This is a genomic window from Nostoc sp. C057 (genome assembly GCF_013393925.1).
Classification (GTDB): domain Bacteria; phylum Cyanobacteriota; class Cyanobacteriia; order Cyanobacteriales; family Nostocaceae; genus Nostoc; species Nostoc muscorum_A.
This window is the reverse complement of record NZ_CP040288.1, coordinates 1-57,671: the sequence shown is the minus strand read 5'-3', so window position 1 is coordinate 57,671 and position 57,671 is coordinate 1. Positions and strand designations below refer to the sequence as shown.

Below are 57,671 nucleotides of genomic sequence, written 5' to 3'. Positions count from 1 at the left end.
GGGTGCGATTAGTTGCCAGGGTAATCGCACTCATTTTCTTGTTCACCCATCTGTACAACTGACATTAATTTTCTTGAGAAAGAAGAGCTTGTAACTGCTGAACTTGTTCAAGACTTAAACCCGTGACTTGTGAGATTTCTTGCACAATCATTCCTCTTTTGAGTAAATTTAATGCAATCTCTTCTCTTGTTTTTTGAGCGCCTTCCTGTTGCCAACTTGTAACAATCTCCATAATTTCCTCCTGTTCATCTAATCCCATTGTACTGATTGCCGCTTGGAAGACCTGTTTCTCAGTATCGTCGAGCCGCAAATAAGTATCAACGAACCCAGAAATTAGTTGCATCCTTGCTGGGTCTAATTTTAAGGTCGCCAGCAAGCGCAAACATTCCGCCTTTACCTGCGGACGTTCTAGCTTGGAAATATTCATTTTCGACATTAATGCTGCCGCCACCGGATTGGGCTGGGTGAGAAAATCCCGCCAACTTAAACGATTCAATTGGATAGCAGCAAACTGAAACTCCAGCACTTTTAAGTCGCCAAAGGTGACACTATAATTTTGAGGTTCGGCGCGTTTGGGTTCATCAAAAGAAAAAATCACCACTGGGTAGATAGGGAGATCATATTTTTCATGCAAACGGGCAAAATACTTAAACATGCGCTTTGCAAACGCTGTTTCAGTGTAAGACTGGTTTTCTACGTGAATTAGAAAACAAGTGTCTTGTTGTTTATAACGCACCTGCGCCAGTAAATCAATTTCCTTCTTTTCGCCAGAAGTGACATCATTAAATACCTCCTGCGGTAAAAACTGGATAGAATTACGATCTATTTGGCTGGCTACTTGAGGCAGAAACAAATCAAGTAAATCAATAAAAAACGTAGATAGTAATTCTTTGAAAAGGCGGTCGTGGTCAATCATAATATTTATCTTTAACTTTCATAACACTCATTCTATTTTCAGGCTAAGATTTTTACTAAAGCTCAGTATTGCATATACCAAATATCTCTACAATCCACTAGAATAAAGAGATGATAATCTGATTTATGTATATTAAGTATTAAAACAGACTTCATGAGATATAAGGTATGAAATTATCAGACTTATCAGCAGAAAGCCTAGAAAAAATTAAGGCAGTTAGATGGGATAGGATTATTGAAAAACATGAAGGGCCAGAGGATTGGGAATCAGTTCTCAGATATGAACAGCCAGAATTTTTGTCAGTTCAAGGATGTCCGATATTATTACCTGTAGATAAATCACATCATCCTAATATCACCATAATCCGGTGTATCTGGAGTATGGATAACAACTCTGTAACTGTTTTTCTGTCTGATACTACCTATGAAGATGATCCTTTTTTCTCTGGATTTATGGCGGTATGCGATCGCTTGAAGGGAGAGGAATTTTTTTTAGCAGTTTTATACCATGAATGGTTTATTATTGAAAGAGCAGGAGTTTTTGAATAATCCTGTTACGTTAGGATTTTCAAATATTATTCAATAATAATTATTTTACTATCTAATTAACTCTGACAACATTTGCTCAAGAATATCTTCCATAATTGACTCGTCCGTGGAGCGTAAAGAAACTGGGCCATCAAGAAATTCTTGAATAGTGATTTTCTTTTCTTTAAAGCCTTTAACAAAATCTCGAATATCAGAAATAACGCTAATTTGATTGTCAATTGTTTCTACCATATCAGTCATAGCGTCAATACCTTTCTGTGCGCTTTTTCTTGATCTGTTTGAGTAGTGATTGATGTTGTTTTTCTAGAAACTCTAAGCGGATATGTAATTGAGACAGAGCTAGCGGAGTTACTTTAATTGATTGCGATGGAACTGTAGTTTTTCGAGGCATGAAACACGTCTGTAAGTTTAAAGTTTAAAATAGAACTGTCGCATTACTTAGGGAATGCGAAAAAAGACACCTCAAGGACTGCCATAATTGCTAGGCGTATTCTGGTTTAATCGCGGATTTTAAAAGTCATTATCCGTAAAGGGAACTATGGATGGTAAAAACTTTTGAAAAGAAGGGTAAAATTGTAATCTTGCTTCATAGTCATCTGTTTGTGATATTTCTAGCTCGATTGTTTGCTGATTTTTTTCATCAAAAAGCAATTGGATTTGATAATTTGTCCAGAATTGCTCACCTAGTTCATCTTCTAAATCGAAAAGCCGTTCTTCATCACCCCATATATTTGACCAAAGTCCGATCCTATTAGCGCGAAAATGATTTTGACCATTAGCATCTCCAATTACAAAATATGCTTCGACATTTAAATCAAATCCCAAGTCATCGACCTCTACCTCTGCTATTTGACAGTTAACCACTATCAAGGTATCGGGGTTAACGTTTACTACCTGCTCTTGGCGCTTTAATAATTCTTGTAATACAAAATCAGGTAATAGCTGAGAACTTCCTTCAAGGGCTTGTTTTTGAGTTTCTGGAGAGTAACGAGTTTTTAGTTCTTGGGTGATTAAAGTTAAAATATCTTCACTAGCTAAATTGACAACTATCTTTTTATCTGTGGGATTAAGGAAACTTCCAACATTCAGATTAATGTGTTTTTTAATTGGCATAATTCTCTAAAATCCTTTTGAACAGTTTATACTCATCTACAAATAAAGCGAAGGCAAGGAAAAATATTACCTCAGCTTCAGTTCTTCGTTTTGATCAAGACGTACTTCCGAGTAATTGCAGGAGTGAAAATCATAATTATAAATGACTGTGATTTGATAGCCTATTATGTTCATGCGCTAATATTTAAAAATGCCACAGTGCTTGACCAATTAACGGATTGGTTGAGTAAGTAACGAACAAATAAATTTTTAATAATATTTATTTCCTCACTTGTCAAATTAGCAGCTAGACGATCTGCATAACTTGGTCGATTAGGATTAGCAGTAAATAAACGCTTGATAAAATTATCAGAGATGTGCATAGGTGTCAAATACTGCTGAAGAACTACTTGTACGCAGTGCCCATTTGAGGCAAAAGCGTGACGCAAATCATCAGCGTCCCAGTTAAGCATGGGGTCAGAGACATCTGTATAAATAGCTTCTTCCGCTAAAACTAATCGCTTATACAATTGGGCATCTAAATTTTGGCTGGGCAGTAAGCGGTAAAACCTTTGGGTATGACGAGGTACTGTCTCAGCTAAAATAAGCTTGACTGAGTGCGGGAGCAATTGAGTTAAAATTTGAGCAGCAAGTCCCTTATCCGATTCTGAGGCTAGTACATTGCGCCCGATAATAGAGTCAAACTGTACATTTGGTGCAAGAGATGCCAGCATAGCAGGTATCTGTGCAACAGATGCAGTAAAAACTATTGGTCGCATTGTTTCAGGAAGTGCCGCAGCAAGTTCATTTAAAGCATTGGCATCAGAGCGATTGCGAACACAGGCATAAACCCCACCTTCAGGAACTTGCCGGATTGCTTCCCAAGTAAGTAAACCAGTGGCGGCATTTAGATCCAATACTAAGTGATGACGTTGTAATTGAGCGAAAGCGAAAATGCGTTCGCGCACAGATGCTAATTGTGTACTTACCTGAGAAAGTGTACGTTGCAACCAGCGCTCATCTGCTCGGTCAACAGTTCCATAAGTCATGACTTCCATTGGTGCAACACCAATACCTTCTACTATTGCGGCAAGTTGAGCTTCTCGACGACGCGCCACTTGTGTTGCGATTTGGTGTTCATAACCTTGGATTGATGGTTGATAAAACAATTGACCTTGCAAGCTCTTGGGTAAATACTGCTGTTCTACCCAATGATCTCGGTAAGCGTGAGGATAGAGATAACCCGCCCCATGTCCAAAACCTTTTTTATCCCGATTGGCATCTTTAAGATGAGTGGGGACTTCTGCAACATTTTCAATTTCTACTGCGGCTAAAGCATCGAAAAAGCCCATAATGCTATTGGATTTTGGTGCAGTCGCTAAATAAAGTACTGCCTGCGCCAAATGATAACGTCCTTCCGGCATTCCCACGCGATCAAAGGCTTCGGCACAGGCATTTATAACGACAACTGCTTGTGGGTCAGCCAATCCGACATCTTCGCTTGCAAGAATTAACATCCGACGGAAGATGAAGCGTGGGTCTTCACCAGCATAAACCATTTTGGCTAGCCAGTAGAGTGCTGCATCTGGGTCAGAACCTCGTAAGCTCTTAATAAAAGCACTGATGGTATCAAAATGGGCATCCCCTTCTTTGTCATATAAAACAGCACGTTGTTGAATTGATTCTTCTGCCACTGCTAGGGGAATATGAATAACACCTGTAGTATCGGGGGGTGTAGTCTCTACAGCTAGTTGCAAAGCATTCAATAATGAACGAGCATCACCATTAGCAACATTAACTAGATGAGCTAAAGCATCTGTGTCAATTTGCACTGTTAACTTGCCATAACCGCGTTCCGAATCGAAGAGTGTTTGCTCAATAATTTTGTATAAATCTTTGTCAGTTAATTGCTGAAGTTGAAAAATCCGCGAACGGCTTACGAGTGCCTTATTGACTTCAAAAAAAGGATTTTCGGTGGTAGCACCAATAAGAATGATTGTACCATTCTCTACCCAAGGCAATAGAGCATCTTGCTGAGACTTGTTAAAACGATGGACTTCATCGACAAAAAGAATAGTTCGTTGATTATGAAACTTGCGCTCTTCTTGGGCTTTTTCAATTGCCGCTCGAATTTCTTTAACTCCTGAGAGTACAGCATTGATAGCGATGAATTGAGCGCGGGTGGTGTTGGCAATAACCCGCGCTAAAGTAGTCTTGCCAGTCCCTGGTGGCCCAGAAAAGATTAAGGAAGACAGTTGATCCAAACTAATAGCACGCCGCAGTAGCCTTCCTTGCCCGATAATATGCTCTTGACCAATAAATTCATCAAGTGTCCGTGGACGCATCCGAGCCGCTAGGGGTGCTGATTCTTCAGTTATTTTTGCAAGATGCTGGTCAAATAAATCCATTATAAAATACGTCGAGAGGAAGTGGAGTTTTTCAAGGCATAAAATATGTGCGTATGCTTTTTCAAGGTAAAAAATTATAACGGCAATTAACATCTAAAAAGAAATTACTTTACGATGTCGTTATCAGCGCTTAAATCAGAACTGATGATTTTTGGTTTTGACTCGCTGATACAGTTCTTCCATTGTTTCAATAAAGGAAGCATCATTGTGCCAGAAATCAGGAAAATCCCCTTGTTTCTTAATCAAAATGGCACAGATACTACTGGGAGTCGCCACTTCAATAGTTTGTGGTAATCGCTTTGTACCTAACCAAAATTCTCTGGCATTTGGCATTTGGTTAAGAGATTGCTTTTCTAGCTTAGTGTACAGCGAATTAGAAAGCTCTAAAGGAATTTCCTTAGTATTCAATTCCTCAGATAGAGCTTTTCCCAAAGGAGAATCAGCTAGTTTGGCTTGAAGTTCTGCTTTCGATAATCCGCGTAATTCAAATAACAACCAGGGATTATTATCTAATTGAGAAGCCACTAAATAGTAAACTCCAGCAATGTGCTTACAGGGATTAGCATAATCTGGGCAAGAGCATTTAGTTTTGAAATCCTTACTACTATGGGGCAATAAATGTAGTCCCAAATGAGAGAAAGTATCTTCAATATTTTCTGGGACTTCATTTAGCAGCAATCGAGAAATGATACTGGCTTTAGAAGAAAGCTTTTGGATAGCTTCATTCCAATGGGTTTTAGCAATAGGTGTAATCTGAATCTCTATATTATAAGTTGGTTCTTTGTAGACTCCAAAATAGGGATTAACTGAGCCTCTGACTTTGGCAGTAATTTTATTTAAGTCAATCTCAAAGCTTTTGACTTTACCACCGCTAGCATAAGACCGTCCTCTTTTGAGTCGGTTATCATCTGTAAAAGCTTCTAGTGCTTGAATAAAGCGATCGCCCCACCAAGTTCGACTAAATTTAGCCATAATATCTACTCCAAAATTGCACTCTTATTCAATGAAATCAACCGCTTAAAGGCTTCATTATCTAATTCGGTGAGCCAAGATTCATCGTTACCAACAACAGCATTAGAGAGTTTTTTCTTATCCTCAATCATTTGGTCAATTCTTTCTTCTAAAGTCCCAATAGCAACAAATTTATGCACAAAGACATTCTTTTTTTGACCAATACGGAAAGCACGGTCAGTTGCTTGGTCTTCAACTGCTGGGTTCCACCAACGGTCAAAGTGAAAGACATGGTTGGCTTTCGTGAGGGTGATACCTACGCCCCCTGCTTTCAAGGAAAGGATAAAAACCGATGGTTCTGTATTTGGGTCTTGAAATTCGGTAATCATTTGTTCTCGACGTGGGCGACTAGTGCCACCATGCAAATAGTAAGTATTGCAATGCAGACTATGTTTGAGATGTTTTTCAATCTTTTCACCCACTTCCGTAAATTGACTAAAAATAAGTAAACTTTCTCCTTCATCAACTGCCTCCTCAACCATCTCTGCTAACCGACTGAGTTTGTGCGAACGCAGTGGTGAAAAATCGCTACCATCTTGCAGAAATTGGGCTGGATGATTACAAATCTGCTTCAATTTCATCAATGTCGAAAGAATCAATCCTTTGCGTTGAATTCCCTCTGCTGATTGCAATTGTTTTTCTACATCTAGTACCACCACTTCATAAAGCGATGCTTGCTCTTTGGTCAGGTTGGTGTAGAGTTTTTGTTCAACTTTATCTGGCAAGTCATTAATAATAGATTGGTCAGTTTTTAACCTTCGCAGAATTAGAGGTTCTACCAGTTTTTTCAAGGTGGCAGATTTCACACGGTCATTGTCTTTTTGAATCGGAATCTCGAAGATTTTCCGAAACTGGGCTTCTTTACCCAAGTAACCAGGATTGAGAAAGTTAAAAATTGACCACAAATCCAGTAAGCGGTTTTCTACAGGAGTTCCTGTCAATGCCAGCCGATGTTTAGCTCTTAATTTTAAAATAGCTTTAGTTTGGGCAGCTTTCGGATTTTTAATATTTTGTGCCTCATCCAGTACTAAACGTTGCCACTCGATGCTGCTCAATAACTTTTCATCTTTGCGGACTAGAGTAAAGGAGCTAATTATCACATCGTTTTGTTGACAAGCAGCTTTGAAATCAGCTAGATTTTGCAGCCTAGTGCTACCATGATGCACCATAGTTTTTAAATGAGGTGCAAATTTGGCAATTTCCTTCTGCCAGTTGCCGACAACAGAAGTTGGAGCAATTAATAGTGTAGGCAGGGCAGATAAAGAAGTAATCTTTTCACCTACTTTCAGAGCTTCATGTAACTCCTTCTCTTGCACTAATCGGGCAATCACCTGCACGGATTTACCTAAACCCATATCGTCTGCCAAACAGCCATTTAATCCCAAGTTTTCTAGATATTGTAGCCAGGAAACACCACGCTTTTGATATTCTCGGAGCGTGCCTTGCAGATTATCAAGAGCAGAAATTGGCTCTAGGCGACTTTTATCTTGTAGCTTTGCTATCATCTCTGACAAAGCTTCGTCATGTTCAATTTCCCATTCTGACCCCAATTCCGCACTGCGTTGTAGAAACTCCAGTAAGGTCATCTGGGGTTGTTCGTTACCGTGGGACTGCCAAAATTCGAGTAACTGCTGCATTTTATCCCGGTCTAATTCCATCCATTGACCGCGAAAATGCACTAGGGGAGTTTTAGCATTAATCAGTTGTTCCCATTCAATAGGTGTGACAGTTTGCTCCCCAATTGCCAACTCATACTGATACTCCACCAGTGAGTCTAAGCCAAAATAGCTTTTTGTTTCCCCTTTCGTTGCAGCAAGTTTGCTACCCGATGCTTTGAGGCGAATTTTGGCGCGACGACGACCTGCTGGAGTATACCAAGCAGGTACAATTACTTTGAATCCTGAGTCTTCCAGTACCCAAGCACTTTCAGTAAGGAAGTCAAATGCTTCATCTAAGGTAAGTTGCATTGCTGTTGGCTTATCTGTCTCTAACCCAAGCCAGAGTTTGGGATACATCCTGGCTGCATACCCCAGATTCAGCAGTAAATTTGTTTCAAAATCTTTACCAAAATCTTTATGTACGCCAGTTTTGCTAAATTGATTCATTGTCCAGTAGTCTGCTAACGCTAACTTCAAGGATGGATCTTGTTTACTGGCTACTAGAAATTGAATTTGCCAATTGTCTATTTGTTCATTATCAGGAGAATGTAACTGGAAGCACAGATGAAAAGGTGAATCAGCTTGAGTACGAGTAATTTTGGTTTTCCATACCAACCATTGCTGATATTCCTCAAGGGCAGTATTTGTTGTGAGTGGGTTATGCTGACGAGGATAAAAGCAAGATTCAATTAGAGAATCAGCAATTTGTTTGTCAAAAGCGGCTGTAGATGGGGTGTGAGTTACTAAATCATGAAGTACATATTCGGAAAAGTGACGCAATAGTGTTTCTTGATCAAAAAACTCAATAGGATAGCTAACTGTTGCTTTCCCTGCCACACATATTAGTGGCATATAGTCAATATATTTAAGAATATTTGCTTCATATTGTTCGGAAATAATTTCCCAGGTGGCATAAATTTCAAATGCTGCTTTAGCAGTCTTTTTTTTGCCTTTTTTGTGGGGATTTTCCGTTGATAAATGTCGATACTTCAGTGCGGGAATAAATTGGTCTTTGAGGATTACTTGTTTAAAACTTTGAGTGTAATGATACCAAAATAATAAATCTGAACCAATTTGAAACTTCTCGGCATTATATATTGCTAAAAAATGGATATCTTTAAGTAGTTTAATAATATTAAGTGCGGTTCCGTTTTTGGTAGACACTACTGTTTCATAACAATCTACCTGCCAATATTGGAATTCTTCATAGCTATCAGTCAACTCAATTTCTAAATACTTGGTTAATTCTGGTGAAGGTAGGGGCTGATTATTGGTCGTTGGTAAGGCAAAGTATTTAGGAGATATGCGTTGGGAAAATTTATTATTGTCTTCTTTAATTCCCAATTCTTGTACTAAAAAGGCGATTAATTCGGATTTAACCAAATGTCCAGGATGAATTTGTTGACTATTGGTGTGACTTTTTTGGGATAATTGAGTTTCTACCCACAAGTAAAAAGACCCTGACTGAATAAAGTCAGTTTCCTCGTTTGGTATCCAGGTGCCATGAAGTATTCTCATAGTTATAATGCCTCTGGATGGTTTAGAAATTCACGCGCCTTAGAATTACTTTAGCAAACAGAGGTGCTAGAATTATCTTCTTTATGCAAAAGAAAGCGATGTGTTCTTGTGCGATCGCTTGATTTACGCACTATAGAGGCAGCAGTCCCATACTTCCCTTACAACTCAAAATCAAGAATGAAGGTTTGGTCATCCAAATTTTCTTGCTTTTCAATAATAGATGGCTCTTCAGTCGGCGGCTGAAGTCTGTTATTGTCAGTAGTAATCGGCGTAAAAGCTACTTGTTGTGTGGCTAATCCAGCCTTGATGAAAACAAAATAGCAATCAATAATAAAGTAAAGCGTCTCCAGGTAACTTTTACCTAGTTGTTGGGACTCTGCAAATATGCGTTTTTGATAGTTTTCTTTAAGGCGAATTTTTATCGGAGCTAAGTCTTGTTTATCTGTCATTGTGATCACTTAAGAGATGTAGTCGGCGAATTCTTGCTGCTGATGGCTTTTGCCATTTCTAAAAGTCCAAAGACATTAGCTTCCACCGGGTTGTCCAGTATTTTGAACCCGTTTTTCTCTAAAAGCTTTTTAAATCCAAGTAAGAGGCAACCTCCACCAATCGCCCAGATTTCATCCCCTTGGTGTTTAGCATCCAATGTGAGATTCACCACTTTCTTCAAGTATTTTTCATACCAATCTTTCAAACAAGTACTGTAAACATCTTTGATATCAATGTCCCGGCTGTACCGAGTATGCCCCATTTCCAGACAAAATCGGATCTTGGAGGCATCCCCAATTTTCCCGCCATTTAGATGTTTCATCTTTTGGGAAATATCATTGATGAGAACTTCTACGCCTGTGGGGTAGGCGGTGTGAACTTCTCGTTTCCCTTGGTTGTAACGAGAATATAGAGTCGTGCCATTGCCAAAATCTAAAATAGTTAATTTTTTCGGTAGTTGATGCCCAAACAATGCACCCATCCCTTCTAGTACGACTTTCAGGACTTCTACTTTTACTTCTGATTGTTTGCCAGCAAGTATTGGCTGATATTCCCCGTTTAGTACTTTTTGCAATTCGTCAGCCAGAGCAACATCATGTAAGCTGACGACTAATTTTAAATGCCAAGCCTTACGGTGTGGAAGATGTGCCAATGCACCGAATAAAGTCAATAATGCGTTGTTGACTTTGTTTTCATTGTTATCAGTGTTTCGGTCAAAATAATTTCCTGTACGGAAAGCTGATTCTCCAACTGTGTAAGCACTACCGTTAAAAACTACCCTCCCTGGTACGTCTTCCATCTCGGCATTGGTTATATAGCTGGGCACACGAACAACTTCAAAGCCATCGACTAAAAGTTTTAGGCTTCCATAACCGTTGTCAAAGCCAGCAGGAAAAATTTTTTGCAAGGTGTGAATGTTAGACATAAAGAGAAAGGTAATAGACTTTGATTTGTGAAAGTTATCTGTGATTTGTGAAGTGGGAACAGAGCAGAGAAGAGATGAATAAAATAACTACTCTTTTTTTCTTCAGCGTCAAAAAATTATCATAACCTCTTGGGGGCTAAGTGGGGGAAAATCTCACAAAGTCAAATGTACCCCATATAGCCCCCATATAGCCCCCTTATGGGAGTCAAATTTTGCTCAAGCCTGTAAACTGCTTTGGGGTACACATAGCCCCCATATAGCCCCCATGATTTTTTTTGAAATCTTTTCTATCAACGCAGCAAAAATTAATTTAGATCATTGTTGACAGCTTGATTTATACTTTAGTGTCAATCTTTTGTTAGCAATTCATTTCCTTGCAAGATGTTTAGCTAAAGCTCTGATCCACTTGGAATTTACCTACGAGAAATCGGTTGCTTCGAGAGGCTATTGCTTCTTGAGATTTTCTACGCAAAAGAAGTAAGGTCTATGCTGGCTCTTGAGCAGCAAAACAATCTTTTTGTGCAACGGCTAAAGCCTTCTCCGAATGGGTCTGAACTCTCTAGCGAAGTAAATAAAACAGAAGCAGAATTAACCCAAATCTTTGAACAAGACCAATCGGCAAAACATTTAATGATTACTGCTAACCTCCGAATAATGGTTGCAGTCGCTAAAAAGTATCGTTGGAGTAATCTAGAATTTTTGGATCTGATTCAAGAGGGAGCAATAGGTTTACTTTCATGTGGTAGAGAAGTTTGATCCGAATCGCGGTTATGAATTTTCTACCTATGCAAAAGGCGTGGATTCGGCAAGCAATTACCAGAGCAGTTACAGAACAATTCCACACTGTTCGCCTCCCCCATGACTAAGTAATTCGTAATTCGTAATTAATGGACGGAGTAACTCAATTCATTGATGGAGATAAAAAACATAATTCCTTTTTTCAGAGCAGGCGACTTTCCTACGGAATGCTGCGTGAACAGTCTTGGGATGAAAGGGAGTCGGGAGTGGGGAAACTAAGCGGCCCACAAGGAGCGGGGTTTAAACCAATACTGCGATACAAGGATTTTATCGCTTAAGGTCGGGCGAGGCTTTAAACCTTTTTCCGGACTAATATATTTCCTAGTCCCAATTCCCTACTCCCCGCCCCGAAGGGGTTGTAAAAATTACGAATTATTTTGACGTATTACCTAAAAAAGTTCTCGAATGCCTAAACGCATTTCGTCTGTTAGTTTCTTTGGAGTTAGGAATTGGAGAGGGACAAGAAAACCAATTGCAAGAGATATTACCCGACGAAAGAATCTCCGCACAAGAGTATGTTGTTCTAGAATGCCTCCGGTAAGATTCACAGGATTTATTAGCTACCTTGAAACCAAATCAACGCCAAGTCTTAATGTTACAGTTTGGGTTGTCGGGCGAAAACAAGTTGACTGCAAAACAGGTTGCACAAAGACTTAATCTCAGTCATTCCAAGGTACGCTCTGCTTATGGGCAGGGTATCAAAGCTTTACGACGTGAGCAAGACAAAATCAAAGATTATTTGGCTAGTTAAAAACTTTTTATGTCCAAGGAGAAGGAATTGCTGTTTTTGAAAGCACTTCTCCCGCACTTAGTCAAATTATAAGTATCAGATATAGCCCTTTCAAAGTGGTGAAATTTAGAATGAGAATTAGTTATTTCAACCTTCAAAAAGCCCAAAATCTGAGCGGAAGATTGAAGAGGGAACACTGAAATAACGTATCTTCGTTGGCCACCCTGAAGGGATAGTATCAGATATTGTCTACTGTGGTATAGCAGTTATTGAACTAAAGCTCTTAACTGACAAGCTTTTCAGTTTTCATGCATATACCTTTTCCGATAAACAAAAAGAAATCAAACTTATTTAATTTTCAGTACTCTCCTCTTGTTCTTCTAAAATAATTTTTATTTGATTGAGCAATTTCTCCAAAGCTTTCTTTTTCTTCGGATTATCCCAAACTTTAGATGAAGCCAGTTGTTTACTTAATTCTTTATATTGATATTTAAGTAATGGGGGATTCTCATTACCTTCCTCTTTAATCTGAATATTCCGTACTAATTGTTGAATTTCAACTAGTGATAAATTATTATCTATTGCTTGACTAAGTAATTGTTTCCGATCTTCGTCAATTTTGAGTTTTGCAATCGCTCTGGCTTTTGTATATTCAATTTGACCTTGAGATAAAGCTTGCTGAATTTCATCAGGCAGGTTTAATAGAGGCAAGCGATTTGTTCGGAATGATTCAGGGGACAGTTTGCCAAACGCCAGAAATACACCCTCAACTATTGCAACCTCATCTGAGCGGATAACGTTATCCGCCTTTTTTCGATTAGCTTTCTCCATACGATTGAGCAGGCTTACGACCTCATCCTGCGACATCTTCAACCGTAAAACAAGTAATTCTAAAATCCCGATAGTTTCTTCGTATGCATTTAAATCTTCACGCTGTAAGTTTTCAATTAATCTAACTTGTTTTACGGTAGCATCATCCATTTCCTTGATGACAACAGGTACTTCTTCTAAATCAGCCATTCCTGCTGCGATAAGGCGGCGTTCCCCTGCAATAAGTTCATAGTCCCCATTTCCTAAAGGACGCACTAGCAAGGGTTCAAGTATTCCTACCACTTTTATGGACTGCGTGAGTTCCTGTAACTTCTTACGCTCAAAATAGCGTCGCGGTTGGGTTGGGTCTAACCTAATTCGCTCTGGTTTGATGCTAGTAGCTTGATTTTTAGGTGTAGTTAGTTCAGAATCACCATCGCTAAATATTAAATCAAGAGGATTAGCGTGTTTAAGCTTTGCACTATATGCTACGTCTTTTTTAGTCACTTTTACACTTTTAGTTTTTCTAAATCTTTAACAATCTTATTCATAACTTTAAGTGCTGCATGATTTTTATCATACACAGCCAATGGAATCCGACGTTCCGAAGCATCGGCAAATGCAATTGATTTTGGGATAGCAGGATATATTGTTGCTATTTGCGAAAGCTGATCTTGTATAGCGTTAACAGTACGAGTTTCCTGTGCTGTACGGCTATCAAGCATTGTAGGGATAAATCCAGCAATTTCTAAGTTTTTATTGAGTTTTTTACGAACTCGCCCAACAGTATCAAGTAAAAGGTCAGTGCCAAGAAAAGATTTAAATTGGCATTGAATAGGCACAACTAGATGTGTCGCCGCAGTTAAGCTGAGGATACTGAGAATGCCCAAAGAAGGCGGGCAGTCAATTAAGATAAAGTCGTATTCATCTTTAATAGGTGCTAGAGCTTCTTTGAGACGATATTCTCTTGCATCAGCAGTAGGTAAGAGAAGTTCAGCTGCACTAAGGGTAATATTTGTGGGAGCCAACTTCATCCCATGAATACTTTCTGGATAGATAAATAGCGGTTCTTCATCAATAATGGCATTATAGAGTGTTTTTTTTAGACTTTCTGGGTCTACTCCCATAAAATTCGTTAGGCTTGCCTGTGGGTCCATATCTACAAGTAGGACATGGTTTTGATTAGAAGCTAAATGATAACCCAGGTTTTGGGTAAGAGTAGTCTTAGCAACGCCTCCTGATTGGTTAAATAACGCAATGACAATAGTTTTGCTCACGAGTGTAAATTGTAATTTTAAATATTTACCCTTAATACGGCAAATTGTAGCTCTGGTTCAGGGAGAACACAACTATTGAGTTATGCCAAGATTGTGTCTTACCAATCAAATCAGCGACCAAAGGTATGATCTGGTTGTAGAAAAAATTTTTGACAGCAGAAACAGAATTCAGGAGTTATTTTTCTTCGTTAGGATACCAACCTGCCGGAATGACTTCAAAATTGCAAACATCTTTGAAGACGTATATGCGTCCGATCATTTCTGATGGGGAAAGCAAATTTTTGTCGCCTTCCTTCCAATCTTTTTTATCAACTGTTCCCATGACTACATAGTTATTACCTACAATTTGAGGATTTGTTTGGACAAAAGTAGCAGCCATCAATGGTTCAATTTCCTGTTTTTTAGCAATAATTAAGTCGCAGCTTGGGCAATATTTACACTGTTTATTTAGTAAAAATAGCTGTTTAGGTTCAATGTGGATTACCAAAGGGAACTTACGTAACTTAGTTTTAGTATCGCATTTGGGGCATTTAGTGAACGCACAATCACTATAAGGATTGAGAAAAAATCGATGCCGCTTTTTAATTGTTTTATCTGGCTTTTTATTAACACTATTTTTAACCATGCTACGATGAAAGCTTGATTAACTACATTTGGTTTTGTAATATAAGGTTAACTATAACAAGCGTGAAGAATTAACACTTACTCCTAACTAAAAATAGTGAGGTAGGTTGAGCTATTGCTAGACATTAGATGGTTGGTAGCTAAAGTTACCAACAGAGCAGAAGGAGCGATAGATGTCTTCTGAACATAGCCGGATACAGATGCTTGAATCACATCATCGTGCAATTTGGTTGCGGTAAGGTATTCTCAGCTTACCGCAAATTCACACTAACTATTCCACATTCCAACCATCAAACAGATTAGGCTGATCTATTCCGTACTGCCTCTGCACCAGCCGCCTCAGTTCTGCCACCGAGTTAGCCGACTTCATCAGAACCAGGACTGATATCACGTGGGGAGATAACCTTTCCTTTGTTTCTTTCGACAGCATTTGATGTATTTTGTGCTTTCTCCTCCCGTTAGGCAAAATTGGATTAACGATATCGAGCTTGGCTTTTTCTTCTGGAGTCATCCAGTTATAGATAAACTCCCAATAGTATTTGCCATTTTGTATATGCTTTTTATGCAGCTTGCTTATCCGTGCTAGATTCTCCTCAAACTCAGTTTCAAAAAGTTTTGTCCAAGGACGCGGGGTATCAAGGATGCGGCAATCATCGATGCGTCGCTGTTCGACTGTACGTCGTTCACCCCAGACTTGATCGAATCTGCTAGTAAGTGAGTCTTCAGATAAGGCATCAATTAACCTTCGAGCTTGTGCATTTCCTTTTGTGTCAAAGTAACGCCAAATTATTCTGGCATCTCTTAGTGACCAGGTTATAGCACGTGTTACTGTCGTTTTAACCGTATATTCCGCAGAAAGTGTAACCTGATTTAACCCATGCTCTATAAGGGTTTTGTAGACACGGGGTAGGCTAAACTGTAACCTGGTCAACCAGTTTTTATTTATACCTATTGTCTCAAGTATGTGATTTTGAGACATCCGGTATTCTTTCGTCTCAACAATCCTAATGGCATCAAACCGATAGTTGCCGATGTACAACTCAACGGCTTGGGCGGCTGCAAAGTCTTTCTTAGCCATGATTGCTTTCTCCACAAAAATTTCATCAATTTCTCGCGGAGCGCTTGCCAAGGTGATTATTAATTTTTTGAAAGTAAAAAAGACCCAGATTAAATGTCTAGGTCTTTGAGGTTGGAAATTATCCCAAGATTTCAATCACAGCCGCTAGAATAGCTGGGGCTTTGTCTGAAACCGGAATGAATACGCGCTTTTGCCAGTTGATGATCTCGGTGAAGCAACCCACAGCTAACAGTCGCTCTGCCAGCGAGATAGCATTAACCAGTTCTATGCGAGCTTCATTAGCAATGAAAGACCGCCGCAAGGTTACGCCACCCGGCAACTGCTGTGTATATCTCTCGTTGAGTACCAGCTTCACAAGTTCTTCTGGAGAAAGCAGCTGGTTCCTGAGTCCGAGTTGTTCGCGCACGGTTTGAATGTCGTGAGCATTCACCACCCGACCGAGAATCTTTTGTCCATCGCTGGTTTGCAACCGGAATACTCGACTATTGTGCTGTGGCAGTATTTTCCAGATGGGTAGGAGAATACCAGTTACTAAATGCAGGTAATCGGTTGTGAACTTAGGCAGTGCATCTACCTCTTTCGACCAAGCAGCAATGAACGCATCGACACAAACCGCTTTCCAAGTGGAAGATTCTAAATCTTTAACTGGTATACGTGTTTCTTTTTGGGGACGGACGAGTAACACTCTTGGTACAACACCACCATCAGCGTCGAATAGACTGTGAGTTGGAATTGACACACCCGCATGACCAGATTTAGTATTAACAATCAGTCTCCCCTGATACTGAGTAGCAAACTCAAGCATCTCAATAGCTGTTCTGATGTTGTTCTTCTGAACGCGCTCAATCTTCAAGTAGTTGGTCACGCTACCAGTTTGAGTATGAGTATAAACTGATTCACAGCTTTCGATATTAAATCGTTCTGCTCGAAGTGTTTCCACACCCATCTCGTAAACACCAGCCGCGATCGCTGCTTCAATCTGCTGGCTCAAGAGTAATTCAAACCTCTCGAAAATCAAGTTTTGCATATCAATTCGTAGAGCCAGTAGTCGGTTGAGGAATTGACGCAATGGGGGCAAGTCGATTTTCATCCCGCCTTCATGAGAGGTTAAGCTAAGTCCAGTCATTTGCTCGAACTTTCCTAAAGGCACTTCATAAAATCGACCTTGGAAGATTTGCTTAAATAACTCATACAAAGCGTGTTCTGCATACTGAGATTCAAGATTATCCTTAGCCTCAAATATCCCATTGCTACCCGTCTGCCGTTGACCGCGAGTAAGAGCGCCCAAGCTATCCAGCCTTCGGGCAATGGTTGAGATAAAGCGGCGTTCACCGATGACGTTAGTGGTAACAGGTCTGAACACGGGTGCTGATGCTTGGTTTGTGCGATGCGATCGCCCCAACCCCTGGATTGCGTTGTCTGCTCTCCAGCCGGCTTCTAAAAGATAGTGCGATCGCCGTCTCCTATTCACAGCGTTGAGGTCAGCGTGATAGCTGCGACCCGTGCCGCCTGCATCAGAGAAGATGAGAATTTGTTTTTCGTCCGCCATGAATGCAGCAGTTTCAGCAATATTCGCCCCACTACCCCGTGAATCAACGAACAAACGCCCTGAATCATCTTTCAAAACTCGCTTGCTGCGACCTGTAACTTCAGCCACTTGCTTATTACCGAAGTGCCACAGCAATTGTTCTAATGCACCAGGGATTGGATCAAGGCTTGCTAACTTATCGACTAACGCATCCCTCAAGGCTACAGCTTCTTGGGAGATAACTGGAGAGCCATCAGCTTCAAAGACTGGCTCGGATCTTTCTTCTCCATCAACGCCAGAATGAATGGAATGTAGATGAACAGGGAAAGCACTCATCAAGTAGTCCATCACATATTCTCGTGGGGTCAAGTCAAGATTGAGATCCTTCCATTCGGAAGCCGGAACTTCATCAAGTCGTCGTTTCAAAAGTTCTTCATTAGTCGAAACTATTTGAATGACAACTGCAAGACCTTGGACTAAATCCTGCTCAATCGCTTTGATCAGGGTAGGGCATTTCATCCCGGTCAGCAGATGATTGAAGAACCTCTGTTTATGGCTCTCAAACTGTGACTTGGCAGACATCTTAGCAGCACGATTGTACGTTTTTGCGCCAGTTATATTGCAAGCTTCTAACGCTTTCTCTAAATTATTATGAATAACCTGAAAAGCATCGGAATAGCTGTTATGGCTCCGTTCCTGCCTCGGCGTTAACTCAATTTCGAGAGTCTGGTACTCAACTCCCTCGAATGAAAGACTCCGCGCCAAATACAGACCGAGTGCTTTCAAATCTCTAGCCACAATCTCCATCGCGGCGATACCACCGCCCTCAATGGATTCCACAAAATCCTCACGGGAGGTGAAAGGGAAATCTCCAGTCTGCCAAAGCCCCAGGCGATTGGCGTATGAGAGATTTGAGACTTTAGTTGCACCAGTTGCAGAAACATAGATAACCCGTGCTGATGGCAGTGCGTTTTGCAACCGCAGCCCAACAATACCTTGCTGGGATGCTGCAACCATGCCCAGTTTACCCTCTTGAGCCATTGCATTGCCCATACTGTGGCACTCGTCATAGGCGATCGCTCCCTCAAAGTCCTTGCCTGCCCATTCAACAATTTGCTTGAGCCGACTTTTACCGTTCTTTTGAGAACGTAGAGTTGAGTACGTGCAGAACAGAATGCCTTGGGTGAAGGGTATTGGATCGCCAAGCTTAATGTTGCTCAGGTCGATGATGTCGCGCTCAGTACCACCCAGCGCACACCAATCTCTACGTGCGTCCTCAATAAGAGCAGAACTTTTGGATACCCAAATTGCTTTTCTTCGTTCCTGACACCAGTTGTCGAGGATGATTCCTGCACATTGTCTACCCTTACCAGCACCCGTCCCATCGCCTAAGAACCAGCCACGACGAAATTTTACGGCATTTTCTTCGCCAGTTGCCGCTACAGTCACATTATCCCACGAATCATCTACCAAATATGAACCAGACAGAAATTCACAGTGCGTTTGACCTGCGTAAATGACGCTCTCAAGCTGTGCCTCTGACAACAAGACTTGTGTGATAATGTTGCTAGGAAGATGCGGTTTATAAGTTGGTGCTGGTGGTAACACAAGTGCTAGGGCTGCACTTTCGCAAAGCAGTGAGGGATGAGGTAAAGCGTCCTTTATTCGGATTCGCTGTGGGCGATAGGTTTCGTATAGGGTATCTTTCAATCCCTCACTAGCCGTCCACTCGATAACCTCATATTCCAGCACTACTACGTCGTCTGGAAGAGAGAAAACTGTTTCTGGTTGTGCAACTATAATACGTTTTGGCAATTGAACAACTTTTGCCTTCGCCGCAGCAGCTTTGATATCTGAGCGTTCCCACGAAGACCTCTGTGGCAACTGCTCAATTAATGCCAGTATTTCAGGCAGATCCAAAGTTTCAGTAATACAAGGGATTTCGCTGGAGTCAGCCGGAACTTTGTCGATCACTGTAATCCGAGTGTCGATAGTTGTCCCATGTTTTGAGTAAACCTTGCCGTTAACCCCGACTGACATTAAAACTCGTGCTTCTGAGTGCCACCTAACAAAAGTCTCTCGCCAAGTAGGATTATTGGGAGAGAACCAATTGGCTGTGATTGTTACCAGTCGTCCACCTTCAGCCAGTCTTTGCAATGCCGAGTTGATATGCCTTTTTGTTGCGTCGGGATTGCGACTGCTGATTTTCGGGGATGACGAAAACGGTGGATTCATCAGCACAACTGAGGGCTGAGTCTTGCCAAGCAGATAGTCGTTAATCTGTTCCGCGTTTACTGAGAATAATGGTGTGCCAGGGAATAATCGCCGCAGAATCTTCTCCCTATCAGGTGCAAGCTCGTTGAGCATCAGACTTGCACTGTGCAGTTTAGCCATTTGTGCTAACAAACCAGTCCCGGCTGATGGCTCCAGCACCAAATCAGTAGCTTGTATAAATCCTGCTTTGGCTACCAGATAAGCAAGCGGCAGAGGGGTGGAGAATTGCTGAAGCTGTACCGACTCTTCACTACGGCGAGTATGCGTCGGGCAGAGGGCTGTTAATTCTTCTAATTGTTGCACAACCACTTGAGGTTGTTGTGATAAAATCTTAATTCCCAGATGACGCAGATATAATATTTGTGCTACTTCCACAGCTTCGTAAGCGTCTTTCCACTGCCACGCACCGGACGCAGCAGTGCCTAGAAAATAGCGATTCATCTGGGCTTGGATTGTCCTGTTGGAGATAGTCCGTTGCTCAATCAGTGATTTGGTGAGTTCTTGAGCAACATTGAGGATTGATTGCCCATAATCCAGAACTGTTTCTAGGTCAAATAGAGTTCCTTGTGTGGCTATAAGGCTGACCATATTTATTATCAGAAAACTGGGTTTAAAACCCCGTCTTTGAAAGACGGCTTTATGTATTTTTTGGTAACATAAGATTGTGGTTAATTGGTCGAGCCATGATTGTTTACGAGTTTAAAGTTAAGGGAAAACAAAAGCAGTATTGCGCTATCGATGAAGCAATTCGTACCAGCCAATTCATCCAAAACAAGTGCTTACGCTACTGGATGGATAATAAAAATATTGGTAGGTATGACCTGAATAAATATTGTGCGGTACTAGCTGTTGAGTTTCCCTTTGCCTCAGAACTCAATTCAATGGCGAGACAATCTGCTGCGGAACGTTCTTGGAGTGCAATAGCTCGGTTTTACGACAACTGTAAGCGCAAGGTTAAAGGTAAGAAGGGGTTTCCCACGTTTAAGAAAAACTGCCGTTCGGTTGAGTATAAATCAACAGGATGGAAGCTTTCAGAAACGAGAAAAGCCATAACTTTCTCTGACAAGAAAGGTATTGGAACTCTGAAATTAAAAGGAACTTACGACCTTAACTATTACGACATCAAGCAAATTAAACGCGTTCGTCTAGTACGTCGTGCCGATGGGTATTACGCCCAATTTGCAATTGACATTGAGATCAAAGTAGAAAGCCAACCTACCTTACAAATAGTAGGGATTGACTTGGGATTAAAATACTTTATTGCTGATAATAAAGGCAATGTAGAATCATCTCCCCAGTTCTACCGTAAATCAGAAAAGCAGTTAAACCGTGCAAATCGTCAAAAATCTCAAAAGTTCAGCCCAGAAAGAAGAAAAGCCAAGCTTCCACAATCTAACAATTACCACAAAGCTAGAAATCGATATGCCCGTAAGCATTTAAAAGTAAGTAGGCAACGAAAAGAGTATTGCAAAAAACTAGCATACTCCGTCATCCAATCTCACGATTTGGTAGCCTATGAAGATTTGAATGTCAAAGGGCTGGTACGGAATCGACATCTAGCTAAATCTATCAGTGACGCTGGTTGGTACACTTTCCGACAGTGGTTAGAATATTTTGCTCATAAATATGGGAAAGTGACTGTTGCAGTACCTCCCCATAATACAAGTCAAAACTGTTCTAACTGTGGTGAGAAAGTGAAAAAATCCCTATCTAACAGAACTCATGTTTGTCCTCATTGCGGATATACCGAAGATAGAGACATCAATGCAGCTATCAACATTTTGAGATTAGGACTCAGTACGGTAGGGCATACCGGAACTTACGCTACAGGAGATTTGCCCTCTTGGGCAATTGGCGCAAGCCTGTTGTCTAACGGTGAGTCTATGAATGTAGAATCTCCGTACCTTTAGGTCGGAGAGTGTCAAATGAATACATCACTTTCGCTTTGGCGTAGCCGTTTGACCCGGATTTCTCACGCCTTGCTCAAAGCCTGTGCAAGTGCCGGTTCACTAGTGGGAGCAGAGGAGAGTTCAATGTGCCTTGTTCTTTACACTTTGCCCCTCTGTCCCTTCCCTCAAGCTTGGAGAAATGCGGGTTTGAGCTAAGGACGGGTTAACTATAATTTTTTTGGTACTTTCCAGTTATCTTGCGTGGCTTGGTGGACTGGCGCTTAGTACTAGTTGAGGCGGATTTCTTAGACGTGGACGATTTTGCTTTAGTCCGCTTGGGTTTGATCGGTTGTACTTTGGCAGGTGGGAGTAGTCGGAGTCTGGGGAAAGGGATTATAACTGCTGGCGTGAGAACAGAATGGTGAGGGGATTGTGGTTCTAGAGTCCAGGGGTCGGAAATCTTCTCAAATGCGATCGCCCTTGGAGTAGGTTGTGATGCTGTTGCGGAAACTGTGGGCTGTTCAATAACTGGTGGTTGCCATCCGAATGGAGGTAAGGGTACAACCCACAAACTATCCATGAAATCGAAAACCATCAGCGCAACAAAGCTGATAACGACTGCTTGGATCGTGAGGGTGAGAGTAGCTTGGATATCCATAATTAACTCCAAATGTTTGTGATTTTTCAATGTAGTGAGGCGTTGCAGTTGGGTTTGGTCGTTGCAACTCTCACTCTGGCTTTGGCGTAGCCATGAAAATTCCCATTCACAAAACGGGTGATTATGTTTACCCAGAGCATTGAAATCTTCTTAGCAAAAGCTAAGATCCAAAAAGTTACTAATTGCAATAAGCAATGGCAAGCAAAACAATCGATGTCCGAGAGTACACTGTCAAAGCGCACAAGCGGGAAATTCACACCCGTGTTTTTAACTTCGTATGTAAGCAGTGCGAACAACCCACGCAACGAGAAACGTTTGGTGTCCGACCGCTCTACTGTGAAATATGTCGTCCGCCACAAGCACCTAAGAAATCATTAGTCCCTATAGGCAAGAGGAAACCCAGAGCTATGACTTACAAGAGTGGGAAGGATATAGCTGGGTAATTTGTTGTCTCAGGGTTTTGAGCAATCGCCTTTTGGCTATGCATTACTAAAAAGAGTAAGAGGGAATGGCACGCTTGTTAATCGCAAAGCCCTGATATAACAAGATTTTGAGTGTGGGAAGTGTGGGGAGAGGGGAAAGGGCGGGAAGTGTGGGGAGGGTGGGGAGAAAGAGGAGAATTTGAATAACTGCACATCAATGAACGCTGCATTGCCTCCCACACCCCCACACCTGCCAGCAAGGAGGTTTCAGCTTTTCAAGCGTGCCATTCGAGTAAGAGGCTAGAAAGTAGATATAGTTACATCTGTGACAGGTTAAGATAAAATTATCAATCAGTTAAAATACTCAAAATCCCCTTGATAAGAATGATAATCGTGTATGGGTAGAGGGGCCCGGATTTCTCACAAAGAGATAAAAAAGGGGTCAAAAACTGCGAAAATGTATATATATAGCAAGTATTTCAGCAGTTGTAAAGCATGACCCCAGCTTCAACAGATCGTATAGCGAAACAGTTCAAATTTGAACAGCCAAAATCACATGTAGTTGTAGTTAATTTCCAGGGTGGACAAGTAACATCCGATGCCGGGTTAACCTTAATTGCTGAAACAGACAGAAAACTGCAAATCACATCAAAATTTGCACAGTGTTTCCAAGATTACCGTCAGCCAAATCGAATTGACCATTCAATAGAGAGCTTAATTAAACAACGGATATACGGGCTGGTCATGGGGTACGAAGACTTGAATGACCATGAAGAATTACGTCATGACCCAATGTTTGCTCTAGCATTAGGGAAAAGAATAAAAGTAGAGGAGCAGTCGGTAATCTTAGCAGGAAAGAGTACATTAAATCGACTGGAACATTGTCCTGAAGATGTGGAACAAGGAGCAGACAGCCGTTACCATAAAATCGGACATTCTCCAGAGCAAATTGAAGGCTTATTTGTCAAATTATTTCTAGAATCTTACTCGAAAGAGCCACAACAAATTATTTTAGACTTGGACGTAACTGATGACCTCGTACACGGCAATCAGGAGCAAGTTTTCTTCAATACTTATTACGGAGGATACTGCTATGCCCCACTTTATATTTTTTGTGGAAAACATTTATTGGCAGCTAAATTAAGACCCTCAAATGTAGATCCAGCATTTGGGGCATTATCAGAAATACAGAGAGTAATTAAACAAATACGTCAAAAATGGCAGAATGTTGAAATTCTAGTACGAGGAGATAGTGCATATTCACGAGAAAATATAATGGACTGGTGTGAGTCTCAAACAAGAGTCGATTATGTATTTGGGTTAGCACAAAATAGTCGTTTAATTCAAATGGCTATGAAGACTAAAGATAGAGCCAGGATTGAATTTGAACAGAAATTATCAACAGTAGTTTCATTTTTAGAAACCGTATTTAAACCAGATGAACAGCTTCCAGGGCTTGCTTCTGACTTAATTGATAACTCAATTTGGTATAAGTCATTAGACTATCAGACTCGTGAATCTTGGAGTCGCAGTCGTCGTGTTGTTTGTAAGGTTGAATATGGAGCAAAGGCAGCCAAAATTCGTTTTGTTGTAACTTCTCTGGCTACGAATAAAGTACCTCCTAGTCAACTATATAAACAAAAATATTGTCAGCGAGGGGAGATGGAAAATCGTTTTAAAGAACAACAGTTAGAACTTTTTAGTGATAGAACAAGCACCCATACATTTGCGGGAAATCAATTACGTTTATGGTTCTCTTCTATAGCTTACGTTTTGATGAATGCTTTGCGTCAAAGATGTTTAGCTAAAACCGAATTACAAAATGCTACTGTTGGGACTATTCGTACCAAATTATTGAAGTTAGGAGCTTTGATTACTGTAAGTACACGCCGCATTTTAATTGCGATTACTAATTATTGCCCATACAAACATATCTTTGCTACTGCTCATAGACGCTTAAAAATGCTTCCTAATACCGCTTAATTTGAAGTTAAATTGCCTTTTACTTATTTCTAATTAATGATATTTTGGGCTTGGATTGATTCAAGTGTTGTTTTAAAATGCTTAATTTTATGAACAGAGCATTTTGATTTTATTACCAGTAAAAATATAGTAACTATTTTAGCTTTATAACTGCGGTTTTATACTTAATTTATCTCCGCGACTAAATTTTGCATTGATGATGTATCAAAAAAATGCCCCATATCAGGTTATGTAAATTGATTTTTACTGCTTGTGAGAAATCCGGGAGGGGGAGGAGCAATGCACCTTCTCCCGCTATATAGCAGTTGAAAATCTAGTCTAAACCCCAGTGGAGACAGGCTGTTAGTTCGGTATCGCTAACTTAAAAATTTTGTTGACGAACCCAATATTCTAGATAATATCAATCAATTACTATTACTTATTGACAAGAGCTAAATAGCTTTAACCTCTCACTGATGGGTCAAGCCTAAATGCAAAATCAGAACTTATCTTCACAGTGGCTCTCTCGTGCTGAAGGTAGCGCGATGGGAAAAGCCCTACGGGATCGAGTGCCGCGATCTAGCCATGAAGAGTGGAAACCTGCCCCCAATCGTCCTGACTGTGTTGCGCTGCTGGAGGAATCCAACCAAGGAAGATTGCTGGAATTAGGGGCTTGCAAGAAAATAAAATACCAGTCATTCTAGAAGAATAGGAGGCGCGGATCTGCCCGCGTTTGCTCTGAATTTCTAGAATTGGAATCACAGGGTTCATGCTTACCGACACCATAAAATCTACCTTCAAAGATGCAGCCAAGAAACTAACTGGCAGCTGTAAAAGAGACTTCATGGCAAAAGTTACTGAAGATTACTTCGATAGTTCAGCACGCATTGCAGAAACAGTTTTAGGATGGAATCGCTCCTGTGTACAACTTGGCTTGCATGAACGGCGGACAGGGATAGTCTGTGTGGATAACTATCATGCAAGGGGACGACATAATAGTGTTGAGATTCTGCCCAATTTAGAAGCAGATATTTGTTCTTTGGTAGATGCTCAAGCCCAAGCAGATCCAAAATTTCAATCGACCTTTCTATATGCTCGTATCAGTGCCAGAGCGGTACGAGAAGCATTAATCAGTGAAATAGGTTATGACCACAGTCAATTGCCGTCTCGTCAAACTCTGGGGAAGATTCTTAATAGCTTGGGGTATCGCCTAAAAAAACACAAAAAACAAAGCCCTTGAAAAAGATTCCGCAAACAGATGCCATTTTCGACAATGTGTTTCAGGAAAATCAGGCATCGGATGAGAATCCCAAATCGTTGCGAGTCTCTATCGATACTAAAGCCAAGGTGAAGATTGGCAATCTTTCCAGAGGTGGTAAAGCTCGGACACTGGAAGCAAAAGCTGCGGATGACCACGATACACAGTGGGAGGCAGTCTTAGTTCCTTTTGGCATTCTCAACACACACAGTGAAAAGCTTACGATTTACTTAGGTCAGTCGGCTGAAACCAGTGATTTTATTGTCGATTGTTTAACTGCTTGGTGGTATGAGAATCAACACGATTACCAAGATTATGATGAATGGGTGATTGACCTTGATGGTGGTGCAGCAACTCGCAGTAACCGCACACAGTTTATCAAACGTATGGTTGAACTGTCTCAAGCAATTAATTTAAGAATCCGACTGATTTACTATCCTCCGTACCATAGCAAGTACAATCCCATAGAGAGGTGTTGGGCAGCCCTAGAGAACTATTGGAATGGCGCAATTCTGGATTCGATTGAAGTTGCCATCAAGTGGTCTTCCAATATGACTTGGAAAGGGATTGCACCCATTGTTCACCGTGTTGAAGCAACCTATGAAAAAGGAATCAAGGTTCTCTCACAAGAGTTAGAACACTACCAAACCTTCTGGCAACCTTCCGAAACTCTACCTAAATGGGATATCACAATTTTCCCCGTTTAATTGGTATCTTATTTTCTTGCAAATCCCTTAGTGCCGATTCGCTATGGACGAATGCTGAAATCTCCTTTTGCATTTCTGAGGGGGGCAGCGAATATCATGGCAGCCGATCTGAGCGAAACTCCCAAGACTGGAATCAAAGTACAGACTTGTGGAGACAGCCATTTGTCCAACTTTGGTGGATACGGTACACCAGAGAGAAATCTCGTCTTTGATGTCAATGACTTCGACGAAACCCTTTGGGCCCCTTGGGAATGGGATGTTAAGCGTTTAGCTGCAAGTATTGTGGTGGCAGGTAGATACCTCAAACTAAGAGACAAAATCAGTCGGGCAGCAGCGATGGCATCTGTGCAGTCCTACCGAGAACATATAAATGAGTACGCCCAAATGACTGCTCTGGAGGTATGGTATGCCCATATTGGGGTGGAATCGCTACTCACCTTTACTACTCACACTAAAGAACTAAATATTGTCAAAAGTGAAGTGAAAAAAGCAAGGGCATTCAAGCCTGTCTTGGATCTGCACAAATTAACTGAAACGGTGAAAGGACAGCGCCGTTTTATTGACAATCCTCCTTTATTATTCCATCCGTCACCTGGAGATCGCCTTGCATCAGAGATGTTATCTGTTTTTCAGAAATATCGGAAAACACTACGTGAGGATTCCCGTATTTTACTAGACCAATATCAGATTGTTGATGTAGCAATGAAGGTGGTAGGGGTTGGTAGTATCGGCACCCGTTGTGGTGTTGCGCTTTTGGTGACAGGAGATAACGATCCTTTATTCCTACAAATTAAGGAAGCTCGTGCTTCAGTTCTAGAACCCTATGCTGGGAAAAGCACTTACGAGAACCACGCCCAAAGGATTGTAGCGGGGCAGCATTTGATGCAAGAAGCCAGCGATATCTTCCTGGGCTGGACAAAAGGCGATAGTGGTCATGACTTCTACCTGCGGCAACTCAGAGATATGAAAACTTCCGTCGAGATTGAAGGAATGTCGGAGACGGATTTGAGGGGCTACTCCCATTTATGTGGTTGGGCGCTGGCGCACAGTCATGCTCGTTCGGGGAATCGATTTGCTATTAGTGGTTATCTCGGTCAAAGTGACACCTTTGAGCGGGCGATCGCTAATTTTGCAGTAGCTTACGCCGATCAGACCGAGGATGATTACAAAGCACTAGCTGATGCAGTTGCAGCAGGGCAGATCAAGGCAATCGAAGAATAATTTTGGACAAGGATTTGAATCCGAAATAATGAAGAAATTGAACGCAAATACAGCCCAGTATCCAACTAAAAAGCGATTTCGCCTGTTTCAGGGAATTTTACCAATGACCGGAGCCACCATTGGGAATGATATCGTTGCGGGTATTGTGCTAGCAGCACTGGGCATTCCTGAAGTCATGGGATACACAAAGATTGCCGGAACGCCCATTGCCACAGGTCTTTATACACTTATTCTTCCAGCCTTGGCGTTTGCGCTCTTTGGATCTTCTCGCCATTTAGTGGTCGCAGCCGACTCTGCAACAGCTGCAATCCTGGCGGCTGGGCTATCAGGCTTGGCAGCGTTGGGGAGTTCCCAATATTTAGCGGATTCAGGATTAGTCGCCATTTTAGTAGCTGGACTTTTACTGTTAGCACGCCTGTTTAGACTGGGTTTCTTAGCGGATTTTCTGTCGCGTACCGTGTTGGTAGGTTTCTTGACTGGGGTAGGAATTCAAGTAGCGATCGGTCAATTAGGTGGATTGTTGGATTTAAAAGGCGGGGGGAATAATCCAATCCAGCAAATCATTAATACCTTTGAAGGTCTGCCCCATGCTAACCCATTAGCGATCGCTATTTCTCTAGCGGTCTTGATTACCATTAAACTATGCGACAGATTGCTTCCAAAATTTCCAGGTGCGTTGCTGGCTGTAATAGTAGCAATTCTTGCCAGTTGGCTGTTTAACTTTGCCAGTCATGGTGTTATGGTAGTTGGATCTATCCCTAGCGGACTGCCATCCTTTGGATTGCCAACTGTTGCTCTGAATGAAATTGGGCAATTATTTGGCATTGCCCTATCGTGCTGTATCGTCATTATTGCCCAAAGTGCAGCGACCTCACGCGCTTAAGCCTTCCGATACAACGAGGATTTTAAAGAAAATATTGACCTTGAGGGTCTAGCTCTGGCGAATCTGGCGGCGGGGGTGAGTGGAACCTTTGTGGTGAATGGTAGCCCGACCAAAACTGAAATTGTTGACACAGCAGGAGGACAAAGCCAAGTAGCTCAACTGACTACAGTAGCAGTGGTGTTAATAGTCATCCTCTTCTTCACTCAACCAATTAGCTATTTGCCGAATGCGGTTTTAGCAGCAATTGTATTTTTGATTGGATTAAAATTGATTGACATTCAGGGGATGCGGGCAATATTTTCGACCCATCGTGAGGAGTTTTATCTTGCGCTCGTTACTACTGCTACAGTTGTTTTTATCGGTGTTAAAGAGGGCATTGTTTTAGCAATTATTTTGTCGCTGATTTTGCATGTGCGTCATAGTTACCGACCGCATTCAGCCATCATTATTCCCGATGCTCAGAGATTATGGCAGCCGATTCCTGTGCGTATCGGCAGTGTATCAGCATCTGGTCTGATCGTTTATCGGTTTAGTAGAGACTTGTTTTATGCTAACGCCAGCTTCTTTTCAGAGGAGGTGCAAAATCTCGTGAAAAATGCGGAATCACCCGTGCGGTGGTTTATTCTGGAGTCCAGAGCAATTACTGAAATCGACTACTCTGCATCGCAAACGATTCGGGATGTCGTCAAGGAATTATCCCTTCAGAACGTAACTTTTGTCGTGTCCGGTCTGTCGCCGGAGGTAAAAGTCCAGTTCGAGCGGGACGGGCTGACAGATTTAATCGGAGCTAATCGGTTTTTTAACCACTTAGAAGAGGCATTGGTGGCTTTCCACGAAGTTGGTAACGAACAATCAACTTAAAGGAATTACAAGTCACTGTGCGGTCGCTTATGAGCGACTAATGGTCAGACTACTAGGTAAAATTAAGCTAATAGTTGGTAATCAAGATAAAAAAACATCAAAAATGCTTGAGAAAGAGCTTAATTTTTGAAGTCGTATGGATAGAACTGAGCAATCTCCCAAGGCAGTTTTATGATGGACGAACTGCACCTCTACGAAACCGACCTGAGAAAAACTAACTAGGGCGGCTCGGCTATATAATAACTTGATTAAAGCTCTAATTTTGCTTGAATTACTACCAAGATAAGAAGTAATTATACAATTTGAATAAAGAAGCAAGGTTACTTTATTTTTTATTTACGATGAATTTTTGGTTTTTATCTTGAATTTGTAAGAGTTCAGGGATGGTGACAAAGCGATAGCCCTGATTGCGAAAATTGGCAATAATTTCTGGTAAAGCCTGTACAGTCCTAGAACGATTACCACCACCATCATGCATCAATACAATTCCACCAGGTTTTGCCTCTCCGAATGCATTGCTGATTAATTTGGAAACAGCAGGACGGGAATAGTCTACAGAGTCAGATGACCACAAAATAATAGCGTATTTACTATTTCTAGCGTAGTCAACTACGCCATTATGCATCACTCCTCCGGGTAGGGGAAACGCACCTTATTTACTAATAAAAACTAAGAGAGAGTTCAAAATGACATAGATAATTGTAAAAATTGATGGAATGATAAATAGAACAAATGAAGTATTTCTGATAACCATGAATTAGCTTATCTGAGGCTGAATGATTATTTATTGATACTAAAACAACTCAATATTTGAATTTCTAAAAGTATGTTTATCTAGAGAAAAAGTGAGATTTTCCCTAAAGGTTTAAATTCAATTTCTGATATATTAGTTTATGCTAATGCTAAAACTCTTTCTAAATAATTGTTATCCAACCCAGCGAGAAACTGTTTATTTTTTATTCCCCGTTTGACACGTTTCTCTTTACCTAAAAGATTGACTGCAATATGTCTGAGAAGTGCAAAATTTTGTGGAGCATTATCTTTCCTAATCCGACAGTCATCTTCCTTCAAGGCGACATCCAATATCCAATGTAATGAATTCTCAATTCCCCAATGACTGCGAATAGAATTACCAAACTGTTTAGCATTTGACTCAAGGCTACTGATAAAATAATGGGTTGCAACCGTTGTTTCACCATTTAAGGAACGAACGGATTCTACCATTCCAACACTATTAAAGTTTGACCAAACTGAATCTGGATTAAGCCGAGACTGAATTTGAGATAACATCACATACTGGCGAATTTCACGACGACCATGCCCTATTTCATCTGTTTTATATGTGCTATGTTCAATCCCCTCAAAACCTGTACTTATCCCTAAATGGAAGAGTTTTTCAACCTCATCATGAAGATTTCCTTGATTCTTTTTTAACGTAATTACATAATCTGCATTTGACTGCGTAATTAACTTCACAATTTCTTTTTGGCAACCCATTGCATCGATTGTCACAATACATCCAGATAAATCTAATACTTTTAACAACTCTGGAATTGCTGTAATTTCATTCGATTTTTCATCTACCTTCACTTGTCCTAGCACTAGTCTATTTGTGGTTGCCCATGCACTCACTATTTGGATCGCGCTTTGCTCATTACTTTCATCATAAGAACCACGTAATGTTTTACCATCAATTGCAATTACTTCTCCTGAAGTTATCTGATGTATTGATTTCATCCAATCTACAAAACATGACTGAAATTGTTGAGGATTTATTTGTGCGAATACTCGTGCAAAAGTATCGTGTGAAGGAATGCCATTCGGAAGTTCTAAAAATGTTTTTAACCACTCATACTTCGCACAACCATAAGTTTCGATTCCCACCCATCCATCTGCCCCACAAATCACCGCGCATACGGCAATGGTCATGATATCGATTAACTTGTGTCGTTTAGTACGATCTATGCGTGGATCTTCTATTACACTAAAGTGGTCAGCAATCGTAATTTTGGGTTTAAGCTTCATTCAACTGTAATCTGGTTCTTCTTGTTTAAGGCACTATCGAATTTACTACAAAAACGAACCCGTATTGCTTGGCAGCCGACGGCTGCCACGAACTTACCTCCCTACAACGATTATCATTCTTATTGTATTTTCTACCTAATTCTCTGAAAGCCCTGTGTGGTGTAGTGTTGGGGAATTCAACCTTGATTATCGACCTTTAATATTTAGATGCGTTTGCCCTACCCCCTAAATGGATAATATCTTCAAAGGGAGTGAGCATTTTCACAACACTAATCTGCTCGGTTTCTAATGCTACTTTACCTAATTTATCTTTAACTTTCTTAGAAGAATTTGGCATAACTTTACCAATCACTGAAATTTCACTAGAACTTAGAATTTAGAACTTATTTTTCTGACGACTTCCGACTTCTGTTTCTGTTGTATTGATTGAAATCTCATATATCCCCTACTAATCCGAGGTACGCTGACGAACTTACCGAAAAAGTCTTTATTTGTAGAAATTGTCCACCATGTTGCCCATCCCCAAGCAATACTTAAGCTAGTACCTAACCAACTTGTTTTCAGTAGATAATTAAAGATAAATACATTTACTACTGCTATTAATGTCCAGGGAAATATTTGGTCGGCAGGGAATGGCCCTAGTCTTGGTCTTTCTCCTAAAATCCGATTTACTGTCCGAAAATCATGTTTTTTTGACATAATTATTGATTTAATCAAGAGTTATCAAAGAAAGGCAGAGGGCAGGAGGCAGGAGGCAGAAGGAATTTATTCCTTCTCTGATTGTCCGAGCTGTCTGCACGATTAGAATGAGCAAGGGTTTAAGACCCGTACAAAACTAGAGTTTTTGGTGGCTCCAAATCAAGAGGGGTCTCTCTTACAAAGTTGCTCCTCTTGGGGAGACCCCAAGACCGCACTTTGCGCTGAATCTCCAACTGAGGCAAACCTTCCTTCTGCCCTCTGCCTCCTGCCTCCTGCCTCCTGCCTTCGTTATCAGCTATTAATCCAAATGCGTATTTATCAATAACGGATAACTCATAAAGTTTTTTTACTGAACAATCAAAGCAGTAATTAAATCTCCAACAAAAACTGCCATAACTATGATTAATGGAGTTCTTGCTAGTGTCTGCCAGTCTTCATCATTTCGGGCAGATTGAATAATCCGAACTAAACTGATCCCAACATATAATAGGAATAAAGCTCTCAATACATTGAAAAAAAGCGCGATAACTGCTGCTGTTTGTCCATTGCCGGCATTACCAAAAGTGGTGGTCATCCAAGTTTGAGCATTATTGAAGAACTGAGCATTAGCTGGAGCCGCCGCAAAATCAATTAGGCAAATTACTGCTAACAGCGCAAACAACACAGCATAGAGATTAACTCCATACTTTCGTTGTACTTTATCGAAGTTAGTAAATAATGCTTGTGACTGTTTCGGCAAGGCAATGACGATGGCAGACGCAATCATAAATCCACCCATCAATATATTGTGGATGGACATCTCTGCTATCATCAACACACCAGTCACACCCATGAGTGTAAGTGTGCTTTTTGTCGCCCTCTCATTCTTTGGAGAAGGTGAGAGGGTTGCTGTTGCCGAAGCGGAAAAACTTTCTAGATATTCGTAGTCAGTACGCATCTGCTTTCGTTCTCCTGAACGATCTCTTGAGGGATAGGCACATTCTTGAATAAGTCAACCCCAAAATCCACAAACTCTGGTACTGAAAAAAACAGAACTGTAGTACTGTATAAACATTTCTAACAGCAATAATCTACGTAGATAAAAATCTCTTTCTTGTATTATCAGTCTTTGTGCTTGATATACTCACATCCTTAATCATTAATTAGTATAAATCTTTGTGCAACATCTTCAGTAAGTGCCAAATATGGGGGATTGACTATTGACTATTTTTATGATGTAAAACGTCAAAATTAGCTTTAATAAAGTTTGGGGGTTTAAGTTAAGAGCCTAATTAAAATCCCCGTTACAAAACTGTACTTCCGACTTGCGACTTCCGACTTCCGACTTGTTTAAGTATCCCTGCTCTCCATAAATTGAACAAAGTCGCAAGTCGCTTTTTCGCAAGTGAAGAACTTTCAAACGGTTCAGTTTAAGTCCCCGGCTTCTATCAAGCCGCAAGTTTTGTGGCTCTTTCTAAATCCCCGTTACAAAACTTACTTGCGACAGCGAAAGAGTCACTTGCGACTTGAGTTTAACTTTACCTTCGATACCTCACCATGTTTTGCATCATAACTAAAAACTGTTAAAACTTGATTGCATGTATAGAACAAATATGTATAATACTTGCAGCTTGTACTTCACTTCAGCATTCGTTAGAAGTAGATATTTGGTCAAGCAAGGAAATTGGAAATTAATTTTCATAATCATTTGTTGGAGTATTTATGAATAAAAGAAAAATATTTGCAGCACTTGTTTCAATAGGTGTAGGACTATACTTAGGAGCTTGCCAGTCTGAAACAGACTTGGTTGCTCAGGCAGAGAATGACTTAAAACCGGCTTATGCGGCGGCAACTGATGAGCAAAGCCAAAAAGATAAGGAAGTACAGGAGCAAATAAGGCAATATGTAGAAGAGACACCTAACTTATATAGAATAACTTGGAAGGTATGCGGAGATTATAGAAGTCGTCTTCGGGATGGAGTAAGATGTAGCGAAACTAAAATTCCCAAAACTAAAGGATATGTTGATCCCGTTTACGTCTGGGCAGCTAATGGGGTGCAGTTTGCTAATAAGCAACACTTTGTTAATAGCTATTGGGCTACAGGATTGTTTGTCAAGTCTAAAGGATGCTTGAACTCAGGTAAGCCAGGACAAGAGCAATTTTATAATGTAAAAAATTTCACCAGAGATAAAACGAATGCTGTTCCTACCGCAGCAAACGTGAAGATTGAAGCTCTGTCAAAGCAGGAAAAACAAACAGTAGTAGAACTTGCCTTCAAGGACGCAGAAGTAGAAAATTATGCGCTGAAAAATTTTGGTGTGTCAGCAACCACAGGATTAATACCCACTGGGAAAACTTGCTTAACATTAGACGAATGGAAGAAGACGCAATCGTAAACATCAGGCACAGTCGCTTCCTTGGATCGCAGTTCAGTCGCGGCAACTTCCTCCATCTCCACCACAACCAACCAACGCAAGTATTGTCTTATTCTTTCTTAGATAAAGAAAACAATTTAACTTGTTGACCCCTTGTCCCCTGCAAGCGGTAAGTTAACTTTAACCCCTACCTATTGGTCTAACAACCCCAACAGCCAAATCGGTTTGGGGTCAGAGGGAACAGTGAAACCCAAAATTTTTGATGTGAGCAGCGCAGTCAGCACAATTCGCAATTCGCAATTAATGCCCACGAATAAATCCGGGGGCTTGAACCCTGTATTGTTTAAAATTTATCTATCCATAAATGAATTTAGGGGCTTGTACCATCAAGGAATAATTGGTCAACAGCGATCGCCGACATATTTAATAGATGTTGGTCGTCAGCAGTGATTTCCTTACCAGCGACGAGTCGAGAGAGAATAATGGCACATCAAGTTGGGATAATCTCTTTTAGTCGTAAATATTTTTACCCCTGACCAAGATGCCAGCGCCTTTAAAAGTTGACCTGTCACCAATAGAAGATCAAGCCCTACTAGCACTCACTCAAGCAAAAGGTATACCACCAAGAACTCAAAGTCGTGCCACTGTACTACGCTTATCAGCCGCTGGATGGACAGTGCTAAAGATCGCACAATACTTAAAATGGCATCCACAGACTGTACGCGACACAATTCATCGCTGGTACTGGGGCAAACTCGATAGTTTGTGGGATTGTTCGCGTCCGGGTCGCCCTCGCCGATGGCATAACCCAAATATGAAGTCTCTGCTTCAATTCAAAATATCTTTATTTAGCTATCAACTTATTTTTATTTTATTTTCTTACATCTCTTACATTTATTTAATGCTATTTCTCCACAGTCATGGCGTTTCTACTACTTATGCAGTCAAAATTTACAGGCAGTACAAAGATGAAGCACTCGCTACTCTCACCAGCAATCCCTACCAGTTAGCTGCTGACATCTACGGTATTGGTTTTCTGAGAACTGATAAAATTGCCTTTAATTTAGGAGTTGCGCCTGATAGTCAGTTCCGTTACCGTGCTGGTTTAATTCATGTTTTGAACGAAGCTGCTGCCGATGGGCATTGCTATTTACCCCAGCCAAAACTCATTGAGAATGTTATCAAACTGCTGACTACAGCAGATCACACACCCGAAGAAGATGCCCTCGCTGATCTTATCAAAGACATGGCACTCAAGGATGACTTAATCCGTGAGAAAAGCTCAGACCAAACGCTGCTATGTTATCTACCAACGTACTTTCACACCGAACAGAACCTTGCTCAATTAATACAATCTAGATTTTGCCAACCAGTTGCACAAGATATGCCTCGTGTTCGCGCCTGGATTGAGCGCTTCACCAAGAGTCATAAAATCAAACTTTCACCACAGCAACGGCTAGCGGTAGAAATGGCTGCATATTCAAGGGTAATGATTCTTACTGGTGGCCCCGGTTGCGGTAAAACTTTCACCACCCACACCATAGTCTCTCTGTGGAAAGCAATGGGCAAATCTATCGCCTTAGCTGCGCCAACTGGACGCGCTGCTCAACGTCTGAGTGAAATCACACAACTCGAATCCAAGACCATACACTGCTTGTTGGAATTTGACCCAGAGACAATGGGCTTCTTACGCGATAATCAAAACCCTTTACCCCATACCGCAATTGTCGCGCTAGAAGCTAGTATGCTTGATTTGTTTCTGGCATCTTCTTTGCTAAAGGCGATACAATACGGTTCCCAACTACTGCTAGTGGGTGACATTGACCAGTTACCCTCTGTGGGCCCGGGTCAATTCCTTGCTGACTTGATTAATTCTGGTCACGTTCCGGTGGTGCGGTTGACCAAGGTATTTAAGCAAGCCCAACAGAGCGCAATTATCACCGCTGCTCACCAAATTAACCGAAGCCAGTTTCCCACTATTGAACCGATTTCCGATAATCCCGTGTCTGAGTGTCTGTGGCACGGCGGCGGTCATCACCCCAAACATGGTCTTAAAGCAATATCCGAAATCATTACAGACTTGATTCCCCGCCTGGGTTACAATCTAGCTACTGATGTGCAAGTACTTTGCCCCACCTCGCGCGGTTTGCTTGGGACTCGTAACCTCAATACCGTATTGCAGCAGTTGATTAATCCGCCCAGTCCCGACAAAGTAGAGATTACCAGGGGCGGGAATTTATTACGAGAAGGCGATCGGATCATTCAACTGACTAATGATTATAATCACGATATTTTTAATGGCGACTTCGGAATTATCAAGGCCATTGATCCTGAAGAGATGGAAGTTACTGTGCAGTATGGTAAGCATACTGTCGTTAGAACCAGAGCAGACTTAAATCAAATTGCCCTCGCCTGGAGCTTCACCATTCATCAAAGCCAGGTTTCAGAATATCCAGTAGTAATTCTGCCAATTTATACGCAGCCTTATATGATGTTGTCTCGTAAACAGTTGTACACAGCATTAACTTGTGCCAAGCAGTTAGCGATTGTCGTTGGTTCCAAGAAAGCGATATCCAAGGCTTTGCGTTCTAGTGACGGCCAACTGCGATATACGCGATTACAGCAGCGGTTGGAAAGCGCTTTTTTGCACCCGACGATTGCAATTTAGAAATGTTCAACTTAACAATTTCACCCGGCTTGCGGTTGTTGCTCTCAATCAAGAGTGAGAAATCTGGTAGCTAGCTGTGCTTTCGCCCACAATTCCACTCGGTTTGTACCTTTTCCTGCTGCCTCGTAATCGACGGCGGGGCATTTCATTACTGGTAAGTGCCTTGGCAATTCTTGAGAAACTACTTCTCTAGCTCCCGTTTGCGGTTCTATAAAAAAAGTGTCTTAAACACAAAGCAAAGCAATCAAACCACTCTCAAAAAATAAACTAAAAATGACTCTATAGTTTTATGGCGTGATAGCGCTTAAAAAGCAGTACCCTGCGGCGTAAATAAACTTTGGAGGACGCTCTTTGACCTCTTATATCATTTATTAACTATAAAGTCATTTTTAGTTTATTTTTTTCACCTCTTTTTAGGCTTTTCAAAATAAATACCCTGCTGAACAATTGCATAACAGTATTGTGTTTGTCACGCTCCTCAGTATTAGAGGTGTACTATACGCAAAAATCGAGAAATTTTCATTCGCTTGAGGGTGAGTTGAAACGCCCATTTTAAAGGACAATAAAAATCAGACACTATAAAACCAGACGAAACTACTCTTGTGTCTGATTTTTAAGGGAGTAATAAAAATGACGCTCTCTCTTGTCCATATAACAGCCCATAGAAAGGCTCTTGCTTCCTTGCCAGTAGCGCAGGCGGAGGCGAAGTTGATTGCGCTGTGGTTGGAGGGAAAAGCAGAGTCATCTATCATCTCGTACCGACGCTACATTAGACGATTTCTGGAATTTTTGGACAAACCTCTCAAAAAAGTGACTTATGAAGACTTGGTAGAATACGCCAGTTGTTTTGGGGGCAATGCTCTTAGTACAAAGCGGATATATATTGCCGCAGCTAAAAGCTTAATTAGTTTCGCTCATAAAATTGGATATCTCCCTTTTAATGTGGGTATGGCGCTAAAACTCGGTGAACTGCCGGATGTAATCAACGAACGCTATCTCGATGAAGCTGATATTAAATTGTTGGTAAGAGCTGCTTCTAAGCATTTAACTGATGCTAAAACTCCTAAGCGCCAGTACACAGCCCTACGTAATTTGTTAATTATCAAACTCCTGTATCAGGCAGGGTTACGGGCAAGTGAAATCTGTGATCTGACTTGGGGAGATTTGACACCCCGTGGTGAGAGTGGTCAAGTTTACGTGCGAAAAGCCAAGGGCAGCAAAAATCGGACAATTCTCATCAAGCCAAAGCTTTGGGCGGAATTAATGGAGTTCAAAGCTTCGGCTCACTCCAATCAAGCAGTGTTTCCAAGTCAAAAAGGGGGACATTTAGACCGTCAAAACTTGCACCCGATTGTCAAAGCAATTGCACTTGAAGCTGGATTAAGCGAACTAGTTTCTGCTCACTGGTTACGTCATGCTCACGGTTCTCACGCCATTGAGCGCGGGACTAATCCTGTATTGGTGAAAGAAACTTTGGGTCATGCCAATTTAGCCATCACCGATCGCTATCTCAAAGCTAGACCTAATGACAGTAGCGCTTTAAACTTGATGGATCTTTGACCATTTAATGAAATTGTTTTGACATTTTGCATGACTTGTGAGAATGCAGCCCAAATTGGAACCAGTGGCATCAATTGCTACCGGAAACGAAACAAAAAACAGCTTTCAAATGCCAAAGGGATTTTTCTCTAACCAGCCCCCTCCATCGGCAACACCTCTTCACTTAGCAAGCTGTAAAATTCAGGAACTTGAGCTTCCACAAGTCGCAGTTCATTTGCCGCGATCGCCTCAAGTTCCAGTACTGTCTCCCAGCGCAAATCCCCAGTCCATCGTTTAAGAATGCCTTTGATTGCGTCCACTCCACGAGAAATACCAGAGCGAAGTATTTCTACACAGTGGAGTAGCGTAATGCGATCTGTTGGGGGTGACTCAAATTCGGTAGTATCCTCCCCTTGGCAATGGGAGTTCCCTATAGCATCAAGGGGGGGTGTGGATACGTCCTGCTGATTGGGGTTTACACTATACGCAGCAGGGGTTTTGGAGGCATAATAGGTTCGATTTTCTTTTTGATTACGCTTCGTTTCACGATGAGCAATTACCTCTTGAGCAAATTCTAATTCCTCTTTAGATAAAGAGAAAAGTTTCACCTGTTGACCGCGCTTGCCCTGCTTGCGGAAAGTCAGCTTTAGCCCCAGCTGTTCTACTAAAGTGGCCAGCAACCAAATAGGTTTACAGTCTAGGGGAATAGTAAACCCAAGAATTGCTTTGACGTGAGCAGCACAATGTATAGCGATCTCCGTCATCTTGAGTAAGGTGGGGTCATCGGCAGTAACTTCATCACCCTTCATTAAAGAAGCGAGAATTTGATGCAGCCCCAGGTTAAATCTAGCCAGCCACCGTGCGGAATAATTGCCCCAGTCGATGCACAAAGGTAGATTGTCGCGCTCGGTGCGGTCTTTTTGGGTGACAATTGTTGGTGGTGTAGGATAAGTTTGCCCAGTTTTGGGGTCAGTAAACGATTCTTCGGGCTTTGCTAAAATGGCCTCAAGTCCAGCAATTGCTCTAATTAAGCGACCACCTTTATCCATTTCTACGAGTGATTCGGTTACTTCGATGCCGTAAGAATCAGAAATGCGGAACTTTTCACATTCAAAAATTTCATTAGGGTCAAGGTAATCTTTGCTCTGACGGGCGCGGTACTCACTCAAAGTAATATTCTTAGCCTTGGCAACAGCCGAGTTGTGGGCACTATCCAAAGCTTGTGCTGCTGCTTTTAGACTTTCAAGAGATTGAGGATCTGAATCACTGCCCACATATATAAATGTATTGCCCATTTCTGTGAGAAGCGATCGCAAGTCATCACGCAGATTATTGAGAGAATAGTGGCGGTTAGCCATAATTTGGCAGTAAGCCTCAAGCGCCCAATCTTTCTCTGCGCCCCGCTTGCCTGTTTGACGGTCAATCCGCAACAGAAAAGCGGTCATTTCATTGGTTTGGAGCAAGCGCTCTTTAATCTTGGTAGCATTGGTATCCTTGTAACCAAAGGGAGGACGCGGGGCCACCCAAATATGAAACGGGACTTTTGGACGATAACGGTACAGTTGTTGAGCGCACTCAGTAGCGGTTTGGGAAACGCCGTGAAACACGCCAAACACTAAGTCAAAATGATACTCAGAAATATCGACACCAGTACCGAGACTGGGAGAGGTGAACAAGGCATCAAAGTTTTTGACGGCGTTGGTGATATCTTTGATGAAAGCGACATTTTCATCACTGCCAGAATTGTCAGAGTGAACCGACCAGATACGCCATTTTTTTTGTGTATGTGATTTTTCGGAGTTAGATTCTTCGTACTTGATAGTAAAGGATTTGTCGAGTTTTTTGATGAAACGCTTACTGTCACTTGCAACCATGACTTTCTCACCAAGCATCAGGGCTGCCGAGATTTGGGCGACTATGGCGCTTGAATTATCCCCCTCGTACCAATAAATTGTGCGTGAACCGTTTCGCCACTCGTTTTTAATGATGTACGGGACTTCACCTTTTGGTCGCATTGCAAGAAAGAAGTTTACCGTTAAATCGTCCATGTGTGCATCAGCGATGACGACCAGTGGCGCATTGTATACTATATATTCCAGTACCTCCAAAATGGCGGCGCGATGTTGTTTGCAAGTATTACTGTGCAGCAGGTGGGTAAGGTATTGGCAGGCTTCATCTATAAATATGCAACCGTAGGTGAGAGACTGGGTATTCAGCTTATGCAAGCTGTCAATAGTAATACTAAGGGCTGGGGCCTGGGCTAAACCTGTGTAACCCAAGTCTGAATACATCGCCGTCCGCAAACGTTCGGCAAGATTTTTCAACAAGTTAACCCGATGTCCATTGTTGAGAAATCTGGCATCAGGATTTTGGTCACGCCACCAGCGCATAAGTTCAGTTTTCCCTGTACCCATGTCGCTCCAGAGTACGACCAGTCCTGATTTGGGGAAATTGAAGGTAGGGGATTTCTTCGATTTGTCTGAATCAACTCCGCCAGAATCCGTAGACTCCTTCTTTCTCCAATGTCCTTTTATAGATGGCGTGAAAAGTTGTTCCTTTTCAAGCTCATAAAGCTCAGGCACTGTCAAGCATTTTTCTTCAAGGTCAGGAATGCACAAAGCCTCAGAGAGATACTTGACATTAACAGTGACATCTGGTTTGTATTTGCTAAGTCCCCATTTCTTAGCCCGATACGAGCGCTGGTAATCTTTGAGTGATTTGGCATCATCGATGATTGCGGTCAGTAGAGCGTTAGCATCTTCGCCCCGCGCCACAACAAAATCATCAACACCTTTCTCTGGGCCTGGTAACAGCGCAACTTCACAAAAGCAACCAGCTGATTCGATTGCTTTTGCAGTGCGAACAGTAGCTTGAAAAACTGACCAACGGGTATTAGCTCTTGTTTCGTAGTCGAATAAAATAATGAACTTGCGTCCCGCCTGAGCCATTGGTACTAAGTCAGGATGCAATCGTTCATCAAAATCTTGTTTGCCTACGCGCCCGTTCCAAATTCCAGGGAGTGCGATCGCTACAAACCCCAGACTCAGCAAGCAAGCGGCTTTCTTCTCCCCTTCGCATAAGATAACTGGAATCTCTGGATGCTGTTTCACCCACTCCCAAAATATTAGTGGATTGAGTTGATCCAGTAAGCGCAATGCTAAAAGTGAATGATAGCGCTTAATTAAATAACGTTTTGCTATTTTGTCCCAGATGGGGTTAGCGACATCAAAGTAGGTAACGCGGTTGGGGGTTTTGGGGGGCGACTCGTATTTGACGGGTTTCCCTTTTTGCCAATCAATACGAGGGAAGTTCGGCTTAATCCGCCCCCACTCCATTGGTTGCCAGTTTTTGAATGGGTCAAGTGACTGAATCCACGTCCCACCTAGTAATAGGTGCTGATACATTTTTATGTATCCATCTGTTACCCGACCCGCATTCTTACGTGGGATTTTATCAGATATGAACAGGAAATCATAAACTGATTCTCCCTCAACGTGAAAGAAGTTGCGCTTAATCAACGCCGGATGAATGGCGCTACCAGCTAACAACTCATGGTATTCCGCTGCCGTGAGATTGTTTGGATATTCAGTTGTTGCTGCATTCATCGGTTCTCTCCAAGGAATTTTTTGGAGAGAACTCTTTCAAGCTGCGAAACCCTTACTCTAGCCTGGATATTCCGAAAATTTCCCTTCGTCACAGCACAAAATTGCCATACGAAAGTTGCACTCGACCCCATGCGCTCTAACACTGCGCTCTTGGGGCGTTCTCTGTTTTTCACGATATTTTCCCTGATAACTCGGTTTACAAGCTTCAGAGGGGGTTGCATCAGTTATCAGTCAACAGTTATCAAAGACTTTGACTGATAACTGGTAGCTGTTATTCGCGCTACTACTGCTTTTTGCTATAAAATTCGCAATTTTTCTTCATCAGACTTAACTTTATAAAAACTTATGAATTTCGACAGCCAAAAGTTACCGCAAGGAATGGACTTTCCAAGCGGCAGACCCTATAATGGATCTGGTAGCGCGGATTATACTCTCGGACAAATTTAGTAGTCGTCTTGGTCGCCAAACTTCAACGACAATTTATTTTGTTCCTTCGAGATCAGCCCCGCTCTTTTAAACGATGAATTTTACAAACAGACAAAGCGCCTACTCCTTAGTGGCGCTTTGTGCTTTAGGTTTTTTGATGGTTTCATATTTTCCTCCATATTTTTCTCCAATTAGCTTGATCTTACAGAAGTTCTAGTCACTTGGTATCGACGCTATCTTCTTTTTTTTGTTTTGAGTTTTCAATATCTCCGTAGTCCATAAGTGTTTTTGGAGTATCTAAGGACTTGTGATAACCTTAGATAATGTTTAATAGAAAAAGACTTTTGCTCAGACGGTACTTACCGCAGATTTTGCCTCTACTATTACCTTCCAAAATTTGCACCTGATCGTCTGCCTCCTTGATTTGTTGTACTTAAAGGCCAAATGTAGCTTTAGAGACAGTTTTAGAGAGCGTGTTATTATTTATGCAATGTAACACTCTAAACTTATATCCTGTAAAAGTAACGATAGCAAGTAGCTTTTTATTAAAAATTGTAAAAAAGCTATATAAAAGTTTTAGGTGGAATTTGAATAGGTATTATGGTAATGCTAGTAACGTAGTATTGTAGGTAAGTATGTCTTCAAATAAAAATTTAGACCTAGAAGCAGTACTAGAGATTTTGGAAGAGCGTGTGCTTCAGCACACCGGAAGATATTTGTTGCCCTCTGAAATGGTTTTAATCAAAGGGTCTTGGGATGGTAAAGACTATAAGGAAATAGCAAACGATTCGGGATACAATGTGCATTATTTGCAGACTGGTGTAGGTACTCCGTTATGGACAATGCTTACACAAGTTGTTGGAGAAGGAGTGCAAGTAAAAAAATTAACTTTAAGAAATATTTTGCTTAAACTAGCAAAAAAAGAATATTTGAAAAAGCTAGAAGCGTCATACCAAAATGTTGATCGTTTAATAGGCACAGCTAGGTTATATGGGGAAATTCCAAAAATAACATCCTTTTATGGACGACAAGATGAAATAAGATTTTTAAAAAGGGAAGTCAATATTTTTAAAAAAAGGTGTATAGCATTAATTGGAATTGCTGGAATTGGAAAAAGTATACTAGTGTCAAAGTTAATTGAAGAAATACTATTAGAAGATTCAAGCAATTATGAGTATGTTATTTGGAAAACAATAAAGCGTTCTTCAACGATTGATAATTTAGTTACTGATCTAATTAATACTTTTAATATAGAACAAGCAGAATATATAACTCTTCAGACCAAGCTATCTCTATTGTTAAATCATTTGCAATTACATCGTTGCCTATTAGTTTTAGATGGTTTTGAAGCCATAGCACCAATAAATATTTTTGAAAAAAGATTAGAATACGAAGATTTTTTTCTTGAAATCACACAAGAAAAACATCAGAGTTGTGTAATTGTAACAAGTCAAGTGCCTTTAAAAGAAATTGCTTATGGGAATTTAAACTCATCTATTGTCTCTATTCAAATAGAAGGTTTAGAAGAAGATGCAGCAATCCAGTTAATGCGTGAAAAGGGTATAGCTGGAGAAAAATGTAAAGAGTTGATTGAAACATATCGTGGAAATCCGTCAGAACTAGAGGCTGTTTCTGACCGAATAAATCGCATTTTTGGGGGGAACCTAGAAAAATTTTTCGATTATAGGACTACTGTAATTGGGCCACGAGTTGAGGCAATGTTAAATCTTCAATTTGGACAAAATGGGCTTTTAACTGATCTTCAAAAGCAAGTAATGGTTTACTTAGCTGAGGAAATGGCAAAAAGTTCTGCTTTAATCCCTTTCTCAAAGCTTATTAATGATTTAAAAGAACGATTAAAATTAGAAGTAATGTCAATTTCAAAGGTAATATCAGCTTTAGAAGGTTTAGAGCAACGCTCGTTAATTGAAGCCAGTAAAAAATCAAGTAAGCATGAACTAAGCTATGGTATGGAACCAGTTATTAAAAAATATATTTTAGTAGATCCATACGGTTTAGTATATAAATCATCAGATAAGAAAGAATTAACCAGTTATGTACAGGGGCAAAACTCTCTGTGAGCTACTGTATAAATCCCTTGTGTAGTAGGCGGCATAATCCTGAAGATACTGAAAATTGTTTAGCTTGTGGTAATCCTTTACTAATAGATGGGCGCATTCGTTTACTGCGCCCATTGCGTTCTTTGGATGAAGATCGATCTACCTATACAGATGTTTTTGAGGTTGAAGACGTTGAGCCGTCATGGGGGACAAAATCTAGAATCAGAGTATTGAAAGTACTTAGGTGGAGTGATCCTAAATTAGTTCGTCTGGTTCAGAGAGAATCACTTATATTACAGACGTTATACCATCCAGGAGTTCCTAAGTGTGGTGTGGATGACTATTTCACTTTTGTACTGAAGGATGGTCGTTTAGTATTGCACTGTTTAGTAATGGAAAAAATTGAAGGAGAAAATTTACAACAGTGGTTAATATCTTATGGAAGAATTTCTCAAAAACTAGCACTAGATTGGTTAGCACAACTAGTTGATATTCTTGAATCTGTACACCGGTCTGGCTTTTTTCATAGAGATATTAAACCAGAGAATATTATTTATCAACCTGGTGGTCAACTGGCACTTGTTGATTTTGGAGCAGCCAGACAGATTACCACAACATATTTAGCAAAAGTTGGCGCTAGTGGAGTAAATAAAAGAACACGCTTCAGTAGTGGATATGAAGTAACAGTTGTTAGAACGATTCGATTTTCTCCACTTGAACAACTTAACGGTCAAGCATTGCCTCAATCAGACTTTTATGCTTTGGGGCGAACTTTTGTGAATTTGTTAACAGGGATATCACTATTGGAATTACCAATAGATCAAAATACAGGAAGATTAATCTGGAGAGATAAAGCACCACATATTGATAAGCCTCTTGCTGATTTACTTGATGACATGATGGCTCCTTTCCCAGGACAACGCCCACAGACAACTCAAGTAATATTGGAACGTTTGCAGCATTTACCATTTAAATTAAAACTTAATCGTTTTTTGGTATCCAATATATTTAAATGCTTTTTGGTAAGCTCATTAATAGTAAGCATTAATAGTAGTTATACTCAAATTAATCTTGCTGTATCTGCTTACTATTTTAATCAAGCTGGACATTATATGAATGAGCCTGAAATAGCTAAGAAATATTATAAATTAGCATTAATTTATAATTCAAAAGATGATGAAATATATAATAATTTGGCAGTAGCTTGCCAGGTAACTCAGGACTTAAACTGTGCGATTGAAAACTACCAAAAAGCTTTCAAACTCAAGCCTAACGCTTGGGAACTACACTATAATCTTGGCAATTTTTATGATGAACAAGGTCAATATGACCAAGCAGAGCAGCAATACAAGTTATCGATTAAGCACGGGAAGAATCAATCGATGAATGCTGTCAACAATTTATCACGGCTCAAAAATATACAAAAAAAATACTCTGAGGCAGCACAACTAGCACTTGAAGGATTGAAAGGCACTTCAGATCCAGTATGGCAAGCAGCCTTGTACAAAAATTTAGGCTGGGCAAGATTCAAACAACAGCGTTATGCAGAGGCCAAAGATTACTTGCAAAAATCGGTAGATTTAGATTCTCGAAGAGTAGATGCTCACTGCTTGCTAGCAAAAACACAAGAAGCCTTAGGTGACTTGGATAATGCTAGAACACATTGGGAAGTTTGCTTAATATCAAATAATTCTGGTCTACCAGAAATCTCAGATTGGAAACAACAAATTCTACAGCGCATTTTTCCAACGAATTGACTAAGGTGCGTCAATTTGGATAAGCTATCAAATATATAACAAATTACTAAATAATAGGAATGCTGATTGTAGCAAAGTCAACAGCCAAAATAAAAAAAGTTTCAAAGTCTCAATTCGTAGCCATTGCATTAATACTGTTGTTTTCAAGCTTTAGCAGTGCAGGGGGACAAGCTCAATCAGCAAGTAGAAGCGATTCACATGAGCGAGACTGTGAAGTTGTAGCAAAAGTTATTAGTGGCGATATCAATTGGACACCCCAGAGTAAGCTTTGTAAAGATGACAAAATTCATCCAGTTCGTGGGCGTAAGGTTGAGATTTTTTGTTATTCACATGGAAAGCTTTTATACCTCACAGATAGTACTGTAAGTGAACATTGTTTACCGCTTTCCCAGCGCCGATTTGAGAATTGTACTTTGAAAAATGGGTATACCTGTGTGACACCCAAAGGCCCAGGGTCAGATGAAAATATACCTACATTAATCACTCCCTACGGTGTCGTCATTTTAAATACCAATCCAATACTATCTTGGTCTGCCACTCCTTCAGCTACTAGCTATATGGTGCAAATCGAAGGCAAAGGAGTTAACTGGTCAGTTGAAGTTAAGGCAACTCAACTGCCATACCCGAAAGATCAGCCAGCTATGGAGCCGGGGAATGTTTACAATGTAAACGTCATTGCTAATCGTGGAGATGAGCCTATTGCTGCTAGTGCCTCTATTCTTTTGATAGTCCCTATTGATAAGGCACAAGAGATAGCGACGACAATCAATCGTCTTCAAAGTCTCAATCAGTTCCAAGATGAATTAGCTATTGATGTAGATAGTGTATACGAAGCAGAGAACTTGTTGAACGAATCGATTCTGGTGTTAAAGGCAAGAGCCAAAGCAGGTAGTAAAAATCCCACTATCTATCGATTATTAGGCGATCGCTACCTAGAGGCATACTTGCCATCTGCGGCTATATCTGCATATGCAACTGCAACCAAATTAGCTCGAAAAGAGAATAATGCCGATGAATTAGTCAAAGCAGAAGCAGGAGCGAAAATTGCAGATCAGAGCCAGAAAAGACGAGAAAGAGCAAGGGGCGGTTAGATTTAACCAGTGCTGACTCGTTGCAGACGACACCATAAGTTGTTGCACAGTCCTTTGTTGGTGAGACGATAACTGGTCTATAAATCAATACGGTTCAGTTAAGGCTAAAACTCTGTTACCAAAGTCGTTTTTTTAACGAACCGCCAAGGCGCAGAGAACGCAGAGAGAAGAAAGAGATGCTTAACTGAACTGTATTGGTCTATAAATGGAAGCAGTAGACAACTTATCCTTCCACTGACATGCTTTTTAACTCAGTTGCCAACAAGAATAAAGCCAGCCCAGTAATAGGGATGGAAATATTTTTCACTAGACAACAAACTCAGTTTTGCAAGTCTTAGTGCTTCTGGTAAAACAAGTCCATTTTTCAATCCTTTGTAGAACTCCTCCATCAATAGAGCAGTAGAATCAGCATCAACTAGCCACAAACTAGCTAATGTACTGCGTGTTCCGGCTTGTACAGCTATTCCAGCAATTCCAAGGGCAGAGCGTTTATCACCCTTTGCAGTTTGACAAGCACTTAAAACAAGTAAATTAATTGTGTCGCCTTCATTTTTGAGCAAAAATTTCAAGTCTTTGACATTTAAAGGTTTGTCCCAAGTCAAGACAAAGGTTTGTTCAGGGTCAGAACTGAATTGAGCGTGAGTACTCAAATGAACTAAAGAAAATGAATTTTTTTCAATTTTTTGTTGAAAGCTGCGACTATTAAAATCACTATCAATTAAAGTTAAAACAGAAGTAGTATTTTTTTTGATATTTTCGATTTCTGCTTTTACTTCTGGCAAAGCTAGTAAATTTTTAGGAACTGAGGGGTCGTTAAGACTAGGACTAGGTTGAGAAATCCCGCCAATTAAAATATTAGAATTTTGGAATTTAGCTGAATGATTGTGCAATTGTTGAAAGCTTGAAGCTGTGACAATGCTATATGAATCAGTCAAATATTTTTTTCCATCATATAACATATCGATAGGTAAATTCTGGAAATAGCTATCTAGAACAAATCCTAAACTTCCTGAACTAGGAAGATACTGCTTAATCGGAGAAAACAAGAGGTTATAAAGAGTTTTAGAATAGATAAAATAGTTAACATCTTCAGTTCTAACAAACTGCTTTTTTTGAACAATTTTAAGTAAATTATCAATGGGGTCAGCTATTTGGTTAAAGTCTACTGTATGGCGATAAAATTTTTGGGGTGTTCTAACAACTACTTCTACTTTCTCTCTCAACTTAATTAAATAAATAATTGGAAATAATTCTTTTAGAGTTTGTTCATTCCTTAAAGAAGATAAATTCAATCTACCACATTGTAAAAAATTCTCTATTTCAGCGAGTCTTAGCTTCTCTTGAATTTCAACTGCTCGTTTTGACTTTACCTCATCTTGGGAAAATAATAACTCCATATATTCATGGTAAATAGGTTCAACTTTATCCTTGAAATTAAATTGAATTTCCGGGTTTCCCCCTAGAAGATTACCTCGAACTTGTTCAAGACTGTTAATAGCAGATTCATATACTTGATTGGCTTTATCAACTTTTCCTAAGACTCGATATAAATGTCCTAATTGCCATTGCCACTCATAAGCAATATCCCAAGCTTGTACTGATTGAGCTAGTCCCATAGCTTTTTCAAAATATTGTGTTGCTTCAAGTGTTTTACCTAAAGAGTTGTAGATGGTAGCAATCGTTCCTAATGCATAAGATTCGGCTCGGTTATTATTCAGCTTTTGGGCTAAAGTGTTAGCTTTATTCGCTAATAGTAATGAAATTGATAACGGATTATCTTTTCTAGAGAAAACAAGTTGCTTTAACTGGATATCTTGGTCAATTTGCACTAAAGTCTGAGCGATATTAAGTTGAGCATAGATAGATTCGATTGCAGGGAATGATTCAAATCTTTCTGGGCTACTTAATAAGCTATTAACTAATGTTTGAAGGTATTCATTTTTAGTTGGATTTTCTAAAATTACTATGCTCTTCCACTTTTCTATCTCTAAGATTAAACTTAACTGGTTGATTTTTGCTTGCAGGGGAAGTACATTTTGTTTTCTGCCTGCTAACTCTTGATAAAATTTCAGAGCATTTTGAGCTTTTGACTTAAGTTTTTTAAGTGATTTCTGTTTAGTAAATACATCATCAGTTAGCTGATATTTCCCTTTAGCTTGGATGTAAAGGGCACGTTCTGTATTACCTAAACTCAATAAAATTTGATTATAAATATCTGATTGTTTTGAATCTAGAGTTTCAGCCATTGCCATAGCATTGAATAATATAATCGAAGATGCTTCTGGATTACCAATCAGCCGCAGCACATCACCTAGATTACGGAGTCCAATAATTCTGACTCTTGAAAAAGGCTGTTTTTCCAAAGCAAACTTTAACGCCTCTAGATAGGCTTGTTGAGAAATTTCCCGTAATTCAATCGGGCTAGAGCAAATCCAATCCTCTAGCTCTAGAATCTTGCTTAGAGTTTGACAAGCACTAAGATATGAACCACTTGCTTGTAGTGCTAAACTTTGATTAATTAAGCTACCAGCAATGCCATCAGAATCTTTTAATTTGTAGTAAATATTGTAAGCTGCTTTCCATGTTTGTAGTGCGGCTTGAGGCTGTCCTTTATTTAACTCCTCAAATCCTTGTTGATTGAGAAGTTGTGCTTGAGACTGTTCTAAATTTGCAGAAGTTTGGGATTTGGCTTGGACTTGACATAAAACTATCACTACCGTTAAAGATAGTCCCAAGATTAGATATTTTAAAGCAGTCGGTAATTGATAGAAAAATAAAATCCGTTTTCTTGCCATGTTTCTAAATTTGAGTTAGTGTCAGCAGGGATCAAAGGAACGCCCCAATCAAGACGAGCATTAAGGCGATCTTCTAACTGGTACTGTATACCAAGCCCTATAGATGCCAGTGTTCCTGAAAATACTGTTATTCCAGTATCTTTACCAGTAGTATTATTCCAGGAAGTTCCTACATCAAAAAAGGGAATGACCTGTAATTGTTCAGTGTCTGTTCTCCAAGCGGGAATACGTGCTTCAATTGATAGTAAAGCTCCGTTATCAGACAAAAATGTATCCTGTCTGTAACCCCTGACCGAATTTATACCACCATTAGCAAATTGTTCTAATGGCACAAGAGGGCGAGAAGCTAGCTGAATATCTGCTCTGACAACCAAGGATGTACCATTCGCTGCTAAACGCTGTAGCCATGAAGCTTGTCCTCGCCAAGAGAAGAAGCGACTGTCAGGAGCGGAATCGTTAACTGTGGCATCAATTGCACCAACTCCCAAATTGAACTGGGAGCGTGCCAATAATGCTCCTTGTCTTGTGCGTTGTGTCCATTCTTGAAAAAATCTGAGAGCGAAAATTCGCGTTCGCCCTTTAGAATCTGCGCCAGCACTTAAAGGAAAAGGAGTGTTGAGTAATGATGACTCGCTCTCTAGTCGGGAAGCTGTCAATCCTAAAGCAAATTCTTGAGTTGAATTAGGGCTGGCTTGTCGTAGTATTGGCTGACGCAAAGTCACTTCGTAAGCACGAGCATCAGAAAGAATATCTAGTCTGCTAAAAGGACGCTCAATAACATTGGCAGAAGAATTTGCATAAAAAAACTGCACAGTCCCGTTTTGGGAATTGAGAGGAATAGAATAATCAGCTGTTAGAGTATTACTGCCCTCAGTGTTTCTATACCCCAGACTCAACCGATCTCCTAGTCCCAAGAGGTTAGCATTGCTTAACTCAACTCGTCTCTGAAAACTGCCAATGGCAGGTGAGCGAGAGTTATCTAAGAAAGCTTCAATTCTAAAGGGTTGACGTGCTTGGACTGTAACGTTTAAAACAGAAGTACTTAATTGAGAGCCTTTATCTATAACTGTAGAAATTTTCTCAACCAAAGGATCTGTTTGCAATAATTGCAAAGCTGTGAGCAAATGTTTGCTATTAAATACTTCAGTAGTGTTTGTCCGTAAGCGTTCACGAATATAATTTTGTAATCGTGCGCTACCCATAACATTGATTTTCTCTAACTTGCCTTCAACAATTTGTATAGTGACTACTCCTCCAATGGCTGTAATCGCTTGATTCTCTTTAACAGGAAAGAAGGCTCCAGAAGTTAGATATCCTTGTTCAGTGTACAGCCTCGTGACTGCTGTACGAGCTTCGAGCAATTCTGAAAATGCAATTTCTCTGCCTGTGTAAGAAGCAACTACTGATTCTAGTTGTTGAGTTGATAAGACAGTATTGCCTTTGAATATGAACCTTTCAACTTTAATTTTTTCTCGGTTTATTTTGGGAATTTCAGGCATAGGCACTGAAGCAGGAGGTATTTGCAGTTCTTCTCTTCTTTCTATTGGAGAAGGAACTTGTGGTCTCTGAGGAATTGTTGGTATTTGCTGTGTAAAGAGTCTTGTAGGTGCTGTTTTTGCTAAAAGCGGGTTAGTTGTTGATATCGGAATTACTAGAAAAAAAGTTGCTCCGAACACATTTAAGTATCGATATTTGGACGACATAGCATTTTCTTAACATAGAAGCAACTTTTTAAACTTTTTCATTATCTAATAGAAGCAGCTAAGTAGATGAACAAAAATATTTACAGCCCTCGCGTTTGCCCTGATAGAAATCGCAAGGACTGGGATTGCTACCCTTCGAGAATGCTTCGCCTACATTAGGCTTCGCTGCATTCGCAATGAAATTATGTCATTAATTATGTTTAGCTACATAAAGCTGCTGTTTTATTTCAATGCTCTCTGTATCCTTCTATTTATATTTCTGAGAATTGTGACAAGGTGAGTCTGATAAAGAACCATAAGAAATCACTTCTTTTGGTTTAGTTGTAAAACTTACTGTACCATTTCCATTGTCTTTCCATCCTTGTGCTTCTACATATTCTTGATCTACTTCGATCTGTATTGGCTGTTGTGATTGTTTAGTGGAAATAGGTTGTCGCTCATCTCTCCAGGGCAAACGCATCTAAAGTATAAGAATCCTTTAATAGCAAGGGTTTTGGCGTTTTTTAATTTAGCCTATTTTTTCATCAAGATCCTTGCCCAGCAAGGGTTTCAGAAATCCCGTGCGTTCGCCCTGCTCATCTCTCCAGCCATAAGTGCTGTTGAGGGGATCGCTTGGGCTTTGTGGAATACCTCCAGATCCTCTGTCCACAAACTCATTAGGTGCTTTACCCGATTGCGTAGCGCAAATCTGAGCAACTGTAGGAATATTAATTGCTGGTGGAACGAACGCTGCTTTAATGAAATCAAATTGTAAAGTATTTATTTGAACTATACCGTCAATTCCTCTGTCTGAAGTAGCTGTAATTTTACTATCAGAAGAAGGGAAGATTCCTTGAGTATTGATAGTGACATTACCACCCCGCCCCTCAAAGGCATTCGCTGTAATCTTGCTATTCTCTAAGAGAAGCAATAGTTCCGTATTAATATTAATGTTTCCACCGTTCCCTTTGGTTTCTTGCTGTCCAGCAGTTGTAGAGATATTGCTATTGCGTAATAGAACATTGTTCGCATTGAAGATAATGTCACCTCCCTCACCTACGGCAGTGGTCGCGGTAACGCCGCCGTTGTTTATGATGTTAATGTCTTTAGCTTTAATTTCAAGGATTCCTGCATTGCCTGAGCCATTATTTCTAACACTAACTTGAGCATTGTTATCAATATTAACTTGTTCAGCATTAATAATTAATTTGCCTGCGTCTCCAGTAGGAGTAGGAGGCACTCTATTAAATCTAATCCTCAAACTATTATCTAAAATAGCTCCTGATGAATCTATAAAACTAGGAAGTTTTGAATTTGAATCTACTCCTGAAATATCTACTGAACCAGAAGCGTTAATATTAATATTCCCAGCACTTCCAAACGATACGGTACTTGTAGATATACCCGCACCATCTCTGATCATTAGCTTTGAAGTATTAATTTCTAAATTCCCAGCATTACCACTACCAAAAGTAGCAGCATTAATTGTACTAGGTCCGACAATAGACGACCTACCTATAATGTTTATGGTATTATTCGCATTTATTAAAACATTACCTCCTTTCCCACTATTAAAAGTTGTAGCTCCTAAACTGCTTCCATTCTTGAGTGTAATATTTTGTGTACTTAATTTTAAATTCCCAGCATTACCAAAAGAACTAGAAGCTGTAGTAATATTACCCCCATCTTCTAATATCAAATTCTTGATTGCTCCAGTAATATTTCCACTATCTCCATAATTAAGATAACTGAAACTATTAATAGCACCATATCCAAATTGATTAACATCAGATGGAGTAGAGCCAGTAATTTTTAAATAATCGTTAGCATTTACTATTATTTCACCACCTGGAGCATTACTAAAAGTAGTAGTAGCTATTTGCGCTCCCCCAATAGTTATTTTATTTGAATTGAGTTCAATATTTTCTCCAGGCGTGTTTCCAAAGTTGCTAGTATAGATACCGCTAATACCAAATTCTGATGCATCTTTAACTTCCAAAACTTCAGAGTTAACACTAATTTCTCCATTTTGCTTAAATCCTTGATTTTGGCTCATAATTAGCGCACCATTTAATACTTTTACATCGCTTCCCCGAATATTAATAGTATTTCCTTTACCTTCTGTGCTATTAACATAAATTAAAGCATTTTTTAAAAAACTTATATCTCTAAAACTCATGTTTTTTTCATAGGTTAAGAATAACCTGTTATCTTCTGACTGAATATTAACTTCTCCTTGCTGTATACTTGCTAAATCAATTCTTCCATTTTTGGCACTAAGGACTCCTCCATCCAATAATATCTTTCCTCCTATTAAAGCTAAAGTATTTCCAGGCTTTACTTGTAAACCCGTAGAAATTACACTTGCATCTATAGGGGATCTCAAGATAGAGTTCTGAATGGGAAAACCATTACCTTGCACATTAATTTCTCCGAGGGTATCATAAAACTGTAAGCCAACAGGTACATTTAATGTTAGCAAAGGAGGATATTGAGGTTCTGTAGCACTAAATCCTGTACTATCAATAAATTTAATACTATTTGCTGTAGTTGCTAAAAAAGAACCGCCAATGTCTAATCGAGCATTTGCTCCAAAAGTGATTCCACTTGGATTCATCAAATATAAGTTAGCTGTTCCATTGGCTTTTATCAGTCCATCAATATTAGAAATTAATCCACCAGTAACTCTAGTAATAATATTTTGAATATTTAAAGTGTTATTAAATATAACTGTGTTTCCGGTTGGTATAGAAAAGTATTGAAAACTATGAAAAAGGTTGTTTCCCACCTGAGTGCCCTCTTCAATAATTCGATTATTTCCTTCTATTTTGATATCAGTGTTATTAGGTAAACTAATATCTGGAGTAATTTGAGCCTCAGAAGGAAAGATGCTTGCAAAAGAAAGAAAAACTGTAATTAGAAACGTATTGATGATAGTCTTCATAAAGTTTTCGTCTTTTTAAATAAGGAAGCAAATTTTAGTTGATAGATAAAAATAGCGGCTCTCCTAGACTAGTTATAGAAAATTAATACTTGATACCAGGTTAAGTCCTTATATAGTAAGGAATTTAAGAATCAGAAAGCATATTTTTATTAAATCCTTGATTCTGTTTTAGCGAAACCTAGTTACATCAGGTGTTTTTACCGTTTTTTAGTATTAACTTATCAAATTAAGTCTGGGAGAGCCAAAATAGCTTTTAGATACCTATTAGGAAAATTCTTAAAACGATTCAGGAATAAACTTTGAAGAACTTCTGCTTAGAGATTCAATTAGCTTAATAATGACTGCTAAGTAGGTACAAATAAACCTAAGTATGTAACAAAATGGAAAAAATTTTGTGATTACTTTACTTCGATTCTGCAATGACATAGTTATAAGTTTTCTCGCCTACCTACTTATTTTATTTAAAGATGTTATGCTGCTTCTATCGTGTCGGTGTCTTTAAGGACATAATCAATTACTTTAAATACTGCCTTAACTTTACGGGTGCGCCATTCATCAACTAATTTTTGCACTTGACTCGCAGGCATTCGCCGCATCATTGCTTCATAAAGGTAGGCAGCATGACCTGTTTCATCTTTAGCTATGCTTAACATCCCCAACTTTAAGTTATGAGTGGCACGCTCATCATCAGGCAATACATTCGCCATTCGCATATAGTCTTTACCAGCATCCAACTCCATAATATAAGTACTCGCCATAAAGATATCCCAGTCAATCACGGCAGGGCTAAGTTGTTCTTTGCTATAACCCTCATAGTAGGCGGCAAAGAGAGGACTACGCCCCTGTTTTGATTGACCTTTAGGTGCAATTTTCGGCTCTGAATCTATGAAATTTTTATCTATTTGCTTTAACGCATGAGCAAAAATTTGGCTATGCTTAGTTTCATCCAATGCATGTTTTTTTAAGTTTTCTGCTAGCCATGTATCGCCTTCATTAGCTGCACGCTCACTAAGTGCAGACAGAAATCCAACGGAACCAGCCTCTGATAAATGTAAACCATTAAGTACAATAGGGCGAGTTTTAGAGTCACGGATTTGAGAAGCAGTATAGTAAGCAACAGCTCCTGAACTTGCTAGATGCATGAGATAAGTCAGAAAATTCATAAGGTATTTATGCTAAGTTTGGTAAGCTACATTTTTTATGGTAGTACTCGAAATACATTTTAAAAGCCTTTTAGAACAACTTTTCTCATGCTATTGGTAATAGCAAAAATTATCTCAATCTTGAACTTGGGCATCTGTTGCATCTTCTAGTAAGTTATCTAGATTAATTTAACTCAGTTTTTATACTATGTTGCTAGTTACTGATAATTACAGTTTTTTACATTAAACCTTTCTTTTAGGATTGCTAATTTAAGACTATTTTTACAAGTTAAAATCATGATTTTAATCTTGAACTTAAGCTAGCAACATTTATATGCTTGATATTAGATGGTTAAAAGCCAAGAAAACTTTTGAGATTGCGATCGCGCTCCAAGAGTTCAATAAATACTATGCAGATCCAAAGGGAGTAGCTGGCAGCAAGGTAGAAGACCGCGCTTGCCTCTTTGTCTCAATGAGATTTTGGCTACTATCAAGTCCCTTGGCTACACAAAAATTCTCCTTTACTACTATAGAAGGATAAAAGCCAGGGTAATTTTGTGCTTTGGATTCATTTTAGCCTGGCACTTTAGCGTGTAAATTGATACTCAAATATTATTATTCATCATCTTCATCCTCATAATCGTAATCATCATCACCATGTTCTTCGTACCACTTTTTCTCTTCAGCTAAGGCCATTTCTCTCTCAATCATTTTTCTTTCTAGGGCTTCCCTTTCAAGCTTTTCCGTCTCAAGCTTTTTTCTTGAAAGTATTTCTCTTTCTATTCTTTGTCTATCTCTGGTTTCTCTTGCTATCCTGTCTCTCTCAAGTTGAATTAAGCGCCGCTCTACTCGCTCACAGTATAAATCCAAACCTTTACCAGTGGCTGCTCCGTTAATCGCACCACCAGCTAAAAATATTATTACAGTTTTCCAGCCTTGAATGAGATTACCGCTCCACTCCAAACTACCCTCATTGAGCCACACCAGTAGGAAGTAAACGAGAATTCCAATAACAGTATTGATCAGTGCAAAGACTCTTGGTGTCATCTCGGATTGACGGAGTATCAGCCATTGCGCTAGGGTGAGAATCACACTAAAGATTACCGCAGCAATTCCTGAGAGAATCACATTACCTGGGAAAGTGAATGGATTTATTGTCAAGTTAATGATTAGTGACACAATAACCAGAGCCGAGAGGAAAAAGCTCAGAAGTAAGCTAGCACTAATCGCAATAAACCAGTAACGACCGAGATAACCCAGGCGAAATTCTAACAACGACTCTTGTACTCCAAACAAAGTCATCCAAAATGCAATACCCGCCGTTAAATAATCAAGCAT

44 protein-coding genes and 4 pseudogenes are annotated in these 57,671 nt (G+C 40.1%); 21 read left to right on the top strand and 27 right to left on the bottom strand.

Going from position 1 to position 57,671, the window contains the following annotated elements:
• Nucleotides 1-64: 64 nt before the first annotated feature.
• Nucleotides 65-916 carry an Rpn family recombination-promoting nuclease/putative transposase gene (locus FD724_RS34835; RefSeq protein ID WP_179076256.1) on the bottom strand — a complete coding sequence of 284 codons (852 nt, stop codon included), beginning with the start codon at nucleotides 914-916 and terminating at the stop codon, nucleotides 65-67.
• Nucleotides 917-1,083: 167 nt separating this feature from the next.
• Between FD724_RS34835 and FD724_RS34830 the strand changes: the two genes are divergently transcribed.
• Nucleotides 1,084-1,464: a hypothetical protein gene (locus FD724_RS34830; RefSeq protein WP_104910156.1), complete on the top strand. Its 381-nt coding sequence runs from the start codon at nucleotides 1,084-1,086 to the stop codon at nucleotides 1,462-1,464.
• A gap of 48 nt (nucleotides 1,465-1,512) precedes the next feature.
• Here FD724_RS34830 and FD724_RS34825 read toward each other — a convergent pair whose 3' ends face one another.
• The 8 genes and pseudogenes from FD724_RS34825 to FD724_RS34795 form a co-directional block, all read right to left on the bottom strand.
• Nucleotides 1,513-1,704, bottom strand: a complete 192-nt coding sequence (locus tag FD724_RS34825) for a hypothetical protein (protein ID WP_104910157.1) — start codon at nucleotides 1,702-1,704, stop codon at nucleotides 1,513-1,515.
• 13 nt (nucleotides 1,705-1,717) lie between these two features.
• Nucleotides 1,718-1,855 (bottom strand): annotated as a pseudogene (locus FD724_RS42225) (molecular chaperone DnaJ); the annotation flags it as partial.
• A 119-nt stretch (nucleotides 1,856-1,974) separates the two neighbouring features.
• Nucleotides 1,975-2,577: a hypothetical protein gene (locus tag FD724_RS41335; RefSeq protein ID WP_256874694.1), complete on the bottom strand. Its 603-nt coding sequence runs from the start codon at nucleotides 2,575-2,577 to the stop codon at nucleotides 1,975-1,977.
• Nucleotides 2,578-2,747: 170 nt separating this feature from the next.
• On the bottom strand, nucleotides 2,748-4,964 hold the full coding sequence (locus FD724_RS34815; RefSeq protein ID WP_179076255.1) for an AAA family ATPase: 2,217 nt from the start codon (nucleotides 4,962-4,964) through the stop codon (nucleotides 2,748-2,750).
• A gap of 135 nt (nucleotides 4,965-5,099) precedes the next feature.
• Nucleotides 5,100-5,936 (bottom strand): SWIM zinc finger family protein, encoded by an 837-nt coding sequence (locus tag FD724_RS34810; RefSeq protein ID WP_179076254.1) that lies wholly within the window; start codon nucleotides 5,934-5,936, stop codon nucleotides 5,100-5,102.
• Nucleotides 5,937-5,941: 5 nt separating this feature from the next.
• A complete protein-coding gene (locus FD724_RS34805) occupies nucleotides 5,942-9,151 on the bottom strand; it encodes a DEAD/DEAH box helicase (protein WP_179076253.1) in 3,210 nt (1,069 codons plus the stop codon).
• A 158-nt stretch (nucleotides 9,152-9,309) separates the two neighbouring features.
• Nucleotides 9,310-9,600, bottom strand: a complete 291-nt coding sequence (locus tag FD724_RS34800) for a hypothetical protein (protein ID WP_179076252.1) — start codon at nucleotides 9,598-9,600, stop codon at nucleotides 9,310-9,312.
• A 5-nt stretch (nucleotides 9,601-9,605) separates the two neighbouring features.
• A complete protein-coding gene (locus FD724_RS34795; protein WP_179076251.1) occupies nucleotides 9,606-10,565 on the bottom strand; it encodes a ParM/StbA family protein in 960 nt (319 codons plus the stop codon).
• A 486-nt stretch (nucleotides 10,566-11,051) separates the two neighbouring features.
• Here FD724_RS34795 and FD724_RS34790 point away from each other — a divergent pair, with 486 nt between their 5' ends.
• The 3 genes from FD724_RS34790 (at nucleotide 11,052) to FD724_RS34780 (ending at nucleotide 12,114) form a co-directional block, all read left to right on the top strand.
• Entirely contained in the window at nucleotides 11,052-11,321 is a 270-nt protein-coding gene (locus FD724_RS34790) for a hypothetical protein (protein ID WP_179076250.1), read from the top strand.
• Between the two features lie 406 nt (nucleotides 11,322-11,727).
• Nucleotides 11,728-11,904, top strand: coding sequence for a sigma-70 domain-containing protein (locus FD724_RS42220; protein ID WP_179076451.1), 177 nt, complete (start codon nucleotides 11,728-11,730; stop codon nucleotides 11,902-11,904).
• A 24-nt stretch (nucleotides 11,905-11,928) separates the two neighbouring features.
• The gene (locus FD724_RS34780) at nucleotides 11,929-12,114 is read left to right on the top strand and encodes a sigma factor-like helix-turn-helix DNA-binding protein (RefSeq protein ID WP_179076249.1); all 186 of its coding nucleotides are present in this window, start codon (nucleotides 11,929-11,931) and stop codon (nucleotides 12,112-12,114) included.
• Nucleotides 12,115-12,444: 330 nt separating this feature from the next.
• Here FD724_RS34780 and FD724_RS34775 read toward each other — a convergent pair whose 3' ends face one another.
• The 5 genes from FD724_RS34775 to FD724_RS34755 all read right to left on the bottom strand — a co-directional run bounded on the left by FD724_RS34775 (nucleotide 12,445) and on the right by FD724_RS34755 (nucleotide 20,272).
• Nucleotides 12,445-13,410 (bottom strand): ParB/RepB/Spo0J family partition protein, encoded by a 966-nt coding sequence (locus FD724_RS34775; protein ID WP_179076248.1) that lies wholly within the window; start codon nucleotides 13,408-13,410, stop codon nucleotides 12,445-12,447.
• Between the two features lie 2 nt (nucleotides 13,411-13,412).
• On the bottom strand, nucleotides 13,413-14,180 hold the full coding sequence (locus tag FD724_RS34770; RefSeq protein ID WP_179076247.1) for a ParA family protein: 768 nt from the start codon (nucleotides 14,178-14,180) through the stop codon (nucleotides 13,413-13,415).
• Between the two features lie 175 nt (nucleotides 14,181-14,355).
• Nucleotides 14,356-14,805, bottom strand: a complete 450-nt coding sequence (locus FD724_RS34765; protein WP_179076246.1) for a hypothetical protein — start codon at nucleotides 14,803-14,805, stop codon at nucleotides 14,356-14,358.
• Nucleotides 14,806-15,075: 270 nt separating this feature from the next.
• A complete protein-coding gene (locus FD724_RS34760) occupies nucleotides 15,076-15,882 on the bottom strand; it encodes a P63C domain-containing protein (RefSeq protein WP_179076245.1) in 807 nt (268 codons plus the stop codon).
• Nucleotides 15,883-16,000: 118 nt separating this feature from the next.
• On the bottom strand, nucleotides 16,001-20,272 hold the full coding sequence (locus FD724_RS34755; RefSeq protein WP_179076244.1) for a strawberry notch family protein: 4,272 nt from the start codon (nucleotides 20,270-20,272) through the stop codon (nucleotides 16,001-16,003).
• A 95-nt stretch (nucleotides 20,273-20,367) separates the two neighbouring features.
• Here FD724_RS34755 and FD724_RS34750 point away from each other — a divergent pair, with 95 nt between their 5' ends.
• Nucleotides 20,368-21,594, top strand: a complete 1,227-nt coding sequence (locus FD724_RS34750; RefSeq protein WP_179076243.1) for an RNA-guided endonuclease TnpB family protein — start codon at nucleotides 20,368-20,370, stop codon at nucleotides 21,592-21,594.
• A gap of 15 nt (nucleotides 21,595-21,609) precedes the next feature.
• Nucleotides 21,610-21,789 carry a hypothetical protein gene (locus FD724_RS34745; protein WP_179076242.1) on the top strand — a complete coding sequence of 60 codons (180 nt, stop codon included), beginning with the start codon at nucleotides 21,610-21,612 and terminating at the stop codon, nucleotides 21,787-21,789.
• A gap of 7 nt (nucleotides 21,790-21,796) precedes the next feature.
• Here the strand turns inward: FD724_RS34745 and FD724_RS34740 are convergent, their stop codons facing one another.
• Nucleotides 21,797-22,231, bottom strand: a complete 435-nt coding sequence (locus tag FD724_RS34740; protein WP_179076241.1) for a hypothetical protein — start codon at nucleotides 22,229-22,231, stop codon at nucleotides 21,797-21,799.
• A gap of 194 nt (nucleotides 22,232-22,425) precedes the next feature.
• Here FD724_RS34740 and FD724_RS34735 point away from each other — a divergent pair, with 194 nt between their 5' ends.
• The 7 genes and pseudogenes from FD724_RS34735 to FD724_RS41315 all read left to right on the top strand — a co-directional run bounded on the left by FD724_RS34735 (nucleotide 22,426) and on the right by FD724_RS41315 (nucleotide 29,545).
• Nucleotides 22,426-22,674 carry a hypothetical protein gene (locus FD724_RS34735; RefSeq protein WP_179076240.1) on the top strand — a complete coding sequence of 83 codons (249 nt, stop codon included), beginning with the start codon at nucleotides 22,426-22,428 and terminating at the stop codon, nucleotides 22,672-22,674.
• Between the two features lie 474 nt (nucleotides 22,675-23,148).
• Entirely contained in the window at nucleotides 23,149-24,636 is a 1,488-nt protein-coding gene (locus FD724_RS34730) for an IS1380 family transposase (protein WP_179076239.1), read from the top strand.
• Nucleotides 24,637-25,106: 470 nt separating this feature from the next.
• Nucleotides 25,107-25,319, top strand: a complete 213-nt coding sequence (locus FD724_RS34725) for a hypothetical protein (protein ID WP_179076238.1) — start codon at nucleotides 25,107-25,109, stop codon at nucleotides 25,317-25,319.
• Between the two features lie 65 nt (nucleotides 25,320-25,384).
• Nucleotides 25,385-26,580 (top strand): annotated as a pseudogene (locus tag FD724_RS42215) (ISAzo13 family transposase).
• Between the two features lie 30 nt (nucleotides 26,581-26,610).
• Nucleotides 26,611-27,801 (top strand): DUF2252 domain-containing protein, encoded by a 1,191-nt coding sequence (locus FD724_RS34715; protein WP_256874693.1) that lies wholly within the window; start codon nucleotides 26,611-26,613, stop codon nucleotides 27,799-27,801.
• A pseudogene (locus FD724_RS41320) lies at nucleotides 27,761-29,011 on the top strand (SulP family inorganic anion transporter); the annotation flags it as partial. The gene FD724_RS34715 and the pseudogene FD724_RS41320, both read left to right, overlap by 41 nt.
• 84 nt (nucleotides 29,012-29,095) lie before the next feature.
• Nucleotides 29,096-29,545 (top strand): STAS domain-containing protein, encoded by a 450-nt coding sequence (locus tag FD724_RS41315; protein WP_256874718.1) that lies wholly within the window; start codon nucleotides 29,096-29,098, stop codon nucleotides 29,543-29,545.
• Nucleotides 29,546-29,870: 325 nt separating this feature from the next.
• Here the strand turns inward: FD724_RS41315 and FD724_RS34705 are convergent.
• The 5 genes and pseudogenes from FD724_RS34705 to FD724_RS34685 all read right to left on the bottom strand — a co-directional run.
• Nucleotides 29,871-30,191: pseudogene (locus FD724_RS34705) on the bottom strand (polysaccharide deacetylase family protein); the annotation flags it as partial.
• Between the two features lie 245 nt (nucleotides 30,192-30,436).
• The gene (locus FD724_RS34700) at nucleotides 30,437-31,570 is read right to left on the bottom strand and encodes an ISAs1 family transposase (RefSeq protein WP_179076236.1); all 1,134 of its coding nucleotides are present in this window, start codon (nucleotides 31,568-31,570) and stop codon (nucleotides 30,437-30,439) included.
• 196 nt (nucleotides 31,571-31,766) lie between these two features.
• Nucleotides 31,767-31,907, bottom strand: a complete 141-nt coding sequence (locus FD724_RS34695; protein WP_179076235.1) for a hypothetical protein — start codon at nucleotides 31,905-31,907, stop codon at nucleotides 31,767-31,769.
• A 32-nt stretch (nucleotides 31,908-31,939) separates the two neighbouring features.
• On the bottom strand, nucleotides 31,940-32,269 hold the full coding sequence (locus tag FD724_RS34690) for a hypothetical protein (RefSeq protein WP_179076234.1): 330 nt from the start codon (nucleotides 32,267-32,269) through the stop codon (nucleotides 31,940-31,942).
• Between the two features lie 346 nt (nucleotides 32,270-32,615).
• Nucleotides 32,616-33,206, bottom strand: coding sequence for a hypothetical protein (locus FD724_RS34685; protein WP_179076233.1), 591 nt, complete (start codon nucleotides 33,204-33,206; stop codon nucleotides 32,616-32,618).
• Nucleotides 33,207-33,970: 764 nt separating this feature from the next.
• Between FD724_RS34685 and FD724_RS34680 the strand changes: the two genes are divergently transcribed.
• From FD724_RS34680 to FD724_RS34665, 4 genes are all read left to right on the top strand, one after another.
• The gene (locus FD724_RS34680; RefSeq protein WP_179076232.1) at nucleotides 33,971-34,645 is read left to right on the top strand and encodes a hypothetical protein; all 675 of its coding nucleotides are present in this window, start codon (nucleotides 33,971-33,973) and stop codon (nucleotides 34,643-34,645) included.
• Between the two features lie 222 nt (nucleotides 34,646-34,867).
• Nucleotides 34,868-35,074: a hypothetical protein gene (locus FD724_RS34675; RefSeq protein WP_179076231.1), complete on the top strand. Its 207-nt coding sequence runs from the start codon at nucleotides 34,868-34,870 to the stop codon at nucleotides 35,072-35,074.
• Nucleotides 35,075-35,165: 91 nt separating this feature from the next.
• Nucleotides 35,166-37,292, top strand: coding sequence for an AAA family ATPase (locus tag FD724_RS34670; protein WP_179076230.1), 2,127 nt, complete (start codon nucleotides 35,166-35,168; stop codon nucleotides 37,290-37,292).
• A 630-nt stretch (nucleotides 37,293-37,922) separates the two neighbouring features.
• Nucleotides 37,923-38,852: a tyrosine-type recombinase/integrase gene (locus tag FD724_RS34665; protein ID WP_163938828.1), complete on the top strand. Its 930-nt coding sequence runs from the start codon at nucleotides 37,923-37,925 to the stop codon at nucleotides 38,850-38,852.
• A 128-nt stretch (nucleotides 38,853-38,980) separates the two neighbouring features.
• Here FD724_RS34665 and FD724_RS34660 read toward each other — a convergent pair whose 3' ends face one another.
• Nucleotides 38,981-42,436: a plasmid replication protein, CyRepA1 family gene (locus FD724_RS34660; protein ID WP_179076229.1), complete on the bottom strand. Its 3,456-nt coding sequence runs from the start codon at nucleotides 42,434-42,436 to the stop codon at nucleotides 38,981-38,983.
• A 1,061-nt stretch (nucleotides 42,437-43,497) separates the two neighbouring features.
• Between FD724_RS34660 and FD724_RS34655 the strand changes: the two genes are divergently transcribed.
• From FD724_RS34655 to FD724_RS34645, 3 genes are read left to right on the top strand one after another with little or no spacing between them, the layout of a single operon-like run.
• Nucleotides 43,498-44,943 carry an NB-ARC domain-containing protein gene (locus FD724_RS34655; RefSeq protein WP_179076228.1) on the top strand — a complete coding sequence of 482 codons (1,446 nt, stop codon included), beginning with the start codon at nucleotides 43,498-43,500 and terminating at the stop codon, nucleotides 44,941-44,943.
• A complete protein-coding gene (locus tag FD724_RS34650) occupies nucleotides 44,940-46,679 on the top strand; it encodes a serine/threonine-protein kinase (protein WP_179076227.1) in 1,740 nt (579 codons plus the stop codon). Before FD724_RS34655 ends, FD724_RS34650 begins: the two co-directional genes overlap by 4 nt.
• 59 nt (nucleotides 46,680-46,738) lie before the next feature.
• A complete protein-coding gene (locus FD724_RS34645) occupies nucleotides 46,739-47,770 on the top strand; it encodes a hypothetical protein (protein ID WP_179076226.1) in 1,032 nt (343 codons plus the stop codon).
• Between the two features lie 251 nt (nucleotides 47,771-48,021).
• Here FD724_RS34645 and FD724_RS34640 read toward each other — a convergent pair whose 3' ends face one another.
• From FD724_RS34640 to FD724_RS34620, 5 genes are all read right to left on the bottom strand, one after another.
• Nucleotides 48,022-50,565 (bottom strand): CHAT domain-containing protein, encoded by a 2,544-nt coding sequence (locus FD724_RS34640; protein WP_179076225.1) that lies wholly within the window; start codon nucleotides 50,563-50,565, stop codon nucleotides 48,022-48,024.
• Nucleotides 50,517-52,268: a ShlB/FhaC/HecB family hemolysin secretion/activation protein gene (locus FD724_RS34635; protein ID WP_179076224.1), complete on the bottom strand. Its 1,752-nt coding sequence runs from the start codon at nucleotides 52,266-52,268 to the stop codon at nucleotides 50,517-50,519. Before FD724_RS34635 ends, FD724_RS34640 begins: the two co-directional genes overlap by 49 nt.
• Nucleotides 52,269-52,515: 247 nt before the next feature.
• On the bottom strand, nucleotides 52,516-52,728 hold the full coding sequence (locus FD724_RS34630; protein ID WP_179076223.1) for a hypothetical protein: 213 nt from the start codon (nucleotides 52,726-52,728) through the stop codon (nucleotides 52,516-52,518).
• A 48-nt stretch (nucleotides 52,729-52,776) separates the two neighbouring features.
• Nucleotides 52,777-55,191 (bottom strand): filamentous hemagglutinin N-terminal domain-containing protein, encoded by a 2,415-nt coding sequence (locus FD724_RS34625; RefSeq protein ID WP_179076222.1) that lies wholly within the window; start codon nucleotides 55,189-55,191, stop codon nucleotides 52,777-52,779.
• 470 nt (nucleotides 55,192-55,661) lie between these two features.
• Nucleotides 55,662-56,354 carry a ferritin-like domain-containing protein gene (locus FD724_RS34620; RefSeq protein WP_179076221.1) on the bottom strand — a complete coding sequence of 231 codons (693 nt, stop codon included), beginning with the start codon at nucleotides 56,352-56,354 and terminating at the stop codon, nucleotides 55,662-55,664.
• Nucleotides 56,355-56,667: 313 nt separating this feature from the next.
• Here FD724_RS34620 and FD724_RS34615 point away from each other — a divergent pair, with 313 nt between their 5' ends.
• Nucleotides 56,668-56,874 carry a hypothetical protein gene (locus FD724_RS34615; protein WP_179076220.1) on the top strand — a complete coding sequence of 69 codons (207 nt, stop codon included), beginning with the start codon at nucleotides 56,668-56,670 and terminating at the stop codon, nucleotides 56,872-56,874.
• 74 nt (nucleotides 56,875-56,948) lie between these two features.
• Here the strand turns inward: FD724_RS34615 and FD724_RS34610 are convergent.
• The coding region (locus tag FD724_RS34610) for a hypothetical protein (RefSeq protein WP_179076219.1) at nucleotides 56,949-57,671 on the bottom strand (723 nt) is incomplete at its 5' end.

Coding starts and splice junctions, on each gene's coding strand:
- FD724_RS34830 (WP_104910156.1), top strand. CDS start 1,084: ATGAAATTATCAGACTTATCAGCAGAAAGCCTAGAAAAAATTAAGGCA.
- FD724_RS34645 (WP_179076226.1), top strand. CDS start 46,739: ATGCTGATTGTAGCAAAGTCAACAGCCAAAATAAAAAAAGTTTCAAAG.
- FD724_RS34660 (WP_179076229.1), bottom strand. CDS start 42,436: ATGAATGCAGCAACAACTGAATATCCAAACAATCTCACGGCAGCGGAA.
- FD724_RS34805 (WP_179076253.1), bottom strand. CDS start 9,151: ATGAGAATACTTCATGGCACCTGGATACCAAACGAGGAAACTGACTTT.
- FD724_RS34735 (WP_179076240.1), top strand. CDS start 22,426: ATGGCAAGCAAAACAATCGATGTCCGAGAGTACACTGTCAAAGCGCAC.
- FD724_RS34665 (WP_163938828.1), top strand. CDS start 37,923: ATGACGCTCTCTCTTGTCCATATAACAGCCCATAGAAAGGCTCTTGCT.
- FD724_RS34700 (WP_179076236.1), bottom strand. CDS start 31,570: ATGAAGCTTAAACCCAAAATTACGATTGCTGACCACTTTAGTGTAATA.
- FD724_RS34800 (WP_179076252.1), bottom strand. CDS start 9,600: ATGACAGATAAACAAGACTTAGCTCCGATAAAAATTCGCCTTAAAGAA.
- FD724_RS34670 (WP_179076230.1), top strand. CDS start 35,166: ATGCCAGCGCCTTTAAAAGTTGACCTGTCACCAATAGAAGATCAAGCC.
- FD724_RS34755 (WP_179076244.1), bottom strand. CDS start 20,272: ATGGTCAGCCTTATAGCCACACAAGGAACTCTATTTGACCTAGAAACA.
- FD724_RS34835 (WP_179076256.1), bottom strand. CDS start 916: ATGATTGACCACGACCGCCTTTTCAAAGAATTACTATCTACGTTTTTT.
- FD724_RS34825 (WP_104910157.1), bottom strand. CDS start 1,704: ATGACTGATATGGTAGAAACAATTGACAATCAAATTAGCGTTATTTCT.
- FD724_RS34730 (WP_179076239.1), top strand. CDS start 23,149: ATGACCCCAGCTTCAACAGATCGTATAGCGAAACAGTTCAAATTTGAA.
- FD724_RS34620 (WP_179076221.1), bottom strand. CDS start 56,354: ATGAATTTTCTGACTTATCTCATGCATCTAGCAAGTTCAGGAGCTGTT.
- FD724_RS34725 (WP_179076238.1), top strand. CDS start 25,107: ATGCAAAATCAGAACTTATCTTCACAGTGGCTCTCTCGTGCTGAAGGT.
- FD724_RS34810 (WP_179076254.1), bottom strand. CDS start 5,936: ATGGCTAAATTTAGTCGAACTTGGTGGGGCGATCGCTTTATTCAAGCA.
- FD724_RS34765 (WP_179076246.1), bottom strand. CDS start 14,805: ATGGTTAAAAATAGTGTTAATAAAAAGCCAGATAAAACAATTAAAAAG.
- FD724_RS34815 (WP_179076255.1), bottom strand. CDS start 4,964: ATGGATTTATTTGACCAGCATCTTGCAAAAATAACTGAAGAATCAGCA.
- FD724_RS34695 (WP_179076235.1), bottom strand. CDS start 31,907: ATGCCAAATTCTTCTAAGAAAGTTAAAGATAAATTAGGTAAAGTAGCA.
- FD724_RS34630 (WP_179076223.1), bottom strand. CDS start 52,728: ATGCGTTTGCCCTGGAGAGATGAGCGACAACCTATTTCCACTAAACAA.
- FD724_RS34745 (WP_179076242.1), top strand. CDS start 21,610: ATGAATACATCACTTTCGCTTTGGCGTAGCCGTTTGACCCGGATTTCT.
- FD724_RS34615 (WP_179076220.1), top strand. CDS start 56,668: ATGCTTGATATTAGATGGTTAAAAGCCAAGAAAACTTTTGAGATTGCG.
- FD724_RS34690 (WP_179076234.1), bottom strand. CDS start 32,269: ATGTCAAAAAAACATGATTTTCGGACAGTAAATCGGATTTTAGGAGAA.
- FD724_RS34790 (WP_179076250.1), top strand. CDS start 11,052: ATGCTGGCTCTTGAGCAGCAAAACAATCTTTTTGTGCAACGGCTAAAG.
- FD724_RS34640 (WP_179076225.1), bottom strand. CDS start 50,565: ATGGCAAGAAAACGGATTTTATTTTTCTATCAATTACCGACTGCTTTA.
- FD724_RS34655 (WP_179076228.1), top strand. CDS start 43,498: ATGTCTTCAAATAAAAATTTAGACCTAGAAGCAGTACTAGAGATTTTG.
- FD724_RS34795 (WP_179076251.1), bottom strand. CDS start 10,565: ATGTCTAACATTCACACCTTGCAAAAAATTTTTCCTGCTGGCTTTGAC.
- FD724_RS34625 (WP_179076222.1), bottom strand. CDS start 55,191: ATGAAGACTATCATCAATACGTTTCTAATTACAGTTTTTCTTTCTTTT.
- FD724_RS34750 (WP_179076243.1), top strand. CDS start 20,368: ATGATTGTTTACGAGTTTAAAGTTAAGGGAAAACAAAAGCAGTATTGC.
- FD724_RS34740 (WP_179076241.1), bottom strand. CDS start 22,231: ATGGATATCCAAGCTACTCTCACCCTCACGATCCAAGCAGTCGTTATC.
- FD724_RS41335 (WP_256874694.1), bottom strand. CDS start 2,577: ATGCCAATTAAAAAACACATTAATCTGAATGTTGGAAGTTTCCTTAAT.
- FD724_RS34685 (WP_179076233.1), bottom strand. CDS start 33,206: ATGCGTACTGACTACGAATATCTAGAAAGTTTTTCCGCTTCGGCAACA.
- FD724_RS34635 (WP_179076224.1), bottom strand. CDS start 52,268: ATGTCGTCCAAATATCGATACTTAAATGTGTTCGGAGCAACTTTTTTT.
- FD724_RS34760 (WP_179076245.1), bottom strand. CDS start 15,882: ATGGCTAAGAAAGACTTTGCAGCCGCCCAAGCCGTTGAGTTGTACATC.
- FD724_RS34680 (WP_179076232.1), top strand. CDS start 33,971: ATGAATAAAAGAAAAATATTTGCAGCACTTGTTTCAATAGGTGTAGGA.